The sequence below is a fragment of the Curtobacterium subtropicum genome (genome assembly GCF_030362975.1).
Taxonomy (GTDB): domain Bacteria; phylum Actinomycetota; class Actinomycetes; order Actinomycetales; family Microbacteriaceae; genus Curtobacterium; species Curtobacterium subtropicum.
On the sequence record NZ_JAUCMM010000003.1, the window covers coordinates 1 to 56,142 of the forward strand.

Here is a 56,142-nt window from a genome sequence, read left to right on the forward strand (position 1 = left end):
GTGGCGGCACTCGGACGTGGTGGCGTCCGAGTGCCGCCGGGGGTGGGCGCGGTCCGACCGGACGGGGGGATGACGGTCGGGCTGCGCCGGGGGTGACGTCACCCGACCGGACGGGGGGCTGCCGGTCGGGGGCGTCGGTCTGGGAGGTCGGCCGGGGGGCCGGCCGCGGGGTGCGGGAGCGGTGCCGGCGGGGCGGGATCAGGGCGTCACGCCGGCTCGCTCCTCGGGGGTCAGGCGGTGAAGGTCCAGGTCATCGGGACCGAGGCGGCGAGACCCTGGTACGTGTTGCCGGCCGACGGGTCGAGGGTCACGGCGAAGTTGAAGGGGACGGTCGCGCCGGCTGCGGGGGCCTGCGGCATCGTGAAGGACGAGGCCGGCGCGCCCTTGAAGCTGGCGAGGGTACCGCTGAAGACGGTGGTCGAACCCGAGGTGATGACGAGGTTCATCTTGGCGCAGAGGTCGGTCGCGGTGCCGTTCTGGGTGCCGTTGGCCGACTGCGTGCAGGTCGCACCCGGGGTGAGCGTGAAGGTCGCGGCGTTCGCGGTACCGGTGTTCTTGATCGAGATCGCGGTGTTCACGGTGTTGCCCGGCGTCATCGTCGTGCTGCCGCCGAACTTGTTGATGGTCGAGCAGGTCGCCGCGTTCGTGGAGACGGAGCCGCCGTCGGTGCTGAGACAGGTGACGGTCGCGCCGGCGTTCTGCTCCTGCATGACCAGGGTGCCGGTGGCGGCGGTGTTGCTCGAGTTCGTGATGCTCGCGGCGAACCCGGACAGGGTGCCGGTCAGCGAGAGCGACAGCAGGACGGCCGCGAAGATGCCGGCCAGGAGCGCCACGGGGGCGAAACGGATCCGCTTCAGTGCGGAGGTGCGGAGCTTGGTGGACACGGTGGACCTCTTCGTTCGGTGTGGTGCGGGAAGTCTGGGAGCAAGGGGTTCGGGCCGACTTGCTTCAACCATCAAGATAGTTAGTTGTTCGCCAACTTGACCACTCGTATGATTACCCCAGACCGGGGGACGCCTCGTGTCCTCCCTTCGACGGAAGCAGGTCCCGTGGCCCCCACCAGCGACGACGACGCCGACCTCATGGCAGCCTTCGCCGCGGTCGTCCGCGCGCACACGAGCCTGATCGGGCAACTGAGCGCACGGGCCGGCATCCACGAGAACGCCCTGCGCGCGCTCGTGCTCGTCAGCGACACCGGGTACTCGACCCCCACCGAGGTCGCGGGGTACCTCGGGCTGACCTCGGGTGCGGTGACGAACATGATCGACCGCATGACGGCCGCCGGGCTGCTCGAGCGTGCGCCCAACCCCGCCGACCGACGCGGATCGCTGCTGCGCCTGCTGCCCGCGGGCGAGACCGTGGTCGACGACTACCGGGCCCGGTACGGCGCGATGCTGCGCGCCGTCGACGGCGCGCACGGCGGCGAGCTGCACGAGGTGCTCAACGCCCTGGCGACCAGCCTGTACGAGCAGGCGGCCGACGCGGTCGGCGACCGCGGGGACTGACCGAGGGACGCGACGGACGGGAGGCACGTGGCGGGCCCGCCGCGCGCCTCCCGTCCGCATGCCCCAGACTGGGACGATGCCCCAGCTCCCCGTCGTCTTCGAGGTCGGCTCCATCATCGCGCTCGTCGCGATCCTGCTCGTCGACCTGCTCATCGTCGCTCGGCGGCCGCACGTGCCGAGCCTGCGGGAGTCCGGGGCGTGGGTCGGCGTCTACGTCGGACTGGCGCTCGTCTTCGCGGTCCTCATGCTCGTCTTCGCCGGCGGGGACGCGGCGGGGCAGTTCGTCGCCGGCTGGCTGACCGAGTACAGCCTGAGCATCGACAACCTGTTCGTCTTCGTCATCATCATGGCGCGCTTCAGCGTGCCGAAGGCGATCCAGCAGGAGGTGCTGATGCTCGGCATCATCATCGCCCTGGTGCTCCGCGGGGTGTTCATCCTGGTCGGCGCGCAGCTCATCGAGGACTTCACCTGGATCTTCTACCTGTTCGGCGCCTGGCTGATCTGGACCGCGATCCAGCAGCTCCGCGAGGACGACGACGAGGAGCAGCAGGACAGCGCCCTCGTCCGACTGCTCCGTCGGCGCGTCCGGATCACGGACGAGTTCGACGGCATGAAGTTCCGCGTGTCCCAGGACGGGGCGAAGCACTTCACCCCGCTCCTCATCGTGCTCATCGCGATCGGCACCACCGACCTGCTGTTCGCGCTCGACTCGATCCCCGCGATCTTCGGCATCACCGAGAGTGCCTTCATCGTCTTCACCGCGAACGTCTTCGCCCTGATGGGCCTGCGGCAGCTGTACTTCCTGCTCGGTGGGCTGCTGGAGCGCCTGGTCTACCTGAAGTACGGGATCGCGCTCATCCTGGCGTTCATCGGCGTGAAGCTCGTGCTGCACGCCCTGCACGAGAACGAGCTGCCCTTCCTCAACGGCGGCGAGGGCTTCTCGTGGGCGCCGGAGATCCCGACGTGGGTGTCGCTCGTGGTGATCCTCGTCGCGATGGCGGGAGCGACCGGCGCGAGCCTGGTGCGGATGCGGCGGGACGCGGTGGTCAGCGGGCGCTGACCGTCCGGGCGGCCAGGTCCGACCCGAGCATCATCTCCATCGCGTCACCGACGAGACGGTCCCCGTCCGCGCGGGCGATCCGGTGCGCGGCGACGAGCGCGGCGATGCCCTGCATCGAGGCCGCGAACAGCATCTTGAACGTGTCGCGGGCGCCCTCGTCCGTGCGCCCGTCCCGCGGGCCCATCGCGCTGTCGAGCGCGTCGAACAGGTCCCGTGCGGCGCTCGAGACGGCCTCCGGGCGACCGCCTGCGCCGGTCTGGAACATCAGGTCCATGAGTGCGGAGTCGTCGATGGCGAAGTCGACGTAGGCGCGGGCGACGCGGAGGAACCGCTCCCGGACGTCGTGCTGCCCCGCCACCGCGCGACGGACATCGTTGGTCAGGCGGTGGAAGCCGGCCTCCGCCAGCGCGTCGAGCAGTGCCTGCCGGTCCACGAAGTGGCTCCGCGGTGCGCCGTGGCTCACGCCCACCCGTCGGGCGAGGTCACGGAGGGACAGCCCGTCGACGCCGGACTGGCGGATGACGACGATCGCCTCGTCGAGCAGCGCGGTGCGCAGGTTCCCGTGGTGGAAGGACCGGTCGCTCACGGGATCATCCTACCGCGGAACTAGTCATTGACTACTTTCTTGTCAGTGTCTAGATTTGCCGCATGACCTCGAACCAGACACTCCTCGTGCTCGGCGCGACCGGCCAGACCGGTCAGCACTTCACCCGACTCGCCCTCGACGCCGGCCACCGGGTCCGGGCGCTCGCCAGGAACCCCGCGAAGCTCTCGCTGCAGCACGACGGGCTCGAGGTCGTGCAGGGGTCGATCTCGGAACCGCTCGACCTCGACGCCCTGCTCGAGGGCGTGGACGCGGTGGTCCTCATGCTCGGTGACGTGGTGGCGCAGCGCGACCGCCTCGTGAACACCCCGTTCGTGCAGGCACTCGTCCCGGTCATGCGCCGGAAGGGGGTCCGTCGCCTGCTCTACCAGGCGGGTGGGCTGAGTGCGGCTCCGGGGAAGCGGCTGATGCCCGTGCTGCGGCTCGTCCGCGCGACCATCGCGCGCTCGTACGACGGGCAGCACCGCGACAACGAGGCCGTGATGCGCTGGCTCGACACCGAGGCCCGCGACCTGGCCTGGGTCGTGCACCGCGCGGGCATCGGTTCGGACGGTCCGTCGAAGGGCGAGCTGCGACGGTCCCGGACGTGGATCAGCATCGCGACCTTCGTGGACTGCGCGGCCTACTCGCTGCGCCTGCTCTTCGACGACGACGCCGCGCACACGTGCGACGGGAGCGCCTACCGCCGGGAACGGTGAACGGCGCTCCGCGGCGGCGGGCGGCACGACGGTGAGCGGTGCCGCGCGGACCCGGACCGGCCGGTTCGTCACCCGGCCGGTTCGGCGCTCTTCGGGATCGGCAGCGCGATCTCGACGTCGGGGTCGTCCTGCCGGGCGGCGCGGATCATCGAGTTCGCAGTCGCGGCGAGCGGCACGGCGAAGAACCCGCCAGCGATGCCGCCGATCGTCGTGCCCGCGATCACGGCGAGCAACACCGCGAGCGGGTGGACCGCGACGACCGAGCCCGTCAGGAACGGGTGCAGCACCTGCCCCTCGAGCTGCTGCACGAGCACGACGATCCCGAGCATGACGAGGGCCACCACCCACCCCTTGAACACCAGCGCGAGCAGCACCGCGACCGCCCCCGCGGCGAAGGCACCGACGACCGGGATGAACGCCCCGACGAAGACGACCACCCCGATGGGTCCGGCGAGCGGCGCCCCGAGCAGGAAGGCGCCGAGCGCGATGCCGATCGCGTCCGTCGCGGCGATGATCACCTGCACACGGATGAAGTGCGTCAGGGTCGTCCACCCGGCCTCGCCGGCGACGCCGATCCGGTGCTGCGCGGCCCGCGGGAAGAGCGAGACGACCCACTCCCACATGTGGCGACCGCCGGTGAGCGCGAAGATCGTCACGAAGGTCACGATGAAGAGCCCTTCGCCCAGGTGCACCAGGGTCGCCCCCGCGACGACGATCCCCTGCTGCAGTTCGGCGGCGTGCTGCTCGACGAAGGTCCTGGCGTCGGCGGACAGGGTGTCGAGGTCGACCGACGGCAGGCCGAACGGCGGGTGCCGCAGCAGGTCCTGCACGGTCCCGATGAGCGCGACCGTCCGGTCCTCGAGGCTGGGGAGCTGCTCGCTGACGCGCCAGACGACCAGGAACACGAGCAGCGCGATCCCGCCCACGAGCGACAGCAGCGCGATCACGATCGCGAGCCACTTCGGGACGCCGTGGCGCTGCAGCACAGCGCTGAACGGGACGAGGAGTGCCGCGACCACCAGACCGATGAGCAACGGCACCACGACGTTCGACAGGGTGAAGGCGATCCAGCCGACCAGACCGACCGCCGCGGCGATGACGAGGATCCGACCGGCGAAGACCGCGCCGGTGCGCAGGCCGGAGGCACGGGGCGTGGGGGTGTCGGTCACGGGACGTCCTTCGTTCGGGGTGCGGGGCGTGCGAGTTCGGGTGCGCGTCGGGACCACGTGCGCTGGACGTGGTCCATCCACGTGACGACCACGGTGTGCGGGGTGGTGAGTGCGGCGATGAGGGCGAGGTAGACCCCGAGGTCGACCCGCCGGACCACGACGGCGAGCACCACGAGCATCGCCACTGCGATCGCCGTGATCGGCCACGCCTGACGGGCGAACCGGAGGAACGGTGCGAGCAGTCGCCCGCGGTGCAGCTGCCGCGCGCTGGTCGGGTCCGTGAGCTCCAGCCGGAGGACGTGCCGGACCGCGTGCCACAGGGTGAAGTAGAGCCCGACCGCGAGCACCGGCGGGACGACGGTGAAGAAGGCGACGAGCACGAGGTCCTCGGAGACCTGCCGCCAGCGCGGCCCGCCCGATCGACCGACCGCCACGACGTGCAGCACGACGAGCACGAGGACGAGGGCGGCGCCCGCGATCCGGACCGCAGCGGGGACGACGAGGACGGCTCGGCCGATCCCGCCGTCGACCACGGCCGCGGACGCGACGACGACCTGCACGGCAGCACCCGGCTGCGCCACGAAGGGCACGAACATCGGCAGCGCACCGCGCACCAGCACGGTCAGGACGGAGCCGGCGCGTCCCGCTGCGCCGTCGCCGAGCAGTCGGTCCACGAAGAGGTCGCCCTGCCCCCAGTGGAACCACGTGATCGCGACGAACACGGCGAAGCCCAGCAGCGGCGCGGCGATCCAGAGCGCGGCGGTGGCCGACCCGACGACGAGGTACAGGGCGACGACCACCAGGACCGAGCGCGCCGTGCTCGTCCCCGGGCGCAGCCGGGCGGGGACGAGGTGGTCGAGCGCACCGTGCGGGAGCCCGAACACCAGGACGCTGACGGCGAAGGGGACGAGCTGGACGGCCATCGGCACCGGTGTGCCGCTGAGCCGGAAGACCGCGCAGACCAGGGCCGTGACGGCCAGGACCACGGTGACGGGCGCCAGCACGTGGTCGGCGACCCACGTGCGGAGCGCGGGGAGAGCGGTCTCCGGGAGCGCGAGCACGGGATCCGCGGCGGTCACGGCGGTCACCGAGTGCTCCCCGCCGCACGGCCGCGACGGGCGTCGACGTCGGCGTCGGCGTCGGCGTGCGCAACCGCTTCCGTCCGGCGTCGGGTGACCGCGTCGACCACGGTGCGGACGAGCGCCGCGAGGAACGGCGGCTTCTGCAGCGCCAGCACGATCCGTACGTCGTCCGCGGAGGTCGAGCGCTCCGTCAGGAACCGGACGACGAGCGGCCCGGGCAGCGCGAACAGGCGGCGGAACGCCTCCGGGGCCTGCTCCGGTCGGTCGCGTAGGAACCGGAGGAAGACCGCGTCGAGGAACCGCGTGCGCCAGCCGTCGACGAACGGCGGGACGGGCGTGCCGGCCGCCAGGTGCTGCGCGACGACGGCACTGTGCCGGTTGCTCCGGGCGAACCCGTAGCCGCTGCTCGGTCGGGTCGTCCCGACGACGGCCTCCGCATCCGACCACCGCGCACCGGTTCGGACCGGGGCGTCGGTCATCGGGATGCACCCCCGCTCCGAGTCGACGATCCGCCACTCGTCCGGCCGCAGGTCCCAGCGCCGCTCGACGTACTGCGTGACGTGGTCCTCGTGGTCGAACGGGTCCGCGGCGTCCGGCGTGAAGAGCGTGCTCTCGACGAGGGCCTCGGTGGGGGAGACCGGCAGGACGTACACGAACCGCACGGGTCCGGGGGCGGCCTGCCCGGTGAAGTCCATGAGCGTCGCGGTCGTCGTGTCGAAGACGGGCCGGTCCGCGGTGATCCAGTGTCCGACGAACCGTTGGTGGAGCAGGACCCGGCCGGCACCGACGTGCTCCGGGCAGCGCGGTCCCCGGGCATCGAGCACGCTCGCCGCCCGCACGGTGCCGAGGGCCGACTCGACCGAGACGCCCGGACCGTCCGTCACGGGCACCGCCGTCACCGCGGTCACGGGGGCACCGTCGACCACCCGGACGCCACCGAGCGCGGCCAGCCGCCGCTCGGCAGCTGCCCGTCGGTCCGCCGCGCGCACCAGGACGTAGGGGTGGTCGGGGTCCGTCCCGACGCTCGTGCCCCGGTCGGTCCGGACCTCCCACCGGGTCCACGAGGCCGAGCGGGCCTCGGGGAGGGGATCGCTGCCGTCGTCCCACGAGCACCACGAGCGCGGGTCCGGTGTGGAGCGGCCCTCGAGCACCAGGACGGACGGGTCTCCCGGCAGCGCGGCGAGGTGGACCGCCGTCGCGATGCCGGAGCAACCACCGCCCACCACGGCGACGTCGACGGAGGCGGGTAGCGGCCCCGCGACGGGGCCGGGGGCCGGAGCGACGTGCGCTCCGGCCCCCGTGGTGGTCGTGCCGGTGTCAGCGACGGACACGGTGCTCACCGCGACCTGCGACGGTGGCGGTGTCGGACTCGGTCGCGGTGTCGGGCAGGGTGCCGTCGGCGAGCTTCTCGGACGAGACCCACAGCGCCTCGGGCAGGGTGTCGACGCCGGCGCGGACGTCCTCGGCGGACCGGAACTTGGCGACCTTGTGGATCATCGCGCCGAAGCCGACCTTCGCGACGATGTCCGCGGCCGACAGGACGACCTGCATCCAGGTGATGACGGCGCCACCGTGGCCCCAGCCCTGCAGGCCGAAGATGATCGGGTAGGCCATCCAGGTGACGATGAGCAGGATCCCCGCGTTGCGGAGCGTGGTCGCCGCCTCCGAGCCCTTCAGGTCGCGGCCGCCCTTGACGACCACGTAGATCACGAGGAGGTACAGGACCACCATGAATACGCCGGAGATGATGCCCCAGGTCCAGAGGGCCGGCATGCTCGTGCCGGAGTCGATCGCGACGCCGCCGACGAAGCCGGTGCTGATCATCAGGAACGCGGCGGCCACGCCGACCGCGCGCAGGCGGCGGGCCGCGACGCCGGCCAGGGTGGCGACGGCCAGGAGCTCGATGACGAGCAGCGGGACGGTGACGGTCCAGTCGAAGTAGCGCGGTGCCCAGGACAGGATCGCGTTCGCGTTCGGGACCCACGAGTCACCCTTGCGGTCGTACCCGAGGGCGAAGGACGCGACGAGCACGACGTACGACAGGAAGGCGACGCCGGTGATCGCCGTCCCCGCGTAGACGCCGGTCCGGTAGCGACCGGTGACCTCGTTCGTGGACACGATCGACTTCACGAAGAACGCGAGGAGCGCGAGTCCGGCGACGGAGAGTGCGTAGACGATGATCGAGTGCTCCGCGAGCGTCAGCGTCGCGTTCCACGGAGCGAGTGCATCCGACATGAGGGGTCCTTCCGGGGGATCGAGGGGCGGCGCATCAGGGCCGACCAGGAAAACTTGCTCCCGGGCAACCATCGCGGTTCCCAGGCCCGGCTGCAGACGGGGTACAAGGCCGTCCGTAGCGTGGTGATCTCGACGGAACTCGCGTCGATCAGCACCCGTCTCACCCCCAGGGGTGGTCCTGAGAGGATCCAGATGCCCGGCCGCATCCGCGTCGCGCTCGTCAACGACTACGAGCTGGTCCTCCGCGGCCTCGCCGACCTGCTCGCGCCGTTCGCGGACCGGCTCGAGGTCGTGCAGCTCGACGCCCGACGGCGGGTCACCGTGGACGTCGACGTCGCGCTCTACGACACGTTCGCGCAGCCGGAGCCCGACGACCAGGACGTGACCCGGTTGACGTCGAACCCCCGCATCCGGACCGTCGCCGTGTTCACGTGGAAGATGGACCAGGACCTCATCGACGCGGCGGTCGCCCGAGGCGCCACGGGGTACTTCGCGAAGAGCTCGACCGGCGAGCAGCTCGCCGACGGGCTCCTGCGGGTCGCCGCCGGCGAACGGGTGCTCGACGCCCCTCGGCGCCGGGTCCCGAGCGGTCCCGGGGTCGACTGGCCGGGTCGGGAGCACGGGATCTCCGACCGGCAGTCCGAGATCCTCGCCCTGATCACCCAGGGGAAGCGGAACGACGAGATCGCCGAACTCACGCACCTGAGCCCGAACACGGTCAAGACCCACATCCGGACGCTCTACAGCAAGATCGGCGCGGTGAACCGGGTCGACGCGGTCCTCTGGGGCACCGACCACGGGTTCCGGCCCGACCACCACAGCGTCGACCGGGCGACCTCGCCGTAGGATTGCCGCGTGCGCGACGACGATGAGCAGCAGTCACGAACGGAGTCGTCCGTGGTGGACGCATCGGTCGTCGGACTCGGCATCGTGCTCCGGTCACTCGCCCCCGCGCTCGAGCAGGTGACGTTGCAGCAGTACCGGATCCTCGTCCTCCTCGTCACCCGCGGCGCACTGCGCGCCGGAGACCTGGCGGTCGAGCTCGGACTGCTGCCGTCGGGCATCACCCGGATGGTCGACCGCCTGGTCCGCGACGGCTGGGTGACCCGACGGACCTCCGGACGCGAGGTCCTGGTCACCGCCGGTGACGAGGCCGTCGCACTCGTCGAGCACGTGCTCGCCCGCCGGGCGGTCGAGATCCGGGCGGCACTGCGCCGGATGACCCCCGAGGAGCGGACCGCGGTCCGCGCCGCAGCAGACGCGCTGGTCCGGACCACGGGGGCGGAGCCGATGCTCGACGCTCAGATCCTCCTCGCCACCGCGCCGCCCGGGCGCTGATCCCGCCGGCCCGTAGCGTGGTCGCATGGCGATCGCGCTGACCAGGACCGAACCGCAGGGTGCCGACCGGGAGGCCCTGGTCACCTTCCACACGTCGGCCGACTTCCCCTTCCACGTCCGCGCACACCCCACTCGCGCCGACCTGGAGCGCGCGGTCGACCGCGGCGCGTTCCGCGACGACGAGCACGACTCCTGGTGGCTCGACGACGACCGGCTCGGCCGCGTCGGCCTGGTCGTGCTCGAGGACCTGCAGGACCCGGCCCCGCTGCTCGACCTGCGGCTCGCGCCGGCGTTCCGTGGGCGGGGACTCGGGCTCCCGGCCCTGCGCGCGGTCACCGACCACGTGTTCCGCACGATGTCGGAGGTCACGCGCTTCGAGGGGCAGACGCGCGAGGACAACACCGCCATGCGCCGGGTGTTCCTGCGCGCCGGGTGGGTGCAGGAGGCGTACTACCGGGAGTCGTGGCCGGTCGAGGGCGGGTCACCGAAGGCGTCGGTGGCGTACGGGGTGCTCCGCCGCGACTGGGAGACGGGCGCGGTGACACCGGTGCCCTGGAGCGACGTCACGCTCGACGACTGACCGGCTCGTCCGGGCCTCGTCCGGGCCTCGTCCGGCTCTCGACCGGCCGGTGCCGCTCAGGCGGGCTCGTCGACCAGCGCCGTGAACCGACTGCCGACCCCGTACACGAGGTGCCGCGTGGTCCCGGGCGCCGGCGGCGGCACCTCGTCGTGGTCGTGGCACACCAGCAGGGTCCACTCGGGCCACCACTTCTTCGGCCGCTCCTGCTCCGAGAACCCGCAGACGGCGCACTCCAGGTGCGCCCAGACCTTCTTCGCGCCCGTGCGGTTGCCCCGCGACTGCGCGAGCCACGCGGGCGGGTCCTGCTCGATCCGCTCGAGCTCGGACTCGCTGATGTGGGACGGGATGCCGTGGCGAGCGGCCATCTCGAGCGGGATGTCGAGCCGGATGGCGGCGTCGCGGCGGGAGAGCATCCGTCCAGGGTAGGTCGTCCCGGCCGGGAGGCGCCTCCCGCGGCCCCGCCACGTCCCACGCGGACGCAGCGGGGCCGTCGCGGTCGGCGGCCGGGTGGATCAGACGGCGATGCGTCCGCCGTCGACCGGCAGCACCGCGCCGTGCACGAAGGACGCCGTGTCGGCGGCGAGGAACGCGATCGCCTCGGCGACCTCCTGCGCGGACCCCGGGCGTCCCGCCGGACCGGCAGCTGCGAGCTGATCGAGCGCCTCACCCATGGCCGCGGTGCCCTCGGTGCGGGTCGGGCCGGGGCTCACGGCGTTCACGCGGACGCCGGACGGCCCGAACTCGGCCGCCCAGGACTTCGTGAGCAGGACCAGCGCCGCCTTGGTCGAGCCGTACAGGCCCATGCCCGCGGCACCGAACTCGGCGACCATCGTGGTCACGTTGACGATCGCGCCGGCACCGCGCTCCGCCATGCCCGGGGCCAGCGCCGCGACGAGGAAGTACGGCGCCTTGACGTTCAGGCCGTACACCTCGTCGAAGCCCTCGGGCGTCGTGTCCGCGGTCGGCCCGAACGGGAAGATGCCCGCACTGTTCACGAGTACGTCGATCCGGCCGTCACCGATGCGGAGTGCCTCGGCGGCGAGGGCCCGGGCGCTCTCCGCGTCGCCGAGCTCGGCGCGGACGAAGTCGGCGGTGCCGCCGGCAGCGCGGATGCCGCGGACGACCTCCTCGCCGCGCTCGGCGCTGCGGCCGGAGACGACGACGTGCATGCCACGCGAGGCGAGGAGTTCGGCGGTGGCGCGACCGATGCCGCTGGTGGACCCGGTGACGAGGGCGATGGGAGTCATGATGCCTTCCTGACTGAACAGATCTGTTCGGTTTGTGGTGCTGGTAACTGTACAGATCAGTGCAGTAAAGTCAAACCATGCCCGAGCCCACCAGGACACGTCGTCGCCCCGCGTACGAACGCGCCGTCGCCACCGCCGACCGGCTGTTCTACGAGCAGGGCATCCACGCCGTCGGCGTCGACCAGGTCGCGGCCGAGGCGGACATCTCGAAGGCCAGCCTCTACACGCACTTCCGCACGAAGGACGAGCTCGTGCTCGGCTACCTGCGCGGCCGCAGCACCGCGTGGCAGGACCACGTCGCCGCCGAGCTGCCGTATCGCGGGGCGACCCCGGAGGAGCGGATCGTCGCCGTGTTCGCGCTCCTCGGCGAGTGGTTCGAGGAGCCCGGGTACCGCGGGTGTCCCTTCATCAACGTCGAGGCGGAGTACGGCGCGGGACACCCGACGCACGAGGTGACGCTCGAACACCGCGACTGGGTGCGCGGGCTGTTCAGCGGCCTCCTCGCTGACGCGGGCGTCGAGGACGTCGACGGCACGGCGCTCCAGCTGTGCCTGCTCTACGACGGCGCGATGGCGAGTGCGCAGGCCGATCCGTCGCGGCCGTGGGCACAGGCCGCCGCGACGGCCGCGCGGGCACTGCTCGGACCGACGCGGTAGTCCGCGCGGCGGGGGTGGGTCGGCCCGGCGCCGGGGTCAGTCCTCGCCGTCGGACCCCGGCCGGCTGAACAGGTTGACGACGTTGCCGTCAGGATCGCGGAGCAGTGCGGACCGGTTGCCCCAGGGCATCGTGGTCGGTCCGAGGACGACGTGCTCGGGCTCGGGACGGAGCTGCGCGAAGCGGCCGTCGACGTCGTCGACCTCGAACTCGATGAACACGGACCGGTTCGTGGCGGGCGTCAGGGCGCCGCCGAGCATCGCGACGGTGGCGGTGCTGGCGATCGCGAGGGTCGCACCGGGGCCGGTGAACTGCGCGAAGACGGGCGCGGGGCGCTCGGCGCGCTGGCCGGTGAGCTGCTCGTAGAAGGCGACGAGGCCGTCGAGGTCGTCGGTGACGATGCGGATGGACGTGAACGACAAGGGGTTCCTCCGGTGGTGCTGGTGCTGACGCGGTCGTCGACCAGCTTCACGGGTGGTCGCGACACCGTCCTGTCGGTGTTCGCCGGATCCCGTCGTCGGAGATCGTCCTCGCGCGTCGCCGGACCGCCGTCGGTCCGCGGCTCGGTCGACGGTTCAGTCGCCGCCGACGGGACGGAGTCGTCCGTACTCGATGCCCAGGTCCTCGGTGCGCAGCACGCGCCGCGGTGGCCGCTCGTCGGTCACCTCGATCGACGCCATCCGGTCGCCGCGGAACGCCCGGACACCGTCGCGCAGCCGGCACCACGCGACCAGGTACCAGTGCCCGTCCTTCTCGATCGACCCGAGCGGTTCGACGTCCCGAGACGACTCACTGCCGTCCGCAGCCCGGTACCGCAGCCGCACCACGCGGTCCGAACGCAGGGCCTCGGCGAAGGTGACCGGCGTGACGGGGTCCCCGTCGGCCTCCAGGAAGTGGACTCGTGACGCAACGGCACCGGCTCGTGCCGCGTCGCGGTCCGGCATGACGGCGAGCACCTTGCGTGCCGCGGTGCGGGCAGCCTGCCGGAACGGGCTCGTGCCGAGCGCACCGAGGCCGATCAGCACGGCGAGCGCCTCGTCCGGCGTGAAGCCGGCGGGGCCGAGGGTCGCCGACGCGTCGATGACGTACCCACCCGTGCGGCCGGGCTCCGCCCAGATCGGCAGCCCTGACTGCTGCAGTGCCGCGAGGTCCCGCTCGACGGTCCGCACCGAGACCTCGAACCGCTCCGCGAGACGACGAGCGCTCCGCGGTCGCGGCGCGGCGGCCCGCAGTTCCTCGACGATGCCGTAGAGGCGGTCGGTGCGGTTCACCGACCCATCATCCGGCACACCGGATCGTCAGCGGAAGTCGCCCACCTGACGGTCACCGCTGCTCAGGTGGAGCGGTCAGTCGCGGTCACCGAAGAGTCCGGCGCCGTGCTCGGTGAGGACGTCGTAGGCGTCCCCGAACGTCGTGGGTACCGGGGCGTCGGGCTCGTACTTGGCCAGCAGCAGCCCGAGCAGCCCGATCCCCGGCGCGGTCAGGGGCCGGCGTCGGTCCCGTTCCGACGGCGGACCGCTCCTGCCCTCCGGGTTGGTCGGCACGTACTGCGGGGCGACGTCCGGCCAGAGTTGCGGTTGCCGGGGGACCTTCCGGTTCAGCACGTTGTGGATCCCCGTGGCCTCGGCGTCCCGGTGGGTGAGGGGTTCCAGGCCGTGTTGCTCCGTCAGCGTCCGGATGACTGCAGCGTGGTGCATCGGCTCGTTGATGATCGTCCCGGGTTCCGTGTAGGCGGACACCACGAAGGCCGGCACCCGCCCGCCGAGTCGGTCGAAGGTGAACCCCATCTCCCCCGGGGTCGGTGACCCCGACGGCGTCGCGACGTCTGCGGGTGGTGGGACGTGGTCGTAGATCCCGCCGTGCTCGTCGAAGGTCACCACGAGCGCGGTGTTGATCGCGTTCGATCCGCGCTCGCTCCGTCCGCCGCGGACGGCGTCGTAGACGCTCGCGAGGAGTGCTTCCGCTGCACGGACGTCCGACGTCGCCGACTCGTAGGCGCCGGCGTCCGGCGCACTGTGGTCACCGGGGCTGCCGACCGGCGGGTGCATGTCGTTGTGGTCGAACATCATCCGCGGCTCGACGAACGCGTAGTCGGGGAGGTTCCCGCTCGCCGCGTCGGCGTGGAACTGTTCCATGCTCCGGAAGTTGGTCTTCCAGTACCGCTCGATCGACGGGGCGTGCAGGAAGCCGGTCAGGGACACCACCTGCCGGGCGTCGAAGTACACGCGCCAGGTCTTCCCGGCGTCCTCGAGCCGGTTGAAGATCGTCGGGACGGCGTCCGCGTCGAGCCACTTCTGCGGGCCGCCCTCCCGGCCGTTCGTGACGAAGCCGTGCGAGGTGCTGGCGTGGAAGAACGAGCGGTTGCAGAACGTCTGCGACGGCACCGCGCAGTGCCAGTGGTCGTAGACGGCGAACGACCTGGCGAGCGTGGAGAACACGGGCAGCATCGCCGGCGAGAAGCCGCCCATCACCCGCGAGTACTCCTCGACGCTCGGCTCCCGGCCGCGCTCCAACCGGAAGTTCACCACGTAGTCGTGGACGAACCCGGACATCGTCGGCGTGCTCGTGTCCTCCGGGGCGTTGAACGGCGCCGCGTACCCGTTCCGTGCCGGGTCGGCGTTCTCCGCGGGCTCGACGAGACCGAACCACTGCGTGTTGACGTGCGGGTAGAACTCGCCCGGGTCCGGGTCGGGCTGGCTCATCACGTGGTCGGTCGTCCCCTCGTACACGTGCGCGGGGACGACGGTGCCGTCGGGGGCGGTGTTCTCGTGACGTCCGTCCTGCAGCCCGGCGAAGGACTGCCCGGTGCGGAGGTCGGCGCCGGTGTACAGCCGGCCGAGGACGTGGTCGAAGCTCCGGTTCTCGAACATGACGACGACGACGTGGTCGAAGCCCGGCTCGGGCCGTGCCGGGAGCGGCGTGAAGCCGTACCGGGCATCGTGCACCGACCGGTCGTACGCTGCCCCGGCCCCCACGAGCCCGGCGCCGACGGCAGCGCTGGCCGCGCCGACACCGGCTCGGCGCAGGAAGGTCCGCCGGCTCGGTGCCGGCGTCCCACGGTCCTCGCTCTGGTGGTCCATGCGGTCCATCATCACCCCGTCCTGCCCGCAACCGTCTACAACTGGTGCATCGACAGGAGCGCGCGCAGTCGCAGCGTCCGTCGGAGCGGAGGCCGCTCGAGCCCGTCGACCACGACGGCGGCACCGAGCCACGTCGCGCCGGCCATGTCGGTCAACATCCGCGCAGCTTCCGCCTGCGCTCCCGTCGCGATCCAGTCGTCGACGAAGAGCACTCGGTCGCCGGACCGCAGCAGGCTCCGGCGGACTCCGAGGTGCAGGGAGCGGTCCCGGTAGTCCGGGCCGGTGGACACCTCCCACCACGGATCGTCGTCCGCAGCACGGCTCGGGTCCTTCCGAGCCTCCGCGAGGCCGACCCCGAGGTGCGCTGCGACGAGTGCTCCGAGGAGTGTTCCGCGCGACTGGATCCCGAGCACCACCGTTGGCTGGGCATCGTCGAACAGGGCGGCGAGACCGGGACCGAGCGCGCGCAGGACGTGCGGATCGCGCCACCAGCCGGTCACGTCGGCGTAGGAGTACGGATCCGTCCGATCACTCCGCCACCGGAATGCGTCCTGCAGCCGTCGTCTGAGATCGGTGTCCACGGTCACGACGTGATCCTCCCAGTTCGCGCGGGTGGACGGCGTCGGGTCGTCAGGTCGAACAGGCGAGCGAGGGATCGGTCGAGGCGTCCGTCAGCCGGAGCTCCTGCGGTGCTACGAGCCGGCCTCGGGCGTCGAGCACCAGGCACCCGTACTCCGTCGAGCCGTCGTGCGCATCGACGAGGAGCGTCGTCCGGTCGCCGGGCACCAGTCCGTCGCGGTTGTCCCACAGGCACGCCAGGTCGACGGAGTGGCCGAGGTCGTTGACGACCGTGATCGGCACCTGGGCCCGGAAGGCGCCTGCTGCCCAGGCGACGACAGCGACGGCGGCCAGGAGTGCGACGCAGCCGACCGCTGTGCCGATGGTGGCGGTGTTCCCGAGCCGACCTGTCACGCGCTGTGACTGTTCACGAAAGATGTCGCAGCACCCCCAACGAGGACGCCGCTGTTCAGTGAAACCGTCGCGCATGCTGCTCGCGAAACGTGTCGCTCCCGCAAGACACGCCTCCTGCTGCCCGTAGCGCCACCAACGTCACCGGGGAGGTCAGATCCCCGGAACGTTGACCGCTGGAAGTCTGTCTCGTCCAGCTTGGCGAGGACCTGCTCAGACGCAACTCCGAGCTTGGCTGGTCAGCGAATGCCCGGGGCTAAACACGAACCATGGCATGACTTGGGTTGGACACCGTCGACTACTGACCGGTCGTAACATCACTTTCGAGGGCCCGCCCTACTCGTTGTTGTATTCCAAATCCCAACCCAAGTCATCGACGTCCCCCTCGGTATCGAAGCTCAGGTCGACGCCTGCCTCAACCAGCAGATCGTCTTCGTGAATCTCAAGATGACAACGAGGGCACACAAGAGCATTGGTGGCAATGGAGATGACGACAACCGGCTCCTGCCAGGATTCATCAGGAGACATAGCCTGGGATTCAACCCGAACGTCTGTCTTCTCATCTCCGCCTATCAGGGCATCACCTGCACATGCCGGACACTCGATGGGCGTGCTATGCAGGTAGCTGGGAAGCGCGAAGGTTGCCCATTCAGCACTCTCCTTTGCCGAGAGAGTCCCCGAATCGTGTTGAGCTAAGCGAGTTCGGGCGCTTTCAAGACGAGCTTCGAGTTGGCGCTTCAAATTGTCCCGCTTGGTCTGCAGGTGCCTTTGCGCCGTGTCGGCGGCCGCCCTCCCTATATAGTCCTCCACAGACCGACCAAGGTGCTGCAGCAGGATCACCGCCTGCGCCCAGAAGCTTGGCCACCATGCAGATTCTGGGATGGCGTCGAAACCGATTGCCGCGGAATGAATGTAAGCATTCCGGCCGTTTGAAAGCTTCTTCGCTTCGCCGGCCTTGAACGGCTTGAAGGCCCGCTCGCAGCGCATCCACACAGCCTTGGCCTGCACGGACTGCGCCTCGGCAGATTCCCGAACTCCGCTCGCTACTAGGAGGCTGTTGCCGTCATCCATCGGGTTCGCCACCAAAAGCGGGCTCACTCGCGCCAGAGCTGCTTTGCCGAGTAGCTCCAACGCACAGCAGGCCCAAAAAGCGCGCTCCTCGAAATCGCGTCCGGCGCCGTCGAGAGCACGGTTCATGAAAAGCCGGGACTTCATCCAAAGTCCGTCAGAATCAAACTGATTCATTGAAGCCGCTCGACCTTCAGCGCGAGGCGCTCAATGCGTCGCCCTTCATCACCGGACGCTATCGCATCGCGCGCGTGCAAAGCAGATCGATTGTCGATGAATAGCAGCATGTCACTCTCGCTCCAATCGTGACTGTAAACCGTCTCCGGAGCTCGCATGCGCTCAAAGTAGACAATTGCTTCTCGAGCATGATGGTCACCAGGGGTCATCACGACAGGGTCAAACCTGAATCTTCTTGCGGTGCGAGCGGGCGTAAGGAAGGTGTTGTGGTTTCCGTGCACCGTGAAAATCCCGGTCGTCAGGCACTCAGGCAAGCCCCACCCCGGCTTGTGGACGACGGTGGGGGTAGTGCTAGGCGCTTTCGAATGAAGAACAATGACGTCTGGCGGATCGACGATGTGAGCACCGTCTGTGTGCAATGGTTGCCGACCCATCCCGTACACGGCACTCAAGGAGTGGGGAGGCGCGTCCGCGGTTGCAAAAGGTCGGAGAGTTGTGCTTTGACGACTGGCACCGGGCCTGTTCTGGAGCGGACTCCAGCCGTTGCTCAACGCGAGTGCAGTACGGAGCTGCTGCAAATTCCCACGCTGGCAACTCCAGCCGTCCCGCGCCAGGTCGTCACGCACTTTGGCGAGGTCCCTCGACTGCATGGGTCGATCCTTGCACGTGTTCTAGCCGTACGTCCGCTCGGCTGAGCTCACAACGTTGACCGGCGTCCTCGTGCGGAAGGCGAACGGCGACGACAGACTCGTGGATTACGAGTGGAGGCCTGCCGTCGACGCAGCACCTTGAGGTGAGGAGGTCCTTCAGCGAGCCGAAGGAACTGGGCCGCGGACGAATCTCCCGCCCGCGATGGGTTCCGCGAGCTCAAGGCGAGTCGGACTTTAGTCAGCACTCCGGACGGTCGCCCTTAAGAAACCACGGGCGGCGGCCAGGCGTCGATCGCGAGCTTGACGTGCGCGACGGTCCGCCCGAGCTCAGTCGAAAGTTCGGTCAGCGTGCGATCACCGTCGGCCAGCAGCGCGTGAAGCCGACCCGTGTCGATATCGCCGAGTTCGCACCCCACCGCGAGACTCCTAGCGTGGGCCGAGCGCTCCGGCGTCCAGACGAGCGGCTCGGTGGTGAGTCTCGTCGGCGAGTACGGGTAGGTCCACAGCAACTCACACTCTTCGTTCACGAAGAAGGCCCGCGCGTACGCGTCCATCGCCTTCTGCAGGCCTTCGGTGAGTCGCAGTAGGAACGCGGTCTCCTGCGCTGCGTCGTCGCGTCGTGACCGCTTGAATGACGTGGACATTGCCATCGAGTACGGCATGCCTGACTCTGCACACCACCCGAGCGAGAACTGGGTCGAGGAGTGGTCGGCCTTTCCTGACGACAAGATCAGGGGCGAATACGCGGATGTCTTCTACCGCGGCTCTCTTGCGGATCGCGTGCACCTCGCGTCAGTCGACGGCGGGCGCGCGGTCTTACCGCTACCAGGCCAGCGCGGAAGCCAGTGGGTCGTGCTTGACTGGCCCTACCAAGTTGCGCGTATTGTGCACGAGCTCAGCTGCCCGAGCGAAAGCTTCGAGGACTACTTCCGCAGGAGCGGGATCACGAAGTGGCCTGCGTAGATTTGCCAGCGCGGCTCGAACAGGGCTAACAGCCATGCGGTGCCTGTGCAGATGATTGATGGCCCCCAACGAGACGCCCGCGCCGCCAAGAGCAACGTGCTCGGGGCGCGACCGCCCGAGCATGTTCGTGGCTACGGCTAATCAAGACTTCGATGACTTTGAAGCACGCACCGTGGCATCGAATAGTTGATAGGCGTAGCGGAATCCAGCAGACCGGACTCGATCCGCCGACGGGAAGATGAACCACCACAAGCCGACGACGACAATCGCGATGTTGCCGCCGACAAGCGCGACCGCAGAGATCGGCAGCACCTCCTGTCCGAACAATGCTGTCACCCAAAGCGCCACCAGACTCACGACGGCGATTCCTCGCCCGAAACGTCTCGCGCCCCAGATGTTTCGCTGCGCACCGTACTCGGCGTTCGCATCGGCCAGCGCCGAGTTTTCGCCTGCTCGAGACAGGTACCGCAGTTGGTCGGTCGCGGTCTCGATGACTTCGTCTGCGTCCGACGGGTTCAACGATTCTCGACGGGACGAGAACAGGTCGATGCCAGTGACCTTGGAGACCGCGGCACGCCAACCTTCCCGTTGCGCCGCGTTCGGAGCCTGATCACGTAGACGCAGGAGCTGTGTTGTCGGTCTCCCACCCCAGGATGCCCAAAGCGCCGGTTCGCAACTGCGCCCCGCGTCGCCGACGGCTATTGCCAGCAAGAAACCGCCGACGGCGAGCAGCACGGCGCTCGATGCCAACGAGGTGACAACGTGCGTCTCGACGCCTATCGAGACGACAACCGTCACCGCGGGCAGGACGGCGGCGATACCGGGCACCAATCTCGCCCGCCAGTCGTAGCGGTCGAAGCCGACACCTATCACTTCGGCAGCTCGAACCACGGCAGCGGTGTCAGCTCGTGCCACCCATCACGTTGCGTGGCACCATTGAACCACCGGATGGTCTGCCCGCGGGTTGCGGAGACACGGCAGCCGCGACGCTTCAACGCGTTCGCAACTTCCGGTCGAGGAAAGTCGTCCGCCTTCTTGCCGACGCTGACAAATGCACTCCGAACGTTCTCATCGCCACCCCTTGGGCCGATGAGTCGGTCAAGCAGAGCGCCGGTGAGGTTGTGTCGGGAGCCGTGGTGCGGCACATCGAAGAAGTCCGGGAGTTGTGTTGCTCGACCAACGCGATCGAGGTGGTCAGCTACTGCGGTCAACGCCGGCACACCTGCATCGCCGGTCATCAACGCTCGTCGGCCATCGACCTGGATGTCTAGGACAATGCTGCTGTTGTTTCGTGCGGTCGTGCCACCATTGTCGGTAAGAACTGGGCCGCCCGGATCCGCCGGAACCTCACGGAGCGACCCGCTGTTGAAGCTTCCATGGCCACCTCCGGCCTCGGCTTCCTGCTCCGACAGGAGCGAGACATACAGCTCTCGGGACGGGCCAGCAACGTGGATCACGTCCCCGAAGATGGTGGTGCCAGCGAAAGCATCGGTGATGACCTTGACGCCATGGCTGCGTGCGGTGCGGATGAGGTCATCAACTTTGTCAGCGGCGACCGCGTCCGAGCTGAACCCAAAGTCGCGAGGCCGATGAATGAGCAGGTTGCGAACCGTCATCTTGTCAAGCACGCCGAACAGGCCGTTGATGTGATCGTTGTCCGGATGCGTGCAAACCATCAGATCAATGACGGACGTTGGATAGTAAGCGTCGATATGAGCGATGATGGGGCCGCTCGAGTCGGCGAATCCCCCATCAATAAGCACAACCCGGTCGGTGGTCGTACCTGGCTCGGTGAAGTGACAGAGGATCGCGTCGCCCGTATTCGTTTCTTCCCCGATGGGGATGAACTCGATCTCAATCATGGTCGTAGCGCTCCTCTTAGTCTATTTAGGTCAGTTGAGACCAGGGTATGGCTCACCACCGACAAGCTTCGCGGCCTCGCCGCTCAGAACTGCGGCAGGCTAATCTGGGCGTCCTCGTTCTGCACCAGGGCGGTCAGGTCCTGTCGGGCGAGCATGGAGAGGTGCGTCTCCAAAGCGGATTCAAGCAGCGCCCGAAGTGCGGGGATAGCTCCCTCGTCGACGGGCGGCTTGAAACTCGTGGTCAGGAGCGCTTACAGGGTCCCTAAGCCCTGGCTATCCGCCGCGGTAGCGGAGCCCGCGGTTGCGTTCTGTGTGGCAGCCCTGCGCTCTTGGAAGTACGTCCAGAGGGCGTACCAGAAGCTCTTCCTCTTCAGGAGTGCGGATCCTACGAAGCAACCGACAGCCGCGAAGATGAACAACCAGGGTGCGGCACCGCCGGTGAGTTGAAGCAAGGCATTCGAAACGGCGGCGACCACGAGGGCGGTGCCGGCTCCGGTGAAGCCGGCGCCCAGGAGCCTGTAGAGCCACTTGTTCTCGTTCCACCCCTGCGGACCCTTCGTGGAGAAGAACAAGAATCCCGCCATAACGACGGCGAGAGCAACACAGATGAGCCAACCGACGAGGCTTACGGGCACCCAGGCATAGGTAGCCTCGGCCGCCTCCCGACTCATTTTTTCGATGAGCGCGCCTCCATCCCGGTCGCCGAGCTCAGCCCGAATCGTCTCCTCGGCGACTTGATCGGAAGACTGCTGCAGTAGGAGTGCTGCGCCGAATGCAAGGAAACCACCGGCGACGGCTGACAACTGGTTGCCGATCACCCACCGAATCACGTCAATCGTGAGTCTGGCTTCTGGCGCGGCGGACGGAGTGAGCTGAGACATGTTCCCCCTAGGTCAGTCTGCATCTTGACACATCGTCGCTATCTGTTGGTGTCATCGCGCTGTGCCTCTCTCGCCAGCGCGTCGACCGATCATCATCATCGTCCCCACGGTGCCACGGGGGAGTGGAACGACTCGGTCAGATTCAGCTCGCGGTGGGTCCGCGCTCCGTCGAACGGCGGACAGCAGGAAGCGTGCGGGGTCAGTACGTGGGGCCGGACAACCAGGCAGCGATCGCCTCGCTGGTGGACCTGCAGCAGACGGTTCCGGGAACCAGATTCGAATCATTCGTCGCGGTCACGGCGGGCTCGGGTCGAGGGCCGCGTAATGAATTGGCACACTGGTATCCGATCGGAGCGATTGCGCCACAGATGTGGAGGGACAGCGAATGACGGACGTGTCGAAGGAAGCAGAGTCGGACGACAGCGAGAACCAGGCAGCAGCCGAGACCGGGTCCGTGGCGGGAGCTGAAGCCCTCGATGCTGTGCAGGAGAGCACCGCTGCGCTGACGGCAGCGGTAACTGCAGCGACGGTGCCGAACCTGCAGCAGGTGTCGATCACACAGACGATGCGGTCTATCCAGTCAGCCATCACTGCCGTGCAGCCCTACGCAGCGCAGGCAGCGGCGTGACGTGAGCAGATGGTTGAGCAGCTCGCACCGACGTTGCAGATCATCCGAGACCTCGCCCCCGCAGCGCAGGCCATCGCGCAAATGAATCGTTCGGCTGCGCAGGCGATCGCTCCGGCGCTGCAGAGCGTGCGACAGTTCGACCTGATCTACGGACAGGAGCTGCAGCGCATGATCCAGCTCATGCAGCCGGCCATCTCCGCGTACGCGGTGCGGCAGCAGACTCTTCGGCAGGTCCGGTTTGACAGCATCGTGAAGCCCTCGCTAGATGTCGCTGTTGCCGGATACCGGGGCAGGAGCGCAACACGCCTCGATGGTCTTGGCACCATGTACGCACCGGTCGCGAAATCACCCAGCCTGCTGCAGGCGACCGAGAACCTCGCGGACGCGTTGGCGACAACAGGCCCTCTGGGCGTGGACTACGCCCGTGTCCGGGCAGCCGCTGATGACTTCAAGTTGGCATACGACGCCGCACCCGAGCCGGTCCGCAGTGAACTCGAGGCTAGCCTCCCGACCGCGCAGGATCAGCTCGGCGTTTCAGATGAGCTGGTCGATCGGACCCTCAGTTTCGCTGGCTTGCGCAGCTACCTCGAGCTATGGGCTGGCGCTGCGCGGACACCGTTGGCGGTAGGAGCCGGAGTCGCAGCCGACGCCGGCTGGGTACTGACCACCCTCGGTTCACCGGGCGAGGGCATTCTCGTCGGCGTCGATACGTTCCGCTCCGTCCGGACATACCTCAGCCGCTTCGACCGCGACGACGAACCCGAGTAGGCGGGCGCACCAACGTCCCGCCCGAAGTGGCGCTGCGAGCTGCCGCAGCAAAGGCGCAAGCCGCCTCACCCTACCGACCTCCTCGATTCTGACCATTCGGTTGGGCGGAGCATCGCGGCTCTGCGACAGTGCTGCGCCGACGCTTCAAGACCTCAGTGTTGGCCAGAAGAGTCGAGAACACCGCCAGCCGCGAGCCGTGCGCTGTCCCGCGGGTTCATCAACAGCACGGTACCGGGCTTTGGCACGAACTTCGCCGACCCGGGTTGAAAGCCATCGAAAGTAGACGGATCCGCCTGGTCCCACTGCTCACTGACGGGCACGCGGATATCCAGCGCGATTCGGCGCTTCGCCCACTCTGTTTCGATGACTGCATTCACGCCGCTTACCACGAGGCCTGTTGACCGGACGCACTCTCGCATCGTCACCATCGCATCTTCCTCAAGCAGCATCGCTGCAGGCGAATCCGCTAATCGCACGGACTGCAGGTTGCTCATCTGCGGGTGGCGCTGCAAGTTCCTATAGACGGTCAAGCCTGTCTTCTTGTCACCCTCGAAGAAGACGTAATTTGCCGACTGTTCGCGATGTACGGCGGTGTTCCGAGCATCGAGCATCCAGCGCAGCCAGCCGGGAGGCCCGGCGGACATGTATGAGCCGCGGATCCCGCGCAGAATCTGATGCTGGAGCTCGGCCACACGCTCCGGCGCCGCCCGCATCGCCCTTTTCAGGCTCTGACTCCGACCTTCGGTCGGGAAGTCCGCATCGTCAGACGTAGGCAAGAGCGCCGGCATCTGAGCCCGCCGAACGTTCATCCTCAACCCACTGACGGCGACGCAAACGGCAGCGGTGCAGTCAAGTGCAGCACCCAGCGCGGTGAAGAGCGCTTGCTGATGAGCGTTGAGCCGCGCACCGAGCTCGTCGATGTGAGGTCCTCGCGGGACCGAGCCCGTGCGTGCGAGCGAGAGGATGAGAGCGTTGTCGAGCTTGTATCGTGCCTCGCGGTACGAAGCGAGCTGCACGAGCGCGCTATGCAGGTTCGACCGCACACTCCGAGCAGCGCCGAGAACGTAGTCGCGGAGGTCCGCACCATCTGAATCGTGTGGGGCGTGACGCCAGATGATTGCGTGCAAGTCGCCGGCGAGCATGGATTCCATCTGTTCGGAGGCGTCGATGCCCGGTTGGATGAGCGCTGTCTCGAGCACCAGGTAACCTCTCTTCGTCTTGAAGCTCCGCCGGGTCTCCGCCGCGACACTCACCTAGGGTCGCCTGCGACGGGCTGTCCTGACTGACGTGCGACGCGAGCCGGCCGGTGCTTGTCGAACCCAGAGGGTTCGTTGTATGTCCGGGGAGCCTCCGGGCATTGTACGGCCGAGGTTCCGGGCCGCAAGAGGACATTGCCGCTGGCATGTGAGCACTTACGACCGGTCCCGTGAGCAAAATCGCCCGCCTCGGCATAACGGCTTCGGTCGAACTCCTTGTGATGCAGCGTCATACCGTTCGAAGCTAGAGGCCCGACCGTTCGTACTGAGGTCGACAATGTGAATGGTTCGTTTCAGATCCGTGACGGAGGTCGGGTGAAGAAGGGGTCTGGATTGATACGTCGAGAACTGATCTAGATGTAGTTCCCCGTGAGGTTGTGAACGCGAGCTGATGGTGTCGCGCCGCCGAGGCCGGTGTGTGGTCGGTGGTGATTGTAGTGATGCAGCCAGGTCGCGTAGGTCGCGGTTCTGGCTGCATCACTGTCGTACGAGCGTGCGTAAGCCCACTCGGCGGCCAAGGTCCGGTTGAACCGCTCGACCTTCCCGTTGGTTTGTGGCCGGTATGGCCGGGTGAAGCGGTGCCTGATGTCACCGAGCGCAGCAGCAAAGGCCCGGGAGCGGTAGCAGGAGCCGTTGTCGGTCATCACCGCCTCGACGTGGATCCCGGCGGCGATGAAGAACGCGTTGGTGCGGACCCAGAACCCAGCCGCGGTGTCTTTACGCTCGTCATCGTGGATCTCTGAATACGCCAACCGGGAGTGGTCATCGACGGCGTGGTGCAGGCAGCGGAACCCGCGAGATGCCCGGGCGCCGCGGCGGGCAGCGCGATCCCGGACCACGCCAGCGGCACGGTCTTGTGCAGAGCCGCGGCCGTGGGCTCGCCAGCCGCCACCGTCCGGGATGCGGCCCTGCTTCTTGATGTCGACGTGGACCAGCTCGCCTGGCCGGGACTTCTCGTACCGGACCGGCGCCGGCCGGCGCACCGGGAGCCCGGTGGCCTGATCGATGTTGCGCAGCAGCGGCATCCGGAACCGGGCAAGGACCCGCCCCACCGTTGATCGGGCGAGGTGGAGGTGAAACGCAATCCGGTGCGGGCCCCACCGTTTCGTGACCCGCAACGCGATGATGCGCCGCTCGAGCCGGCTCGGGAGCCGATTCGGACTCCGGAGCGGACGAGAGGAACGGTCCTGCAACGACAGGCCAGCCCGATACCTTGCGGCCCACTTCGCTGCCGTCGCGGGCGAGCACTGGAACCGCTCCACGGCCCGGCGGACGGGCCAGCCGTCCACGACGATCAAGCGAGCAAGGCGCTCCCTGCCGGTTGGCGTGAACGGGGCATTAGCGTGGGTCACGAAGACCTCCGGTTCGACGTGTTGGTGTGGTAACCCACATCGTCCCGGAGGTCTTCTTCTCACGTCACCCGTTCACAACGTCCCGGGGAACTACACCTAGACCAGGAAGACCTCGACGATGATCAGTACGCGCAACACGCGGGCTGGTCGACAGGAGCTTGCACCGAGAGAGCTCGGACTTCTGCTCGCCCCTTGTCTTCGGCCGATCGATCGCCGGCGAGGACACGTCAGACCGTCGCGACGGATACACCTGCCAGTTCCGCCACATCCTGCAGGGTGGACATGTCGATCCGCGTCCCTTCGACGATTTGTGCAGCTATGAGCGTATGGGGCGGGGGAGGAGGCCGTTTACCGGAAGCGAGAACGATCGTGTGGACGGCGTACCGGCGTGTCGGTGGCTCGTAGTTCTTGTCCCGGATACGAGCACGATCATGCGGGTCTTGAGCAGTTCTGTCCGCTCGCTCCGCCACTCCACATGCCCAGACCTCCTGACCCCTCCCCGACGCCTCGGCATTGTTGGACTGCTGACCCCAGGATGACGTTGAGTGAGCACGACACCTCACTCCACGTCAGAACCCAGACTGCGAAGCGTCGGCAACCGCTTCCTGGAGTTGGGTCCGCCGCGCTTCGCTGATGACTCCGAGGAGGCGGCGCTCAAGGAGAGCGCTCGAGACGCTTCGGACCGCGTCGATCTGGTTGCTGGAAACTGATCTGGTCTTGCCATGAACGAGCCGACTGCGGAGCCCCTTAAGCCTGCCCACAGCAGCGGCGCACTGCTCGCGCGGGCCGCCGACGAGTGCATGCACTGCGTTCTTCAGCGACGCGATGTTCGTGCCGTCCATCTCGAGCGTTTCAATGGTGAGCCAGTGCGCGATGAAGGCTTGAACGGGGTCGGTCTCCGCGTCGGCGCGCCAGTACCACTGAGACGCGATCTGCAGTCGCGCGCGCTCCTCCTCGGAACGGCCAGCATTGGCGTCGAACACCGCGCCGATCTGTGCCACCGCGGCGTCCGCGTCGATGTACTTGAGTTCGGCTTGCGCTTCGAGTGCCACTGTCGGTCCGTCTAGTCGTTGATTCCAGTGCCAGTCGTCAAACACCTCGCCGATCTCTTCAGTGATTTGGAGCCCAAGTAGTCGAGGTCCGAAGACCAGGTCGAGAGATGCCAGCAGAGTCGAGATTGCTGCACGCGCGCCCGCGAGGCGGTCGCTGTGGCCTCCCTCCGCGTCAGTCTCGTTAAGCAGGTAGAGCACCTCGACGTAGTTCATCGGAGGGGTGGTCTCCTGATGCGCCTCCATAGGGATGGCGTCGTCGGCCTCGCGGACGTATCTGACCGGGTTGTAGAAGACGCGCCCCCAGTCCGGGACGAGGAACCGGTCCGGCCGTCTCCACGGGAGCGCCCGTCCATATCGCGGCTCACCCCAAGTGACACGATCGTTCGCGAACATCACCCTGCAGTTCGCAGCGACGACCACTGCAGGTTGTGTGGGAACTGTGCGCAGGGTCTTGTAGACGACTCGGTAGGCCGGTCGACCAGATTCCGGTGCGTGGTCCTCGTCACTGCCCTGCCACCCCTGGAACCGCATCTCAGGAGGCATGTCGAAGGTTCGCTGAAGCGAGTTGATGAACTCGTCAACTCCCGTCAGTTGATCTCGGCGCACCGATCGACGGCGGCCCGTTGTGCGATCCTCGATGTGCACCCGCGGGTCGAATTCGTCAGACACTTCGGCTCCTCGTCACACTGCTGGGGTTCCTCGAGACTGTTGCACAGTCAGGAGTATCACGCGCACGGGTGGCGCTTGATACCGCGCATGACTGCCATCGTCTGAGACCAAGAAGCCCGCTCCGTCCGGTTCCTCTCCTGGTGTCTGACCGCTTGCGAGGCTTTGGGCCACGGGGCCTAGACAGAGAGACTCGAGTCCGATGCGCCTCAGACTGCGTGACACACACACAGATCAGCTGCGCCAGCCCGAGTTGACGAGCAGGGGAGCGCAACGGCTGATTGAATGCCCTCAGATCCACTCGTCGGACCGTCTGGAGCTTCGGTTCGGCTGTGCCCGCCCGCCGCCTCGCCGCGACGTCCTTCCGCTGTCCGCCGCGACAGCATCGCAACTCGGGGCCTCCAGCCTCATCGCAACGGAAGCAGGGACGCGATGTCCCTTCGATTCACCTCCGTCCCAATGCAGAATGGGCAGTACGTCTGGCGCCTGCACTCGCCCCAGAATGAACTGGTTGCTCGCGCCGCGACCGCGTTCGACACGCTCGACGGTGCTCAGCGAGCAGCGGCTACCTTCAAAGCCGTCTCCTCGAATGTTCGGTTCGTGGTCTACGTGAATGCAGTCGGGGAGTGGCGTTGGCGGGCATGCCGTCATCACCTCAACCTGGCGCGTTCCGGCGGCACGTTCCCGACGAGGGCGAGTGCCGAGCAAGCCGTTGCATTCGTGCAGTCGCGCGCCGGCTCGGCTTCCGGCGTCTGAGAGTAAGGCCTCCGCCGCATCGATGCGCGTCAACGCCCCAGCGCAGGCGTGCTGCCCTGCGCCTAACTGGTGATGGCGTGTGGCCGACGAAGCGGAATATGCGCGACTTCCTTCAGCCGTCATGCCCCCGCCACTCCTCGCCGAACAGCGTCGCTCAGTGAAGCTGTCGCCAACCGGCTCCCGCGACAGTTTCCGAGAGCAGGCGACGCTTTACGTGAGCAGTCACACGCGCGTGGCCCTACTGCGGCATGTCGACGAACCGCGAGAACATCCCGTGGAACGCCACTGTAATGGTGTCCGTCGGCCCGTTGCGGTGCTTCGCCACGATGAGGTCCGCCTCACCCTGGCGCGGGTTGTCCTTCTCGTACGCCGACTCACGGTGCAGCAGGATCACCATGTCGGCGTCCTGCTCGATGGAGCCCGACTCGCGCAGGTCCGAGATCATCGGCTTCTTGTCGGCACGCTGCTCCGGACCACGGTTCAGCTGCGACAGCGCGATGACCGGCACGCCGAGCTCCTTCGCCATGAGCTTCAGCGCACGCGAGAACTCCGAGACCTCCTGCTGACGGCTCTCGACCTTCTTGCCCGAGGTCATGAGCTGCAGGTAGTCGATGACCACGAGCTTGAGGTTGTGCTGCTGCTTGAGGCGGCGGCACTTCGCGCGGATCTCGACGAGCGTCATGTTGGGGGAGTCGTCGATGAAGAACGGGGCGTCGTTGATGCGGCCGCGGGTCTGCGCGATGGTGGTCCAGTCGCGGGAGTCGACGGTGCCCTTGCGCATGTTCTGCAGCGGCACGCTCGACTCGGCGGACAGCAGGCGCATCGCGATCTCGGCACGACCCATCTCCAGCGAGAAGAAGGCGGCCGTCTGGTCGTGCTTGAGCGCTGCGGCACGGCACAGGTCGAGCGCCAGGGTCGACTTGCCGAGCGCGGGGCGCGCGGCGACGATGATGAGCTGCCCGGGGTGGAAGCCGTTCGTCAGGGCGTCGAGCCCGCTGAACCCGGTCGGCACGCCGGTCATCTGCCCGTCGCGGCCCTTCGCAGCCTCGATCTCGTCGATCGCGGCACCGATGGCGTCGGTCAGGGGCACGTAGTCCTCGGTCTGCACGCCACCGGCGACGTTGTAGACCTCGGCCTGTGCGCTGTTGACGAGGTCGGTGACCTCACCCTCGGACGCGTAGCCCATCTGCACGATGCGGGTGCCGGCGTCGACCAGGCGCCGGAGCACGGCCTTCTCGGCGACGATGGCTGCGTAGTACCCGGCGTTCGCCGCGGTCGGCACCATGCTCGTGACGCTGTGCAGGTACTCGGCACCGCCGGCGCGTGAGAGCAGACCGGTCTTGGTCAGCTCGTCAGTGACGGCGATGACGTCCGTGGGTTCGCCGTGCGAGTAGAGCGACAGGATCGCGTCGAAGATGACCTCGTGCTTGGGGATGTAGAAGTCCACGCCACGGGCGGTCTCGATGACGTCGGCGACGGCGTCCTTCGACAGCAGCATGCCGCCGATCGTCGACTGCTCGGCGAGCAGGTCGTGCGGCGGCGTCCGTTCCGAACCCCGCTCGGACAGGTCCTGCGGGGACGGATCGAGATGCGCGATCGACACACGGACTCCCTCTTGTCGTGACGGTGCGGACCTCGGCCCACAACTGCTTCCTACCCCGAGCGACCGACATCCCCTGCCTCCGCCGAGTCGCTGGGCCAAGCTACGGGGACAGAGTTATCCCCAGCAAACAGCCCTGTGGATAACTCTGTGGAGAGCATGCGGAACACGCCGGGTCCCCATGTGCACAACTGTGGACGAGTATGTGGACAACTGCACGGTAGAACACGTGTTCGACGGATTGATCTGGGGTTTTCCGTTCCACACCGTGTGTGGAGAACCGGGCTTCAACTACACCTTGAAGGTTGGCCCGGGCGGCGTTTCCACTGTGTAAAACGACTTGACAAACGGGTGCCCTGTGGGGAGCGTTCTCGGGTCGCTCTCAGCATCGGCAGACTGCCGCGAGCAGTAACCGGCCAGCACCAGCCTCAGCGGACCGGGCTCCCGGCCGACCGGCCGACCGGGCGACCGGCCGACCGACCAACAGGCCGCCAGCACCAGCCTCAGCTGACCAGCGCCCCGGCCCCGGTCCCGGTCAGCGTCCCGCGCGGGACCATCGGCACCTGCAGCGTCGACGCCAGCCCGGTCCCCAGGTGCACGAGCGCCGACCCGGGCTCGATCCGCGTCGAGATCGACGACCGCGCGATGCGCACCCCGATCAGGTCCCCGGCCAGGGTGTCCTGCGGCGACAGCAGCGCCCCGCGCCGGTTCTTCTTGGCGTCGACCTGCCACCCGCCGAACCCGGCCGCGAGCCCCGTGGTGTTCCCGCCGAGCAGCATCCCCTGCCCGTTGTCCACCGCCGCTCGCCCCCAGTCGCGCAGCCAACGCGCCGCCGAGCAGTCGATGAGCAGCTCACCGTCGTCCACGACGAGCACGAGGGGAGCACCGTCCGGCGCGAGCACCGGTTCGAGCTGCTCCTGCGTGACGTCGTCCCCGCTGAACACCGCACGCACGCCGGGCAGCCCCTCGAGGTCCCGCACGGGCCCCGGCCGCGGCGCGAGCACGACGAGCGACGTGCCGCCGGCCAGCAGCGACCGCGCCATGGCCGCGAGCATGGTGGACCGACCGGACCGCGACGGTCCGGCGACCACGAAGGTGCCGCCCCCCGTGCGCAGGTCGACGGTCTGCAGCTCCATGTCGTCCCCGCCGACACCCGTGACCGCCACCATCGGGAGCGGTTCGGGAGCGGACTCGAGCGCGAGTGCGGTGTCGAGGTCGAGGTCCTTCGGCATCGCGTCCACCCGGAACGGGCGCGGCGACGGCGGGACCGGCGAGGCCGCTCGGAGCTCCGCGGCGAGGTCACGCACCGCGGTGGTCTGCCCCTGCCCGGACACGTCGGTGCCGAGCGTCGCGAAGTGCACCTCGGTGCCCGAGTCGGCGCGGAACCCCCGCCCCGGCGGGATGGACGCGGGCAGCTTCCGGTGGTTGATGCCGCCGAGCGAGTAGTCGAGCCGGTCGGTCAGCCGCAGCACGACCTTGTCGTCGGTGAGCGTCGACATGCGCGACGACAGCAACGACCGGTCACCGGACACCACGACGTGGATCCCGGCTGCCGCGCCGTCGCGCAGCAGCGACTGCACGGCGTCGGTCAGCGCCCCGCCGTCGACCTCGCCGAGCGACGTGGTGAAGTTCTCCCAGCGGTCGATGAGCACGAGCACGTGCGGCAGTCGCTGGCCCGGCGCGGCGAGCAGGCGCTGCTCGGTGACGTCCGCCGCCGACGCCGCAGCGATCACGTCGTGCCGACGCGCGGTCTCCCGCGTCAACCGGTCGATCAGGCGCGTCGCGCGTTCCACCTGCGTCCGCTGCACCACGGCGCCGCAGTGCGGCAGCTGCTGGAGGGACGCGAGGGCGCCGTTGCCGCAGTCGATCGCGTACACGTGCAGGTCGGCGGACGACAGGGAGCGCGCCGCCGAGGCGGCCAGGGTACGGAGCGCCGTCGACCGCCCGGACCCGGGTGCACCGACGACGAACTGGTGCGTGAACCGGGCGAGGTCGACCTCGGCAGCGCGCTGCTCCTGGGCGTCGGGCAGGTCCTCGAGCCCGACGGCGAAGCGCAGCGACTCGACCGGCGACGACCCGGAAGGTGCAGAGGGAGCGGACGACCCGACCGCGGCCGATGCGACCTGCGCGAGCGGCAGCAGCTCCGGCAGCGGCGGCAGCCACGGGCTGTGCACCCGTCCGATGCCGAGCCGGTCGCGCGCGTCCCCCATCGCCTGCACCAGGACCGACAGGTCCGTGGCGGCGGTCGCCTGGTCGCTGCGCGACGGTCGCGTGGGCGGTGCGGTGGCGAAGTCGCGCCAGTCGAGCACCCGGACGAACGGGAGGCCCGTGGCCGGGTCCTCCTCGCCGGCCCACCGACCGCCGACCCGCGCCGACTGGAACGGCACGACCGACGAGTGACCGAGGCGCGCGAACGCGCGCCCCGGCACGCTCTTCGGGATCCGTGCGGCATCGGCCACGTCGATGACGTCGGTGCTCTCCCCGGAGTCGGTCATCCGCAGCGCGACACGCAGGTTCGTGTTCGCCCGGATGTCCGGCCCGACGACGCCGCCGGGACGCTGGGTGGCCAGGATGAGGTGCACCCCGAGCGAGCGACCGCGCTGCGCGATGCCGATCAGGCCGGTGACGAAGTCGGGCAGCTCGGTGACCATCGCCGCGAACTCGTCGATGACGAGCACGAGCCGTGGCATCGCCTCCCCGGCACCGCCGCGGGCGAGGTGCGCCTCGTGGTCCTCGATGTCCTTCGCACCCGAGGCAGCGAGGATGTGCTCACGCCGGGTGAGCTCCGCGCGCAGCGACCGGAGCGCCCGCTCGACCAGGTGCTGGTCGAGGTCGGTGACGAGCCCGACGGTGTGCGGCAGGTCCGACGCCACGCTGAAGGCCGCGCCGCCCTTGTAGTCGACGAGCACGAACGTCATCCGGTCCGGGCGGTTCCGCAGCGCGAGCGACGCGACGAGGGTCTGCAGGAACTCGGACTTGCCGGACCCGGTGGTGCCGGCGACCAGGCCGTGCGGGCCGTCCTTGACCAGGTCGAGCTCGAAGGCGCCGTCGATCCCGACGCCCACGACCGCGGACGTGCTCGTGCCCGACGTCGCCCAGCGTTCGGCGACGGTCCGGCCGTCGGGCTGTGGCAGGTCGACGACGTCGAGCAGTCGGGCGGCGTCCGGCACCAGGCCGTCCCCGTCGGACCCGCTCGTGTCGCGGAGCGGCGAGGTCCCGCGGGCGACGTCGTCGTACCAGTCGTCCGCGACCCGGTCCGCGAGCACGAGCTCGACGGGCGCGGACAGCTGCCGACGCAGTACGAGCTCGGTGGGGCTGCGGTGCGTGACGGTGGCGACGCACTCCTCGGGGAGCTGCCACTCCTCCTCGTCGATGCAGACGAGGCGGATCCCGCAGGCGGGCCCGTCCCGGAGGAGTCCCACGACGCCGGGCATCGCGCGGAGTCGTCTGGCACCGTCGAGCACCACGACGATCTCGGGGGAGAACCGGCTCCGGTGCGTCCCGTTCTTCTGCCGCTCCGCGCGGCGCTCCGCGAGCACCTGGGTGAGCTCGGCCAGGCGTCGGCCGATCGTCTCGCCGTCGGCCCCGATGAGCGCCAGGGCCTCCTGCCCGCCCGTCGGTCGCACGTGCGGCAACCACAAAGTCCACGCCCACGCCGGGACGTGCTGCTGGGCCGTGAGCACGACGAACTGCACCTCGCGCGGGCTCTGCGTGACGGCGAGCTGCCCGAGCACCCAGCGTCCGAGGTCGCGCGGGGCGGCACCGGCGCCGGCGATGCCGAGCACCCCGACCTCGGCGAGCGGGACCGTCACGGGCACGCCGCGGGTGACCCGGGGCGTGTGGGCGAGGCCGTCGAGGTCGCGGTCGTCCACCACGGTGACGGTCGACGGCAGGTCGCCCGTGCCGATCCGCACGTGCAGGTGGTCGCCGTCGGAGGGCCGGCGCTCCCAGAGCCGCCGCCCGGGGGTGGTCGCGACCACCCGCAGCGAGGCGGCGTCGAGCGCGGACGTCCGCCGCTGGTCGCGCTGGTCGAGAACCGCCTGGTCGATCGCCGTCTCGAGCGCGGCGACCCGTTCGCGGTGCTCCGCGAGTTGCTTCCGGTGGCTCTTCCTGCCGGTGCGCCGGGCACTGATCGTCTGCCCGATCACCATCATCGGCGTCATCGCCGCGAAGAGCAGGTAGAACGGCGAGCGGAACACGGTCGCCATCACGATGCCGAACATCGCCGGGACGAACACCATGATCCACGGGATCGCGGACCGCTGCGGTGGCACCGGCGGCTTCGGGATCCGGAAGTCCGTCTGCAGGAACGGCGGGAGCAGCCGCGGCGGCCGGTTGAAGTCGAGCTGCCCGGAGTCCGGCGGACGGAGCAGCATGCGGTCGACGACCTCGACCGGCGCGACGCTCAGCACCGTGTCGCCGAGGTGCACGAGGGCGTGTGCCGGCCAGTCCGACCACTCAGCCGCGATCGGCTCGCCCTCGAGGGTGGGCGCGGGACGATCCGTGGGACGCTCGCCGTCGTCCTCGGGCGGGGTGAGCCGGACCGTCACCGACCCGTCGAACGCGGTGCGGGCCTCCAGACCGGGACCGTCGGCGGCCGCACCGACCGCGGCCGCACCGTCCTCGGTGAGGGCGATGCGGACCGTACCCGGCGACAGCCGTCGGACGCGACCCGCGTCGACCCCGCCCACGACGAGCAGGTGCACGGTGCCGTGCTCGGGCTGCGGCCGCTCGGCACCGCCGACGTGCAGGACGGCGCCGTCGACGAGCCCGCTGCGCGCGAACGGCACGTCGCCGTCGGGGGCGCCGTCCGGGACGGGCCGGCCGCCGGTCCGCTCGACCAGGGCGTCGACGACCGTCCGCATCGGCGTCTGTCCGGCGGCGTCGACGAGGACGTCGGAGTGCTCACCGGTCGCGTCGTCGACGACCGTGACGACGACGCGCATCAGGCCTGTTCCCGCGCGTCGGCCGGGACCTGACCGTCCACCGGCGCAGCCGGGTCCACCGGGACCGAGCGACCGAGGGCCGCCCACTGCAGCGTGCCGAGCTCGTCGGACACGTGGGTGCCGTCCCGCCGCACCGCGATCGTCCAGCGTGCGAGCGGGTCCGGAGCGGCCGCGATGCACGCCCAGCGGCCACCCGGCCGCTCGAGCAGACGGGCCAGCTCGCGTCCGTCTGCACCGGCCGGTACCCGGGACACGACCAGGAGGCCCGGAGTCGCGTCCGCCGTGACCGCCGCGATCGCCTCGTGCACCGTCACGGCCGTGCCCACCCCGACCGGCGACCCGACCTCGAGCACGGTGGTGCCGGCCGCCCACGGGGCAGTCGTGAACTGTTCGACGACGCGGACGAGCAGCGCCGCACGGGCGGCACCCTCCCCGCGCAGGGCGACGATCCCGCGCACCCGACGCAGGTCGACCACGACCGTCTCGTCCTCTCGGGTGCCGACCGGTACGGCCGTCGCGAACTCGACCGGAGCCCCGCCGACGAGCGGGACCGCCTGCAGCGCCCACATCGGCGCCGACCACGTCCGACCGTCCGGCGTGGCCGTCCACGGCGCCGGCGGCGCGATCGTCGGCGACGCGACGTCGATCCGCACGGTGTGGCCGATCGAGATCCGCACCGCTCCGGGGAACAGCACACCAGCCCCGGCGCACGAGGCCTCGATCCCCCGGAGCACCCGGTCGACCGCCCAGGCCGCGGCGGGGTCCCGACGCACCTGGTCGGCCCAGACCAGTGCATCGGTCGAGGTGCGGCGGCGGAGCGCGACGATCGTGGGCACGACGACGGCGAGTGCTCCCAGGAGCACGACGACCGACATGGTCAGCAGCAGGTGCGACTCCGGCGTCAGGAACGACCAGGTCACGAGCGGGCCTCGGCGATCTCGGCGATCCGACGCTCGAGCGGGGTCGGCTCGGTGCCGGGCACGTCGGTCCAGCGGAAGGTGGTCATCACGGCGTCGAAGAGCATCACGAGCGCGTCCGTCAGCTGCTCGGCGGCCTCCGGGTCCTCCGGGTCGCTGGGGCTGATCGCCGAGAACGACATGATCACCCACCGACCCGGCCGGTGCGGGACGGGGATCGAGTACGTCACCTGGCGGTCGTCCACCACGGGCAGGTCTGCACCGACCTCCGGGAGCTCGGCGGCGACGTCCGCACGCCGGACCGTCTGCTCGGTGCGCGCTGCGATGCCGCCGTCGACCTCGCGCAGCCCCGTGTCCTCGGGGTCGCGCCGGGTCGGCAGCGCCTCGGCGAGCAGCTGCGCGACCACCTGCTCCGGTGCCTCCTCGGACTCGTCGTCCACCTCGGACTCGATGATCGACACCGGCGGGGTGTACCCGTCGACGGGCTGGACCGGCATGAGGACGGCGGTGGCGCCGTTGTCCCCGGCCTCGACCACCGCACGCAGCAGGCGCTTCCGCATCTCCTGCCGCAGCGGCTCGGCACGGTCACGTGGCAGGTCGTCCGGCAGCGCGCGGGCGATCACGGCACGGACGGTCTCCCCGAGCTCCTCGCGCTGGTCCTCGCCGGCGGGCAGGCGAGCCCAGCCGGGCGGGACGACGACCAGGAAGGACGCAGTCGGAGCGGTCATGCGTGCACCTCGTTCTCGACGGTGGCCAGCAGGTCGACGACGAGCGGCGCGAACACCGGGACGAGCCCCAGGTCCGTCGTCCGCCACAGCACGTGCGTGTCCACGCCGTCGGACCGACGGACGGCGCAGACGGTCGCCCAGATCGCCCCGTCGTCGTCGAGGTCGTAGCGGGTGACGACGGGCCCCTCGCCGCCGACGTGCTCGGGGAGCTCGTCCACCGACGGCGGTTCGACCGGCAGGCCGCCGGTCGCCCCGGCCAGGTCGAGCAGTTCCGCGGTACCGCCCTCGGCCAGCCCGACGGTGACCACCACGGGCAGCGGCCAGTTCCCCGGCACCGCGAGCGACGCGACCAGGCGCTGCCCTGGTCCGAGACCTGCGCGGAACGCCAGCAGCGTGTCGAGGGCCGCGACGGTGTCGAGCCGCTCGGCCGTCCGGTGCTCAGGACGCTCGTCGTCGAGCCGGACGACCGCGTCGAACAGCTCGAGCGTCTCGGCCCGCCACGCTGTGTCCTCCTCGTCCGGGTGCGGCACGAGGAGCCAGGTGGCGCCGTCGGTGGTGATGCTCGACGAGACGGTGGCGGTGGTCACGGTGGTCCTCTCGGGGGTGCAAGGGGGGGGTTCAGCGCTGGGCTGCGGGCACGGTCGGCAGGTCGGTCACGGGGTGCTTGTGCTCCGAGACCCACTCGGTCCACGGTCGCTCCTGGTCGGCACCGATGCCGATCGGACCGATGACCAGGCCCGCGATCGCGTTGCCCTTGCCCCACGCGCTCATGAACCCGTTCGCACCGGCGTGGTACCACGGCGCCGCGGTCACGCCCGACCGCAGGCGGTTCAGCTTCTCGAAGTCACTCAAGCGGTCCCGGGTGAACTGGAAGTCGACGCCACCCAAACGCTCACCCCAGTCCTTGAGCCCGCCGCGGGTGCCGGCCTCGGTCCAGAACTGCTTCTTCACGAGCTTCGCGTCGTTCGCGATGACCTTGTGGATCTTCGCGACGTTCCACCAGTTCGGGTTGTCGGCGAACTTCGCCGCGAACGACGCCTCGGTTCCGATCCACTCCACGTCGACGGCGTCGCGACGACCTCGAGCCCGTTCCAGTGCCCTCGTCGCCTTGCTGATCTGTGCCTGCAGCCCGTCGAGCTGCTTCGTGATCGTCTGCGCCTGCGCCGACGACATGGGCCGGTCGAGGCGCTTGTCGAGCTTCGAGAAGTCCCGCTTCAGCGCCTGCAGCTCGTCCTTCCGCACGCCGACCGCCTTGTGCGCGGCCTTGCTCGCGGACGAGAACTTCGTGGTCATCGCGCCCTTGGTCGCCTTGATGCCGTTGCTCACGGCGGTCGAGGTGACCTTCGTGATCGCGGTTCCGAGTCCGAGCGTCAGCACGCCGACGACGGCCATGACGAGGTCGAAGACGTTGCCCTCGCCCATCGCGAAGGTCGCCGCCTGCGCGATCAAGGTCATCCCCGCCGAGATCGCGCCGAGGATGGCACCGATGCCGAGGCCCGGGATCAGGAAGGCGAACACGGCCAGGACGATCCCGATGATGGTCAGGATCTTGATGAGCATGTGGATGAACTTGTACCAGCCGGAGTCGTGCAGGCCGTCGTGCCAGCCGTCCCGCATGGTGCTCGCGGCCGTCCGCCCCGCGGCGTTCAGCTGTTCGCGGGCGTCCTGCAGCTTCCGCTTGGCAGCCGCGACCGCCGCCTCGGCGCCGGAGATCCGGTCGTCGCGCTTCTGGCTGTCGGCGGTGTCCTCCGGCGTCGGTTCCTTCCCGCCGGCCTTCGCATCGGCGACGGGGTCGGCGAGTCCCTGGGCCGACCCGAGGTCGCCCTTCGCGGCGATCGCGTCCTGCAGCGCCTGCCACGAGGTCCCCATCACGGTGCCGGCCGCACGGTCGCTCTCGTCGCCGACCGCGGCGGCGAAGCCGGTCAGGGCCTCGCCCGCCGATCGGTAGCGCCCGGTCATCTGCTTCAGGGACCCGGCGACGTCCTTCGCCCGCTTGCGGACGGCGTCGACGGCCTCGCCCTTGCCGACGGACTCGTCGCCGCTGCCGACCTTCTCGAGGGTCGCGGCGGTGGTCTCCATCGACTCCGCCATGTCGCGGTAGTACGCCGCGAGCTCGAGCACCTTCGCCGGCTGCGTCGTGATCGGGTCACCCGGCTCGTCGAGGGCGGCCCAGTCACCTGCGCGCCCGGCCATCAGGCGGACTCCTCGTGCGACTGCAGGCCGTCGGTCAGCTGCTGCTGCAGATCACGCCACGTGTCGACCGAGTTCTGCAGGTTCTTGTCGAGCTTGTCGACGTTCTTGCGGATCTTCTCGCGGTGGAGCTTCCAGTCCTTGCTGAAGTGCGAGAAGGCGTCCTGCAGGTGCGACTCGCCGAAGACACCGTGGTACTGGTCGTCGTCGGACTTCTGGTGTTCGAGCTCGTCGTTGATGGCGTGCACCTTCGCGGCGCTGTCGCTGAGCTCCTGGCTGATCACGAGATCGGACACGGGTACCTCCGAGGGGACGGGACGGGAACGGGACGCGCCCCGACCGACGTCGCTGACGGCAGCGTCGACCGGGGCGCGGGGAGCGCGCTACTTGATGGCGTTCGCGAGTTCCTGGTCGGTCTGCTGCAGCGCCTCGGCCGCCTTGTTCAGGTACATCGACATGCCCTCGAGACCCTCGATGGTCTTCGTGGCACCGTCGTTGAACTCCTGGTACGAGCTCCCGAACGCGACCGAGGACTGGTCCGTCACGTAGCCGCCGCTGATCAGCGAGTCCACGAGCGCCTTCAGCTCCCGCAGCTTCGAGGTGATGTCCTGCTCACCGTTCACGAGTCGGGTCGCGGCGTCCTGCATCTCGCCGTAGGTCACGTTCAAGTTGGGCATGGCCTGCTCCTGTCGTTCGTCGCGCCCCCCGGTCGAGGGACACCGGGAACGTTATTCCAGGGCGGAACGATCTCGGGGGGTACATTTCTCGACGCGGTCCACCCGGAGGCCTGCACAGTGATGTGCACATTCCAGTACATCGGCGCCCCGTCGGGCTCGGTACCGAGCGGTATTCACATGCCAGCGGGTGCGAGGTCGTGCCGGGTACCGGCGTGTCGCGGTGCGCCGATCGGACCGGTGTCCCCCGGAGTGCGGACCGATCGGCGCGGCTCACGGCGTGGTGAGGGCGCCCGAGACCTCCTTGTAGCCGGGCACGCGTTCCTGGTCGGCGCCCCAGCCCGTCGGCTTGATCCCCTGGCCGTACACGAACGTGTTGACCCAGCTCGTGACCACACGCCCGCCGGCCGCCCAGGTGTGCCACGTCGGCGACGCCGCGATCTGCACGCCGTACTTCGACCACATCTCCTTCTGCATCTTCGTCATCTCGAACTGCCGGTCGACGCTGAACAGGCGCTCCCACTGCCAGCCCTTGCCGTCCTTGCCGAAGACGTCGAGGACCTTCGCCTTGTCCTCGTTCCAGAGCGCCCGGTTCGGCCGCCACCAGTTCGGCTTCTCCTTGAAGCCGTCGAGGACGTTCTTGGTCCTCGCGGCCGCGAAGGTCTCCTTCACCGTCGCGATCTGCTTGCTGAGGTCCTGCACCTCGGTCCGCGCCGCGGAGTACTCGCTCGCGCTCCGGGCGCCGAGTGCCTTCGTGATCTGCGCGGAACGCAGGTCCTGCAGGTTCCTGATCTTGTCCAGCGACGTCTTCTGGAACCCGGCGAACCCCTTCGCCAGCCCCGCCGTCTTGAGCGTCGAGACCGCCTTCGTCAGCGCCCCGCCGACACCGACGAGCACCAGGCCGACCGCCGACGTGATCACGTCGAGCCACGAGCCCTCGCCCATGCTCGCGAGCGTGATGTTCGCGACGAGGGTCACCGACGCCGCCACGGCAGCCATGAAGGTCAGGATGCCCACACCGGGGATCAGGATCGCGAGCGCGGCCAGGGCGATGCCGATGTAGGTGAAGATCTTCACCAGGATCTTGAGCAGCTTCGAGAAGAACGCCTTGATCTTGTCGCCGAGGGTGTCGTGCAGGCCGTCGTCCCAGGCGGCGCGGATCGTCGACGCAGCCTGACGGCCGGCACCGTTCAGGGTGTCGACGGCCCGTCGGAGCTTCGCGGTCGCCGCGTCCGCTCCCGCCCGCGCGTCCTCTGTCGCCCGGTGCTTCGCGTCGACGGCCCCCTGCTCGTCCGCGGTCAGGGGCGGGGCGTCCTGCGCCCGACCCTGCGACGGGTCCACCATGCTCGCGGCCCGCGACCCCGCTGCCGACGCGTCCTCGGCCTCACGCAACGCTGCGGCGGACTCGTCGAGTGCGGTCTCGAGCGACGGCAGGTACCCGGTCAGCGCGTCCCGGATCGCGTCGTAGCGGCCGGACATCTTCTGCAGCGAGGCGGCGACCTCGCCGCTCTTCTTCCGCACGGCATCGGCGGACTCGCCCTTGAACTGCGACTCGTCGCCCTCGCCGATGCGCTTCAGCACGTCCGCCTCGGTGCGGATCTCGTCGGCGATCGACCGGTAGTAGTCGACCAGCTCGTGGACCACCTGCGTGTCGGCGACGATCGGGTCCGAGGCCTCGCCGACGAGCGACCAGTTCCCTCCGCGGGCGGGCATCAGGCGGCCGTCCCGTCGGTGTGACCCGTGTCCGTGCGCTCGGTCGTGAGCTTCTCCGCCAGGTCGTGCTCGAGCGCCGACCAGTTCTCGACGGACTTCTGCATCTTGTCGTGCAGGTCCTTCACGGCACCCTTCATCTTGTTGCGGTGGATCTTCCAGTCGCCGGAGAAGTCGTGCATCGCCCGCTGCACGTCGTGCTGGCCGTAGACCTCGGTCAGGGCACGGTCGTCGGACTTCTGGTGCTCCAGCTCGTCCGAGATGTGCTGGAGCTTCGTGGCCGAGTCCTCGAGGACGGCCTTGGTGATGATGAGGTCTGCCATGGGTGCTCCCGATCGCTGCCCGTGCCGATGCGCCGATGCGCTGGTGTGCCGGTGGAAGGTGGGACGGGCGGCCCGCAGTGGGCCGCCCGTCGTCCGGAGCGGTCGTGGACCGGCCGTCCGGTGTCGCGCGCTACTTGATGGCGTTCGCGAGTTCCTGGTCGGTTTGCTGCAGCGCCTCGGCCGCCTTGTTCAGGTACATCGACATGCCCTCGAGACCCTCGATGGTCTTCGTGGCACCGTCGTTGAACTCCTGGTACGAGCTCCCGAACGCGACCGAGGACTGGTCCGTCACGTAGCCGCCGCTGATCAGCGAGTCCACGAGCGCCTTCAGCTCCCGCAGCTTCGAGGTGATGTCCTGCTCACCGTTCACGAGTCGGGTCGCGGCGTCCTGCATCTCGCCGTAGGTGACGTTCAAGTTGGGCATGTCGTGCTCCTGGTGTCGAGGTGGTACGCCTCCGGTACCGGAAGCCGGGACGACCGTACCGACCCGTTGCCCCCCGGACGGGGGTGTTCGGGCGTTGTTCACCGGGAGTTCGCGCCGTCGCGACGGACGTGAACGTCCGTCGCACACCCGCACCGACGTGTGTCGCGGCCCCCTGCGGGACGCGATCGGCGCGCACGACGAAGGGCGGGCCTCCCGGAGGAGACCCGCCCTTCGACGGTGGTGACGCTGCTTACTTGGCGGCGACGACCTGGAGCGAGATCACCGCGGTGATGTCCTCGCGCAGACGCACGGTGGCCTCGTGGTCACCGACGGTCTTGATGGTCGCGGGGACCTCGACCTTGCGCTTGTCCAGCGAACCGACGCCCTGCGCCTGGACCGCGTCGGCGACGTCCGCCGGGCGGACCGAGCCGAACAGGCGGCCGTCCTTGCCGGCCTTGACGGTCAGCTTGATGGTCGCGTTCTCGAGCTTCATCTTGAGGTCCTGGGCCTCTTCGATGGTGGCGAGCTCGCGAGCGGCACGGGCCGCACGGATCGACTCGACCTGCTTCTCGCCGCCCTTGGACCACGCGACGGCGAAGCCCTGGGGGATGAGGTAGTTGCGGGCGTAGCCGTTCTTGACGTCGACGACGTCACCGGCGGAACCGAGGCCGGAGACCTCGTGGGTGAGGATGAGCTTCGACATGGGAAGTCCTCCGATCAGCGGCCGGAGCCGGCGTAGGGGAGGAGCGCCATCTCACGGGCGTTCTTCACGGCACGGGCGATGAGGCGCTGCTCCTGGACGGAGACGCCGGTGATGCGACGGGCGCGGATCTTGCCACGCTCCGAGATGAACTTGCGAAGGGTCGCGACGTCCTTGTAGTCGATGACGCCGACCTTGATCGACTTCGCGGGAGCGGCGTTCTTGCCGCCCTTACCGCGAGGCTTCCGGCGGTCGCCGGTGCTCTTTCCAGCCATTGTGATTCCTTAGAGAAGAAGAAGTTGTGTGTCCGTCAGACCGCTGAGGATCAGAACGGGGTCTCGTCGTCGTACGAACCGCCGGGCTGGCTCCACACGTCGTTCGACTGTGCGTTGCCGCCCTGCTGGCCGCCCTGGGGCGACCACGGTGCGTCCGACTGACCGCCGTTGTTGTTCCAGCCGCCGCCGTTGCCGCCCTGGCCACCACCGGAAGCGTTGCCGCCCCCGACCTGGCCACGACCGCCGCCGGAGCCACCCGCAGCACGGGTGACCTGCGCGGTCGCGTAGCGGAGCGACGGGCCGATCTCGTCGACCTCGAGCTCGATGCTCGTGCGCTGCTGGCCCTCACGGTCCTGGTAGGAGCGCTGACGCAGACGACCCTGCGCGATGACGCGCGAGCCCTTCGTCAGCGAGCCCGCCACGTGCTCGGCGAACTCGCGCCACACGCTCGCGCGGAGGAACAGCGCGTCGCCGTCCTTCCACTCGTTCGCCTGACGGTCGAACGTGCGAGGGGTGGATGCGATGGTGAAGTTCGCCACCGCGAGCCCGTTCTGCGTGTAGCGCAGCTCGGGGTCCGCGGTGAGGTTGCCCACCACCGTGATGACGGTTTCGCCGGCCATGACCTACTCGGCGCTCGCGGTCGCGTTGGCGGCCTTGCGGGCCGCACGGGCCTCGTCGCGCTGCTTCTGCGCGGCGACCTGGGCGATCGCCTCTTCGGCGCGGAGGACCTTCGTGCGGAGCACGGCCTCGGAGAGACCGAGCTGACGGTCGAGCTCCTTGGCGGCCTCGGGGGTCGAGGTGAAGTCGACGACGGCGTAGATGCCCTCGGACTTCTTCGCGATCTCGTAGGCCAGGCGACGACGGCCCCAGACGTCCACGTTGTCGACGGTGCCACCGTCGTTGCGGATGACCGCGAGGAACTTGTCCAGGCTGGGAGCGACGGTGCGCTCGTCGATCTCGGGGTCGAGGATCGCCATCAGTTCGTACTGGTGCATGCGGAACCCACCTCCTTTGGTCTCGGCGGCTCCGGGCGGTTCCCGGAGCAGGAGGGTTGATGCATGTGTCCGGCCGCGCAGATGCGCGAGGACAACCCGAACAGCTTAGCCCACGGCCTGGAGGCGCGCCACCGGCTGTGGAGAGCGGCTCCGGCACGGCAGGCGGTCGCGTCGGCCCCAGTCCGCGGAACCAGGTTCCGGACAGAGCATCGTGGTTCCTCCCGGTTCCGTGTCCGGAACCAGGTTCCGGCACGCTCAGGCGGTCTCGTCGCGCTCGGCCCACCAGGAGCGCAGGCGCTGCTCGGCCTCGTCGGCACCGAGGGGACCCTCGTCCATGCGGACCTCGAGCAGGTGCCGGTAGGCCTCGCCCACGGCACGCCCCGGCGGGATGTCGAGGATGCGCATGATGTCGTCGCCCGTCAGGTCCGGACGGATCGCCTCCAGCTCCTCCTGCTCAGCGAGGGCCGTGATGCGGTCCTCGAGGTCGTCGTAGGCGAAGCCGAGGCGGTCGGCCTTGCGACGGTTCCGCGTCGTGACGTCCGAGCGGGTGAGCTCGTGCAGGCGCTCGAGCAGCGGTCCGGCGTCGCGGACGTAGCGGCGGACGGCCGAGTCGGTCCAGGCGCCCTCGGTGTAGCCGAAGAACCGCAGGTGCAGCTCGATGAGGCGGGCGACCGCGGCGATGGTGTCGTTGTCGAACCGGAGCGCCCGCAGCCGCTTCTTCGCCAGCTTCGCGCCGACCAGGTCGTGGTGGTGGAAGCTCACGGCACCGCCGGGCTCGAGCTTCCGGGTCGCCGGCTTGCCGATGTCGTGCAGGAGCGCCGCGAGCCGGAGCACCGTGTCCGGGACCTCGCCCGGGTGCCGCTCGGCCTCGTACCCGATCGCCTGGGACAGCACCGTCAGCGAGTGCTCGTACACGTCCTTGTGGTGGTGGTGCTCGTCGATCTCCAGGCGCATCGCGGGGAGCTCGGGCAGGAAGCGCTCGGCGAGCCCGGTGTCGACGAGCAGGCGGACACCGGGGACCGGCTCGGAGGTGTCCAGGAGCTTGACGAGCTCGTCGCGCACCCGCTCGGCGGACACGATGTCGATCGAGTCCGCGAGCTCCGTCATCGCGGCCCGGACCTCGTCGGACACCGTGAAGCCGAGCTGGGCGGTGAAGCGTGCGGCACGCATCATGCGGAGTGGGTCGTCGCGGAACGACACGGGTGCCGCCTGCGGGGTGTGCAGTCGGCCGGCGAGCAGGTCCTCGACGCCGCCGTGCACGTCGACGAGCTCGCGCTGGGGGAGCCGGAGCGCCATGGCGTTCACGGTGAAGTCCCGGCGGAGCAGGTCGTCCTCGATCGTGTCGCCGAACGCCACCTCGGGCTTGCGGGTCTCGCCGTCGTACACGTCGCTGCGGTAGGTCGTGATCTCGACCTGCTCCCCGGCGACCCGGGCGGCGATGGTGCCGAACTGCCGACCGACGTCCCACGTCGCGCTCGCGATCGGCTCGACGATGCGCAGGACGTCGTCCGGGCGGGCGTCGGTCGTGAAGTCGAGGTCGGTGACGGGTCGGCCGAGGAACGCGTCACGGACGGGGCCGCCGACCAGGGCCAGCTCGTGTCCGGCATCGGCGAACGCCCGAGCGAGGACGGCGACGGGCTCGGTGGCTGCGAGTGCGTCGAGTCGTTCGACGGCCTGGGCAACGGACTGCATGACGGACCTCATCCTCCCAGATCGGGGCACCGAGTTCTCCACACGTCCCGCGCGCACGGGATCGTCCCCGTCCGCCCCTCGTACACTCGTGCTCGGCCGGAACCGACCCTCGGGCCCTCCTGTATGCACATCCTCCGCTCCACGCTCGCCGCCGCTGCCACGGCCCTCGTCGCCATCGGCCTCGTCGTCACGCCCGCAGGTCCGGACCCGGCGCACGCCGCGACGATCGACCGCACCACGACCCGCACCGCTGCTCCGGCCGCTGCCGACCAGGGGAGGACCACGGTCTCGATCGCGCCGGCCGGCCGCGGGATCGTCCGGCGCGACGAGGACCTGCAGGTCACGGTCACGGTGACGAACGACACGGACACCGAGGTCCCCGCCGGCTCGGTCGAGCTCGACATCTTCCGCTCCGAGAGTACGCGGGACGTCCTCTCCGACTGGCTGGCCGACACCAGCACGACCGGTTACCTCGGTGCCCCGATGGACACAGCGGACGTCCCGGCGGTCCCGGCGCACCGTTCGGTCACGCAGACGGTGACCATCGTCCCGGGCAACGTCGGTCTCGGCGGGTACTCGTCGTTCGGTGCCCGACGCATCGCCGCCGAGTACACCGCCGGCGACACCTCCGCCGTCGCCCGGTCCGCGATCACCTGGTACCCGGACTTCCAGCAGACCCCGGTCGGTGTCTCGGTCGCGATGCCGATCACCCTCCCCGCCACCGCCGACGGCGTCATCGGCGCCTCCGACCTCGCGGCGGCCACCTCGGTGGACGGCACCCTCACACAGCAGCTCGACGCCGCTGTGGACCACAACGTCGCCGTCGGGGTGGACCCACGGATCATCGCCTCGATCCGGCTGCTCGGCGAGAACGCCCCCTCGAGCGCGCGCACCTGGCTCGACCGGCTCGAGGGGCTCCGCAACGAGACCTTCGCGCTGTCGTACGCCGACGCCGACGTGACCGGGCTCCGTCAGGCGGGTGCGGACGGCATCCCCGGCGTGATCTCGCTCGACCAGGCGGTCGAGGAGCAGAACTTCCCCGGTGCCGGCACCCCGACCGCGACCCCGACGGCCACCGGCACCGCCACCGCGACGCCGACGGCCTCCGCCGGCGCCACCCCCGACGAGACACCGGGTACGACCCCGACCCCCACGGACGACACGACCGTCGGCGCACCGGACGACGGAGCACAGGACGGCACCGGCCAGGACGGCACGGGCCAGGACCAGGCGACGGGCACGACCCCGACACTGCCGACGACGGCCAGCCTGCTCGACTTCCCCTACGCGCTCGACGGGGTCGCCTGGCCCGTCGAGGACACCCTGACCACGGACGACCTGCCCGCCCTCGCGAAGGCCGGCGTCGACACGACCATCGTCGCGAGCGGCAACACCTCGGCCGGCGCGGACACCACCGTCGCGGCCTCGGAGCGCATCGGCGACCAGAAGGTGCTCGTCGCCGACCAGGGCACGTCGGCGCTGCTCCGCGAGGCGGCGACCGCCACCGACCAGCGCGACCACGACACGGCGATGGCCGAGCTGACCGCGACCCTCGCGGCCGCAGCCCGCTCCGGCAGTGCGCAGAGCCCCGTGCTCCTGACCCTCGGTCGTGAGTGGCCCACCGACTCGACGATGCTGAGCAGCGCCCTCGACGCGCTCGAGGACACCCCGTGGGTCGCTCCTTCGGACCTGTCGACCGCGGCGAAGGCCACCGCCGGGTCCCTCACGCTGGCCTCCGCGGACGACGGGTCGGAGCGCCTCGACCGGCTGCGCCGACTGGTCGAGAGCGAGCGGGGACTCACCGCCTTCGCATCCGCCGTCGACGACCCCGCAACCGTCACCGCGCCGGCACGACTGCGCCTGCTCGCCCTGGCATCGAACGCCTGGCGCGACGACCCCGAGGCGCTGACCACCGCCGTCGACAAGCAGGTCCGGACCTGGACGCAGACCACCGACCAGGTCAGCATCCCCGACTCGAGCTCGCTCACGCTCCTCGGGGACCGTACGTCGTTGCCCGTCTCGGTGCGCAACCGCACGGACTACCCGATCACCGTCCTGCTCAACGTCCGGCCGTCGAGCTCGGCGCTGCAGGTCGTGCGGAACGACGTCGAGGTGAAGCTCCAGCCACAGTCCTCGGCCCGCACGACGATCCCGGTCCGGTCGGTCGCGAACGGCAAGGTCAGCCTGACGATGTCCCTGACCACGCCGACCGGGGTCACCGTGTCGCAGCCCACCACCGTCGAGCTCAACGTGCAGGCGCAGTGGGAGACGGTGATCACCGCGGTGGCCGCGATCGGACTCGTCGCGCTCTTCGGCTTCGGCATCGTCCGCAGCATCCGGAAGCGCAACCGACGCCGCAACGGCGACCTCGACGACGACGAGGACGACGACCCGAACCGTCCGCTCGCGGTCCAGCCCGCTGCGCCCGGTGCTCCCGCCGCCTGGCCTGGAGGCTCGTCCGGCGTCGCGCAGGCGGCCCCCGCCGCCGCGATGGTCGGCGCAGCGGCGGCCGACACCGCCGCCGTGTCCGGTCCCGCGCACGTCGCACCGGACGAGTCCGGGGCACCACAGCAGGACGGCGCGCGCCCTGCGGGCGCGACCGTCCGTGACGGGGGCGAGCTGCGCCTCCCGGCCGGCCGTCCAGACCAGGACGAGACCGTGCCCGATGCAGAGGAGCCGACCATCAGCACGCAGCAGCAGCCCGCCGTCGACGCGGAGCCCGCGGCCGAGCGGAACCTCGGACGAGCGAGCGCGATGCTCGCGGCGGGCACGATGCTCTCGCGGGTCCTCGGCTTCGGCAAGACCTTCGTGCTGGCGTACGCGATCGGCCAGGCGCACTCGCCGGGCGCCGACGCCTTCGCCCTGGCGAACCAGCTGCCGAACAACATCTACGCGCTCATCGCAGGTGGCCTGCTCTCCGCGGTGCTCATCCCGCAGATCGTGCGGTCGATGCAGCAGAGCCGCGACGGCGGGACGGCGTACGTCAACAAGATCGTGACGCTCGGCGCCACCGTGTTCGTCGTCATCACGATCGTCGCCACGGTCCTGGCACCGTTCCTCGTCTGGCTGTACAGCCAGCAGGCCACGGGCGACGGCAAGGGCTTCTCGCCGGCGCAGACCGACCTCGCGGTCGCGTTCGCGTTCTGGTGCCTCCCCCAGATCCTCTTCTACGCGCTGTACTCGCTGCTCGGCGAGGTCTTGAACGCCAAGCAGGTCTTCGGTCCGTTCACCTGGGCACCGCTCATCAACAACGTCATCGCGATCGCCGGCCTCGTCGTGTTCATCGCGATGTTCGGCGACCAGGCGGTCAACTCCTCGGTCGACTCCTGGACCCCCCTGAAGATCGCCGTCCTCGCCGGCAGTGCCTCCCTCGGTGTGCTGGCCCAGGCCGCGTTCCTGCCGTTCTTCTGGCAGCGTGCGGGACTGACGTTCCGTCCGGACTTCCGGTGGCGCGGCGTGGGGCTGAAGGCGACCGGCACGGCCGCCGGCTGGCTCTTCGCGATGATCCTCGTGACGCAGCTCGCGGGCATCGTGCAGTCGCGCGTCGCATCGCTCGGCACGGGCGCCGCGGGCAACGCGGTCCTGCAGAACGCGTGGCTGCTCTTCATGCTGCCGCACTCGATCTTCGCGGTGTCGATCGCGACGGCGTACTTCACGCGGATGAGCCACGACGCCGAGCGGGGCGACCTGGACGCCGTCCGGCGCAACCTGTCGCTGTCCCTGCGGATCGTCGGACTGTTCACGGTGTTCGCGTCGGTGGCGCTGATCGTGGTGTCCGTGCCGTTCGGGCGCATGTTCGCCGGCACCTTCGAGCAGGCGCTCTCCATCGGCGCGGTGCTGCTCGCCTACATGCCCGGTCTGGTGCTGTTCAGCATGCTCTTCATCATCCAGCGGGTGTTCTGGGCGATGCACGACCACCGGACCCCGTTCCTCATGCAGTGCGTGCAGTCGGTGCTGTTCGTCATCGGGGCCCTCGCCGTCGCGACGTTCCCGCAGAGCATCGTCGGTGTCTCGATCGCAGCGTGCACGACGCTGGCGGGGACCGCGCAGACGATCGTGGCGCTCGTCCTCGTCCGTCGTCGCCTGAACGGCATCGAGGGAGCCAACGTCACTCGCTCCCACGTGCAGTTCGTCATCGCCGCGCTCATCGCCGGGGTCGCCGGGGCGGTGGTGGTGTCCGCGCTCGGCGCCTTCGGCCAGGACGGCTTCGCCATGTCCGACCGGACGGGCGCGTTCATCACCATCGTGCTGAGCGGTGCGGTGATGGCGCTCGTGTACTTCGGCGCCCTGGTCGTCGCGAAGAACGGCGAGATCGCGAACGCCGTGAAGCTCCTGCGCGCGCGACTGGGACGCTGACCACCGACGGTCCGCTCACGGCTCGGCCGCTCGCGGTCGGTCCGCTCACGGAGCGTCAGCGCACCGGCTGTCCGCTCCCCGGTGGCGCGGAATGTCCCGCCGGTACCATGTGTTGACCCGGTCAGCACTCAACGGAAGGGCAGCGAGGCACATGCGCCAGCTCATCATCATCGGTTCCGGTCCCGCCGGGTTCACCGCCGGCATCTACGCCGCGCGCGCGGAGCTCAAGCCCCTGATCGTCGCGTCGAGCGTCGAGACCGGCGGCGAGCTCACCAAGACCACCGAGGTCGAGAACTTCCCGGGCTTCCCCGAGGGGATCCAGGGTCCGGACCTCATGATCAAGATGCAGGAGCAGGCCGAGAAGTTCGGTGCCGAGGTCCTGTACGACGACGCCGTCTCGGTCGACCTGACCGGCGAGGTCAAGAAGGTCACCGTCGGCTCCGGTGAGACGTACGAGGCCCTCGCGGTCATCTACGCGACCGGGTCGGCGTACCGGCACCTCGGCCTCGCCGACGAGGAGCGCCTCTCCGGCCACGGTGTCAGCTGGTGCGCGACCTGCGACGGCTTCTTCTTCCGCCAGAAGAACATCGCCGTCGTCGGCGGTGGCGACTCCGCGATGGAGGAGGCCACGTTCCTCACCCGCTTCGCCGACAAGGTGACGGTCATCCACCGCAAGGACACCCTGCGGGCGTCGAAGATCATGCAGGACCGTGCGATGAACGACCCGAAGATCGAGTTCGCATGGAACAAGGAGGTCACCGGGATCACGGGGGACTCCGCGGTCGAGGGCGTCACCCTGCGCGACACCATCACCGGTGAGGAATCCTCGCTCCAGCTCGACGGGCTCTTCATCGCGATCGGCAACGACCCGCGCACGCACCTGATCCACGGTCAGATCGACCTCTCGCCCGAGGGCACCATCGCGGTCCAGGGTCGCTCGTCGCGCACCAACCTGCCGGGTGTCTTCGCCGCGGGTGACGTCATCGACCCGACCTACCGCCAGGCGATCACGGCGGCCGGTTCCGGCACCGTCGCCGCCCTGGACGCGGAGAAGTACCTCGCCGACCTCGACGACGCGCTCGTCGACCAGGCCGAGGGCGTCACGCCCGAGGGTCCGGCGATCATCGACGTCGAGGCCGCACGGGCCTGACCCGGACCGGAATACCGCAGCGGCCCAGCCGTTGCACCAACTGAACTTCTCGAAGGAGTACACATGTCCAACGCAAAGGCCGTCACCGACGCCACCTTCTCGGACGAGGTCCTCAAGTCCGACAAGACCATCCTCGTCGACTTCTGGGCCGAGTGGTGCGGCCCGTGCCGTGCCGTCTCCCCGATCCTCGACCAGATCGCCGCGGAGCACGCCGACAAGATCGAGATCGTCAAGCTCAACGTCGACGACAACCCGCAGTCGGCCATGAACTACCAGATCACGTCGATCCCGGCGATGAAGGTGTTCAAGGGCGGCGAGGTCGTCAAGACCGTCATCGGCGCGAAGCCGAAGCCGGCCCTGGAGGCCGACCTCGCCGAGTTCCTGGCGTAGGCATCCCGTACGACCCAGGCGGCCCCGCTCTCCCCGGAGAGCGGGGCCGTCGTCGTGCAGGGGGAGTGCCAGCTGGACGCCGGCGGGCCACAGCTTCAGGATCGGCCCCGTCTCCCACCGGAGATCCGGCAGGCGATGTCGTAGTGTGGCGGGAATGTCCCACTGAACGGAGCACACGATGACGAACGGCAACAGCCTCGACCCCTGGTACGACTCCTACGCCCAGCGCACCGCCGGGCTGAGCGCCTCCGAGGTCCGAGCCCTGTTCGCCGTGGCCTCGCGGCCCGAGGTGGTCTCGCTCGCCGGTGGCATGCCCTACGTCTCGGCGCTGCCGCGCGAGCTCGTCACCGGGTCGATCGACCGGGTGATGACCGAGGACGCCGCCATGGCGCTGCAGTACGGTGGCGGCCAGGGTCTCCGGTCCCTGCGCGAGCACATCGTCGACGTGATGAGCCTCGAGGGCATCCGTGCCAGTGCCGAGGACGTCGTCGTCACCACCGGGTCGCAGCACGCGCTGGACCTCGTCACGCGACTGTTCATCGACCCGGGCGACGTCGTGCTCGCCGAGTCGCCCTCGTACGTCGGCGCCATCGGCGTCTTCCGCTCGTACCAGGCGGAGACCGTCCACGTGACCACCGACGAGCACGGCCTGGTCCCCGAGGCACTCCGCGAGGCGATCGCGAACCTGCGGACACAGGGCAAGCGGATCAAGTTCCTCTACACGATCCCGAACTTCCACAACCCGGCCGGCGTCACGATGAGCCGTGAGCGCCGCATCGAGGTCCTCGACATCTGCCGGTCGAACGGCATCCTCGTGCTCGAGGACAACCCCTACGGTCTGCTCTGGTTCGACGAACCGGCTCCGCAGGCGATCCGTTCGATCGACGACGAGGGCGTCGTCTACCTCGGGTCCTTCTCGAAGACCCTCGCCCCGGGTTTCCGGGTCGGATGGGCGCTCGCTCCGCACGCCATCCGCGAGAAGCTCGTCCTGGCGAACGAGTCGGCCGTCCTCGCGCCCAACTCGTTCGGCCAGTACGTCGTGAACGCCTACCTGGACGCCGCAGACTGGAAGGGCCAGGTCGACACCTTCCGAGGCCTCTACGCGGAGCGCAGGGACGCCATGATGGCCGCGTTGGGGGAGTTCCTGCCCGACCTGACGTGGACGAAGCCGAACGGCGGCTTCTTCGTCTGGCTCACGCTGCCGGACTCGCTCGACTCGAAGGGCATGCTGCCGCGTGCCGTGAAGGAGCTGGTCGCCTACACGCCGGGAACCGCGTTCTACGCGGACGGCCGAGGCGGGGGCAACATCCGCCTGTCGTTCTGCTACCCGACACCGGACCAGATCCGGGTCGGGGTCAAGCGCCTCGCGACGGTCATCAACGACGAACTCGAGCTGCTCGAGACCTTCGGGCACTCGACGCGGCCGAGCGCGGTGACCGAGCCGCGGTCCACCGTGGTGGCACCGCCGCCGAACATCTCCTGACCAGCACTTTCACCGCCCGTTCCACCCGGAGGACCCTCGCATGGCCGAGCTCACCCGTCGTCATGTCGTCGTCGTCGCGGGAGGGATCTCCCACGAGCGCGACGTCTCGCTCCGATCGGGTCGACGTGTCGCCGACTCCCTGACGGGCTACGGCTGGCAGGTCGACCTCCGGGACGCCGACGCCTCCCTCCTGCCCGCACTCCGCGAATCCCGGCCCGACGTCGTCTGGCCGGCACTGCACGGTGCGTCGGGTGAGGACGGCGCACTCCGGGGCGTTCTGGAGGCTCTCGACATCCCGTTCGTCGGCTCACGTTCCACGTCGGCTCGGCTCGCCTGGGACAAGCCCACCTCGTCCGCGCTGGTCGCGCGCGCCGGTGTGCGGACCCCGCGATCGGTCACGCTGTCGCACGACGTCTTCCGCGAGCTCGGTGCTGTCGGGGTACTCGACGCGATCGCCACTGAGCACCCGGTCCCGCTCGCCGTGAAGCCTGCGCGAGGCGGGAGCGCCCAGGGCGTGACGCTCGTCGAGGACCCACACGAGCTGCCCCGCGCGATGGTGTCGGCGTACACCTACTGCGATGACGTCATCGTCGAGCAGCTCATCCGCGGGACCGAGGTGGCCGTCGGCATCATCGACACCGGTGACGGCCCCGTCGCACTCGCCGCGGTCGAGATCGTCCCGAAGAGCGGGACGTACGGCTTCGAGGCGCGCTACAACGCGGGGGAGACGACCTTCTTCACCCCCGCTCGGCTCTCCGACGAGTTCGGTCGTGCAGCAGCGAACGCCGCAGTCGCAGCCCACACCGCACTCGGTCTCCGCCATCTCTCGCGCGTCGACCTGATCGTGGACGGCGCTGGCACGCCCTGGTTCCTCGAGGCGAACGTCCTGCCCGGGCTGACCGAGACCTCACTCGTGCCGCAGGCCCTCAGCGCATCCGGATTCGACCTCGGATGGACCTACGCCGAGCTGGCGGAGCAGGCGATCCGCGACCACCGCGCCTGATCATGACCGCGAAGGGCAGTGTTCCACGTGGAACACTGCCCTTCGTTGTTGCTCTGGTGGGTTTGGCCGCGCTCGCCACACTCACCTTCGGTGAGGCGGTGCATGCACGGGCATCAGCGCAGGCACGAGCAGAGCTCGGTGGGAAACCGCAGCACTGGGGGGACGCAGATGCTCCGCATCGGAGCCCGACCGCAAGCGTCATCGTCCTCGGCTTCGCCAATCGGGGGGATCGCCCCAACGCCGTGAACCGCTGGAGGGCTCGGATCGGGGCCCGGACAGCGCTGCGCCTGGCGTCGACCGGAACGACTGTCACCGTCGTCTGCTGCGGAGGGGCTGTCCGGGGCGTGCGTCCCGAATCCGACTTGCTCGCTGCAGCACTGCGTGCGAACGGGTGGCTCGGTGAGATCCGCTACGACCGCGAGAGCGTCTCGACGTGGGAGAACATCGTGAATGCACGGAAGCTCCTCGGTGACCAGGCAATGATCGCCCTCTGCTCCAACGGTCTCCACGCCGCGAAGGCCCGTGCCTACCTCCGGCGCCAGGATCCGCAACTCGCGCGCCGGCTCGTGCCCGCCGACGACTACCGGCTCGGAGAGATGATCTTGCTCAAGCCCGTGTTCGCCTCGGTCGGGCTTTGGAAGCTCGCCGCCGCACGACGCGTTTCACGTGGAACACGTCCCTCCGGCGCCTGATGCTTCCATGCGCGAGCGTGATGCGCCCGGGATCGCCCGTGTTCGGGCCCCGAGCAGTCGCGATGGCCGGACCATCGCGTTGCGCCCGCTCGGCCCGTAGCCTCGGGCGGGAGCCCAGCGACAGCACCGCTCGGATGGTGGACCGGAAGAATACAACGACCGTTGTCGCCCGATCAGCGCGCAATACACCCCAGCCGAGGACTCGCGACTGGCCGGGCGCAGCGACCGCCTCGCCCAGACACCCGTCACGGTTAGTTCTGCGATCGGTGTCACTCGTCGCCGAGCCTCGTCACGAAGCGGGAGTCGTACCCGGTCGATTGCATGCGCGCTCGTCCGGGAAAGCCGTCCGCTCGCAGCTCCGAGCTCCCCGCTCAGCACGCTGGCGCCGCAGACGACGGGAGCGCCGACCATCAGGGCCTGATGAGCCGTGGCGACAAGGCCGAGCGCGCCGCTGAGGCCGGTCAGGGGCCGCCGTCATCGTGGCGACCAGACCAGAGAGTCGGATGTTCCACGTGGAACGACGCCGCGAGTGCCACACACCCAGTTCCCAAGTGGCCCTCTGAGACCACAACGGGCATCAGAGCCCACCAGAGCCCTCGTGTCGCCTCAGGAGACACCCTGCCGGAGATCGGGCTCAGCAGACGCGGACAGGCCGTCAGAACGCCACACAGGGCTCGGAGCGCCTCTCTGCGGTTCTACCCGAGCCGTCGGGTCAGCTCAGCGCTTGCGCTGGTGGCAGCGCGAGGCTCAGTCGGTGACGTCGCTGATGCCGAGCTCGCCGAGGATCCGGTTCAGGTCGTCGCCGTTCGCGAAGTCGATCGTCACAGAACTCTTGCGGGTACCGACGGCGATCTTCACGCGCGTGTTGAGTCGGTCACCGATGCGCTCGGCGAGGTCGTTGAAGTGCGCCTGTCGCTTCGACGGCTCCGCCTTCGGCTTCACCGGAGTCTTCGCCGCGAGCTGCTGCGCGATGGCCTCGGCAGCGCGCACCGATAGGTCCTCGTTGACGATCTTCTCGGCCAGGTACTCCATCGCCTCAGCATCGGGCGCCGCGAGGATCGCCCGCGCATGTCCAGCCGACAGCACACCGGCGGCAACACGGCGCTGCACGGGGGAGGGCAGGCGGAGCAGCCGGATCGTGTTCGTGATCTGCGGGCGCGAGCGACCAATGCGCTGCGCGAGCTGCTCCTGCGTGATCCCGAAGTCGGCGAGGAGCTGCTGGTACGCCGATGCCTCTTCCAGCGGGTTCAACTGGGCGCGGTGCAGGTTCTCGAGCAGTGCGTCCCGCAGCATCGCGTCATCGGGGGTGTCCTTGACGATCGCCGGGATCGTCGCGAGACCGAGTTCCTTCGTGGCACGGAGTCGTCGCTCACCCATGATGAGCTCGTACTGCGGTGCAGAACCGGAGGCACCCACGATCGGGCGCACGACGATCGGCTGCAGGACGCCGATCTCGCGGATCGAGTGGACGAGTTCCTGCAGCTCCTCCTCGCGGAACTCTTTCCGCGGCTGCTGCGCGTTCGGCACCACGTCGAGCGGGTTGAGGTTCGCGAGTCGAGCACCCGGCACCGCGACCAGCTCCTCGGCGGTCGCC

56 protein-coding genes (1 of these 56 only partly in view) are annotated in these 56,142 nt (G+C 69.4%); 17 read left to right on the plus strand and 39 right to left on the minus strand.

Annotated elements, in window-relative coordinates; all coding sequences use genetic code 11:
• Positions 1-230 precede the first annotated feature (230 nt).
• Positions 231-884: a COG1361 family protein gene (locus QUG98_RS05270; protein ID WP_289469582.1), complete on the minus strand. Its 654-nt coding sequence runs from the start codon at positions 882-884 to the stop codon at positions 231-233.
• A gap of 165 nt (positions 885-1,049) precedes the next feature.
• Here QUG98_RS05270 and QUG98_RS05275 point away from each other — a divergent pair, with 165 nt between their 5' ends.
• Entirely contained in the window at positions 1,050-1,505 is a 456-nt protein-coding gene (locus QUG98_RS05275) for a MarR family winged helix-turn-helix transcriptional regulator (protein WP_289469583.1), read from the plus strand.
• A 76-nt stretch (positions 1,506-1,581) separates the two neighbouring features.
• On the plus strand, positions 1,582-2,565 hold the full coding sequence (locus QUG98_RS05280; RefSeq protein WP_058749078.1) for a TerC family protein: 984 nt from the start codon (positions 1,582-1,584) through the stop codon (positions 2,563-2,565).
• Here the strand turns inward: QUG98_RS05280 and QUG98_RS05285 are convergent.
• A complete protein-coding gene (locus QUG98_RS05285; protein WP_289469584.1) occupies positions 2,552-3,151 on the minus strand; it encodes a TetR/AcrR family transcriptional regulator in 600 nt (199 codons plus the stop codon). The two genes, QUG98_RS05280 and QUG98_RS05285, sit on opposite strands and share 14 nt — an antisense overlap.
• Before the next feature lie 62 nt (positions 3,152-3,213).
• On the opposite strand from QUG98_RS05285, the gene QUG98_RS05290 reads away from it, so the two are divergent.
• Positions 3,214-3,867 (plus strand): NAD(P)-dependent oxidoreductase, encoded by a 654-nt coding sequence (locus tag QUG98_RS05290; RefSeq protein ID WP_289469585.1) that lies wholly within the window; start codon positions 3,214-3,216, stop codon positions 3,865-3,867.
• A 68-nt stretch (positions 3,868-3,935) separates the two neighbouring features.
• Here the strand turns inward: QUG98_RS05290 and QUG98_RS05295 are convergent, their stop codons facing one another.
• The 4 genes from QUG98_RS05295 to QUG98_RS05310 are packed head-to-tail and all read right to left on the minus strand — an operon-like array spanning position 3,936 to position 8,353.
• Complete coding sequence (locus QUG98_RS05295) at positions 3,936-5,036, minus strand: AI-2E family transporter (RefSeq protein WP_289469586.1); 1,101 nt, start codon at positions 5,034-5,036, stop codon at positions 3,936-3,938.
• Complete coding sequence (locus QUG98_RS05300) at positions 5,033-6,124, minus strand: Brp/Blh family beta-carotene 15,15'-dioxygenase (protein ID WP_289469587.1); 1,092 nt, start codon at positions 6,122-6,124, stop codon at positions 5,033-5,035. Before QUG98_RS05300 ends, QUG98_RS05295 begins: the two co-directional genes overlap by 4 nt.
• Complete coding sequence (locus QUG98_RS05305; RefSeq protein WP_289469588.1) at positions 6,121-7,458, minus strand: lycopene cyclase family protein; 1,338 nt, start codon at positions 7,456-7,458, stop codon at positions 6,121-6,123. Before QUG98_RS05305 ends, QUG98_RS05300 begins: the two co-directional genes overlap by 4 nt.
• A complete protein-coding gene (locus tag QUG98_RS05310) occupies positions 7,436-8,353 on the minus strand; it encodes a bacteriorhodopsin (RefSeq protein WP_289469589.1) in 918 nt (305 codons plus the stop codon). The genes QUG98_RS05305 and QUG98_RS05310 overlap by 23 nt, the downstream gene beginning before the upstream one ends.
• A gap of 192 nt (positions 8,354-8,545) precedes the next feature.
• On the opposite strand from QUG98_RS05310, the gene QUG98_RS05315 reads away from it, so the two are divergent.
• Genes QUG98_RS05315 through QUG98_RS05325 form a run of 3 tightly spaced genes read left to right on the plus strand, consistent with a single transcriptional unit; the run spans position 8,546 to position 10,271 of the window.
• Positions 8,546-9,199, plus strand: a complete 654-nt coding sequence (locus QUG98_RS05315; protein WP_289469590.1) for a response regulator transcription factor — start codon at positions 8,546-8,548, stop codon at positions 9,197-9,199.
• Positions 9,200-9,208: 9 nt separating this feature from the next.
• The gene (locus tag QUG98_RS05320; protein WP_289469591.1) at positions 9,209-9,691 is read left to right on the plus strand and encodes a MarR family transcriptional regulator; all 483 of its coding nucleotides are present in this window, start codon (positions 9,209-9,211) and stop codon (positions 9,689-9,691) included.
• 25 nt (positions 9,692-9,716) lie between these two features.
• Positions 9,717-10,271 carry a GNAT family N-acetyltransferase gene (locus QUG98_RS05325; protein WP_289469592.1) on the plus strand — a complete coding sequence of 185 codons (555 nt, stop codon included), beginning with the start codon at positions 9,717-9,719 and terminating at the stop codon, positions 10,269-10,271.
• Positions 10,272-10,327: 56 nt separating this feature from the next.
• Here QUG98_RS05325 and QUG98_RS05330 read toward each other — a convergent pair whose 3' ends face one another.
• Both QUG98_RS05330 and QUG98_RS05335 read right to left on the minus strand, forming a co-directional pair.
• A complete protein-coding gene (locus tag QUG98_RS05330; protein ID WP_289469593.1) occupies positions 10,328-10,684 on the minus strand; it encodes a hypothetical protein in 357 nt (118 codons plus the stop codon).
• A gap of 99 nt (positions 10,685-10,783) precedes the next feature.
• Positions 10,784-11,518 (minus strand): SDR family NAD(P)-dependent oxidoreductase, encoded by a 735-nt coding sequence (locus QUG98_RS05335; protein ID WP_289469594.1) that lies wholly within the window; start codon positions 11,516-11,518, stop codon positions 10,784-10,786.
• A gap of 77 nt (positions 11,519-11,595) precedes the next feature.
• Between QUG98_RS05335 and QUG98_RS05340 the strand changes: the two genes are divergently transcribed.
• Positions 11,596-12,174, plus strand: a complete 579-nt coding sequence (locus QUG98_RS05340; protein WP_289469595.1) for a TetR/AcrR family transcriptional regulator — start codon at positions 11,596-11,598, stop codon at positions 12,172-12,174.
• 36 nt (positions 12,175-12,210) lie between these two features.
• Here the strand turns inward: QUG98_RS05340 and QUG98_RS05345 are convergent, their stop codons facing one another.
• The 8 genes from QUG98_RS05345 to QUG98_RS05375 form a co-directional block, all read right to left on the minus strand.
• Positions 12,211-12,594, minus strand: coding sequence for a VOC family protein (locus tag QUG98_RS05345; RefSeq protein WP_289469596.1), 384 nt, complete (start codon positions 12,592-12,594; stop codon positions 12,211-12,213).
• Positions 12,595-12,747: 153 nt separating this feature from the next.
• Positions 12,748-13,443 (minus strand): helix-turn-helix transcriptional regulator, encoded by a 696-nt coding sequence (locus QUG98_RS05350; protein WP_289469597.1) that lies wholly within the window; start codon positions 13,441-13,443, stop codon positions 12,748-12,750.
• A 75-nt stretch (positions 13,444-13,518) separates the two neighbouring features.
• Entirely contained in the window at positions 13,519-15,252 is a 1,734-nt protein-coding gene (locus QUG98_RS05355; protein ID WP_289469598.1) for an alkaline phosphatase family protein, read from the minus strand.
• A 35-nt stretch (positions 15,253-15,287) separates the two neighbouring features.
• Positions 15,288-15,839 (minus strand): phosphoribosyltransferase family protein, encoded by a 552-nt coding sequence (locus QUG98_RS05360; protein ID WP_289469599.1) that lies wholly within the window; start codon positions 15,837-15,839, stop codon positions 15,288-15,290.
• A 43-nt stretch (positions 15,840-15,882) separates the two neighbouring features.
• On the minus strand, positions 15,883-16,224 hold the full coding sequence (locus tag QUG98_RS05365) for a hypothetical protein (RefSeq protein WP_289469600.1): 342 nt from the start codon (positions 16,222-16,224) through the stop codon (positions 15,883-15,885).
• A 333-nt stretch (positions 16,225-16,557) separates the two neighbouring features.
• The gene (locus QUG98_RS05370; protein ID WP_289469601.1) at positions 16,558-17,466 is read right to left on the minus strand and encodes a hypothetical protein; all 909 of its coding nucleotides are present in this window, start codon (positions 17,464-17,466) and stop codon (positions 16,558-16,560) included.
• Complete coding sequence (locus QUG98_RS16575) at positions 17,463-18,116, minus strand: TauD/TfdA family dioxygenase (RefSeq protein WP_353067824.1); 654 nt, start codon at positions 18,114-18,116, stop codon at positions 17,463-17,465. Before QUG98_RS16575 ends, QUG98_RS05370 begins: the two co-directional genes overlap by 4 nt.
• 260 nt (positions 18,117-18,376) lie before the next feature.
• On the minus strand, positions 18,377-18,760 hold the full coding sequence (locus QUG98_RS05375) for a hypothetical protein (RefSeq protein ID WP_289469602.1): 384 nt from the start codon (positions 18,758-18,760) through the stop codon (positions 18,377-18,379).
• Here QUG98_RS05375 and QUG98_RS05380 point away from each other — a divergent pair.
• Entirely contained in the window at positions 18,753-19,079 is a 327-nt protein-coding gene (locus tag QUG98_RS05380; protein ID WP_289469603.1) for a hypothetical protein, read from the plus strand. The two genes, QUG98_RS05375 and QUG98_RS05380, sit on opposite strands and share 8 nt — an antisense overlap.
• 141 nt (positions 19,080-19,220) lie before the next feature.
• Here QUG98_RS05380 and QUG98_RS05385 read toward each other — a convergent pair whose 3' ends face one another.
• The 3 genes from QUG98_RS05385 to QUG98_RS05395 all read right to left on the minus strand — a co-directional run bounded on the left by QUG98_RS05385 (position 19,221) and on the right by QUG98_RS05395 (position 21,822).
• Positions 19,221-19,970 carry a hypothetical protein gene (locus tag QUG98_RS05385; RefSeq protein ID WP_289469604.1) on the minus strand — a complete coding sequence of 250 codons (750 nt, stop codon included), beginning with the start codon at positions 19,968-19,970 and terminating at the stop codon, positions 19,221-19,223.
• Positions 19,949-20,941, minus strand: coding sequence for a ComEC/Rec2 family competence protein (locus QUG98_RS05390; protein WP_289469605.1), 993 nt, complete (start codon positions 20,939-20,941; stop codon positions 19,949-19,951). The genes QUG98_RS05385 and QUG98_RS05390 overlap by 22 nt, the downstream gene beginning before the upstream one ends.
• 251 nt (positions 20,942-21,192) lie before the next feature.
• A complete protein-coding gene (locus tag QUG98_RS05395) occupies positions 21,193-21,822 on the minus strand; it encodes a hypothetical protein (protein ID WP_289469606.1) in 630 nt (209 codons plus the stop codon).
• 385 nt (positions 21,823-22,207) lie between these two features.
• Here QUG98_RS05395 and QUG98_RS05400 point away from each other — a divergent pair, with 385 nt between their 5' ends.
• Together QUG98_RS05400 and QUG98_RS05405 are read left to right on the plus strand one after the other, a co-directional pair.
• Positions 22,208-22,450, plus strand: a complete 243-nt coding sequence (locus QUG98_RS05400; protein ID WP_289469607.1) for a hypothetical protein — start codon at positions 22,208-22,210, stop codon at positions 22,448-22,450.
• A 9-nt stretch (positions 22,451-22,459) separates the two neighbouring features.
• Positions 22,460-23,218: a hypothetical protein gene (locus tag QUG98_RS05405; RefSeq protein WP_289469609.1), complete on the plus strand. Its 759-nt coding sequence runs from the start codon at positions 22,460-22,462 to the stop codon at positions 23,216-23,218.
• A 152-nt stretch (positions 23,219-23,370) separates the two neighbouring features.
• Here QUG98_RS05405 and QUG98_RS05410 read toward each other — a convergent pair whose 3' ends face one another.
• The 3 genes from QUG98_RS05410 to QUG98_RS05420 all read right to left on the minus strand — a co-directional run bounded on the left by QUG98_RS05410 (position 23,371) and on the right by QUG98_RS05420 (position 27,547).
• On the minus strand, positions 23,371-24,417 hold the full coding sequence (locus tag QUG98_RS05410; protein ID WP_289469610.1) for a hypothetical protein: 1,047 nt from the start codon (positions 24,415-24,417) through the stop codon (positions 23,371-23,373).
• Positions 24,418-24,827: 410 nt separating this feature from the next.
• Entirely contained in the window at positions 24,828-25,826 is a 999-nt protein-coding gene (locus tag QUG98_RS05415) for an IS481 family transposase (protein ID WP_289469611.1), read from the minus strand.
• A 569-nt stretch (positions 25,827-26,395) separates the two neighbouring features.
• Entirely contained in the window at positions 26,396-27,547 is a 1,152-nt protein-coding gene (locus QUG98_RS05420) for a hypothetical protein (protein ID WP_289469612.1), read from the minus strand.
• Between the two features lie 429 nt (positions 27,548-27,976).
• On the opposite strand from QUG98_RS05420, the gene QUG98_RS05425 reads away from it, so the two are divergent.
• Positions 27,977-28,300: a YegP family protein gene (locus QUG98_RS05425; protein ID WP_289469613.1), complete on the plus strand. Its 324-nt coding sequence runs from the start codon at positions 27,977-27,979 to the stop codon at positions 28,298-28,300.
• A 238-nt stretch (positions 28,301-28,538) separates the two neighbouring features.
• On the opposite strand, the gene dnaB is transcribed toward QUG98_RS05425, so the two are convergent.
• From dnaB to QUG98_RS05505, 16 genes are all read right to left on the minus strand, one after another.
• On the minus strand, positions 28,539-29,903 hold the full coding sequence (gene dnaB / locus QUG98_RS05430) for a replicative DNA helicase (RefSeq protein WP_066657525.1): 1,365 nt from the start codon (positions 29,901-29,903) through the stop codon (positions 28,539-28,541).
• Positions 29,904-30,403: 500 nt separating this feature from the next.
• Positions 30,404-34,846, minus strand: a complete 4,443-nt coding sequence (locus QUG98_RS05435) for an FtsK/SpoIIIE domain-containing protein (protein WP_289469614.1) — start codon at positions 34,844-34,846, stop codon at positions 30,404-30,406.
• Positions 34,846-35,766, minus strand: a complete 921-nt coding sequence (locus QUG98_RS05440; RefSeq protein WP_289469615.1) for a hypothetical protein — start codon at positions 35,764-35,766, stop codon at positions 34,846-34,848. The genes QUG98_RS05435 and QUG98_RS05440 overlap by 1 nt, the downstream gene beginning before the upstream one ends.
• The gene (locus QUG98_RS05445; RefSeq protein ID WP_289469616.1) at positions 35,763-36,491 is read right to left on the minus strand and encodes a hypothetical protein; all 729 of its coding nucleotides are present in this window, start codon (positions 36,489-36,491) and stop codon (positions 35,763-35,765) included. The genes QUG98_RS05440 and QUG98_RS05445 overlap by 4 nt, the downstream gene beginning before the upstream one ends.
• Positions 36,488-37,078: a hypothetical protein gene (locus tag QUG98_RS05450; RefSeq protein WP_289469617.1), complete on the minus strand. Its 591-nt coding sequence runs from the start codon at positions 37,076-37,078 to the stop codon at positions 36,488-36,490. Before QUG98_RS05450 ends, QUG98_RS05445 begins: the two co-directional genes overlap by 4 nt.
• 31 nt (positions 37,079-37,109) lie before the next feature.
• Positions 37,110-38,684: a hypothetical protein gene (locus tag QUG98_RS05455; protein ID WP_289469618.1), complete on the minus strand. Its 1,575-nt coding sequence runs from the start codon at positions 38,682-38,684 to the stop codon at positions 37,110-37,112.
• Entirely contained in the window at positions 38,684-38,977 is a 294-nt protein-coding gene (locus QUG98_RS05460; RefSeq protein ID WP_137768570.1) for a hypothetical protein, read from the minus strand. Before QUG98_RS05460 ends, QUG98_RS05455 begins: the two co-directional genes overlap by 1 nt.
• 87 nt (positions 38,978-39,064) lie before the next feature.
• A complete protein-coding gene (locus tag QUG98_RS05465; protein ID WP_058748771.1) occupies positions 39,065-39,358 on the minus strand; it encodes a WXG100 family type VII secretion target in 294 nt (97 codons plus the stop codon).
• A 270-nt stretch (positions 39,359-39,628) separates the two neighbouring features.
• Positions 39,629-41,068: a hypothetical protein gene (locus tag QUG98_RS05470; RefSeq protein WP_289469619.1), complete on the minus strand. Its 1,440-nt coding sequence runs from the start codon at positions 41,066-41,068 to the stop codon at positions 39,629-39,631.
• The gene (locus QUG98_RS05475; RefSeq protein WP_289469620.1) at positions 41,068-41,388 is read right to left on the minus strand and encodes a hypothetical protein; all 321 of its coding nucleotides are present in this window, start codon (positions 41,386-41,388) and stop codon (positions 41,068-41,070) included. The genes QUG98_RS05470 and QUG98_RS05475 overlap by 1 nt, the downstream gene beginning before the upstream one ends.
• A gap of 130 nt (positions 41,389-41,518) precedes the next feature.
• On the minus strand, positions 41,519-41,812 hold the full coding sequence (locus tag QUG98_RS05480) for a WXG100 family type VII secretion target (RefSeq protein WP_058748771.1): 294 nt from the start codon (positions 41,810-41,812) through the stop codon (positions 41,519-41,521).
• A 250-nt stretch (positions 41,813-42,062) separates the two neighbouring features.
• Positions 42,063-42,515: a 50S ribosomal protein L9 gene (gene rplI / locus QUG98_RS05485; RefSeq protein ID WP_058728351.1), complete on the minus strand. Its 453-nt coding sequence runs from the start codon at positions 42,513-42,515 to the stop codon at positions 42,063-42,065.
• A 14-nt stretch (positions 42,516-42,529) separates the two neighbouring features.
• On the minus strand, positions 42,530-42,787 hold the full coding sequence (gene rpsR / locus QUG98_RS05490; protein ID WP_017887834.1) for a 30S ribosomal protein S18: 258 nt from the start codon (positions 42,785-42,787) through the stop codon (positions 42,530-42,532).
• A 50-nt stretch (positions 42,788-42,837) separates the two neighbouring features.
• Complete coding sequence (locus QUG98_RS05495; protein WP_137768573.1) at positions 42,838-43,407, minus strand: single-stranded DNA-binding protein; 570 nt, start codon at positions 43,405-43,407, stop codon at positions 42,838-42,840.
• A gap of 3 nt (positions 43,408-43,410) precedes the next feature.
• Positions 43,411-43,782 (minus strand): 30S ribosomal protein S6, encoded by a 372-nt coding sequence (rpsF, locus tag QUG98_RS05500; RefSeq protein WP_058728349.1) that lies wholly within the window; start codon positions 43,780-43,782, stop codon positions 43,411-43,413.
• A gap of 255 nt (positions 43,783-44,037) precedes the next feature.
• On the minus strand, positions 44,038-45,474 hold the full coding sequence (locus QUG98_RS05505) for a CCA tRNA nucleotidyltransferase (RefSeq protein ID WP_289469621.1): 1,437 nt from the start codon (positions 45,472-45,474) through the stop codon (positions 44,038-44,040).
• Positions 45,475-45,597: 123 nt separating this feature from the next.
• Between QUG98_RS05505 and QUG98_RS05510 the strand changes: the two genes are divergently transcribed.
• From QUG98_RS05510 to QUG98_RS05535, 6 genes are all read left to right on the plus strand, one after another.
• A complete protein-coding gene (locus QUG98_RS05510; protein ID WP_289469623.1) occupies positions 45,598-49,830 on the plus strand; it encodes a DUF6049 family protein in 4,233 nt (1,410 codons plus the stop codon).
• 151 nt (positions 49,831-49,981) lie between these two features.
• Positions 49,982-50,980 (plus strand): thioredoxin-disulfide reductase, encoded by a 999-nt coding sequence (gene trxB, locus QUG98_RS05515; protein WP_289469624.1) that lies wholly within the window; start codon positions 49,982-49,984, stop codon positions 50,978-50,980.
• A 63-nt stretch (positions 50,981-51,043) separates the two neighbouring features.
• Positions 51,044-51,370, plus strand: a complete 327-nt coding sequence (gene trxA, locus QUG98_RS05520; RefSeq protein ID WP_022832611.1) for a thioredoxin — start codon at positions 51,044-51,046, stop codon at positions 51,368-51,370.
• Positions 51,371-51,548: 178 nt separating this feature from the next.
• Positions 51,549-52,853, plus strand: a complete 1,305-nt coding sequence (locus QUG98_RS05525) for an aminotransferase-like domain-containing protein (protein WP_289469625.1) — start codon at positions 51,549-51,551, stop codon at positions 52,851-52,853.
• 40 nt (positions 52,854-52,893) lie between these two features.
• Complete coding sequence (locus QUG98_RS05530) at positions 52,894-53,856, plus strand: D-alanine--D-alanine ligase family protein (protein ID WP_289469626.1); 963 nt, start codon at positions 52,894-52,896, stop codon at positions 53,854-53,856.
• Between the two features lie 2 nt (positions 53,857-53,858).
• Entirely contained in the window at positions 53,859-54,548 is a 690-nt protein-coding gene (locus QUG98_RS05535) for a YdcF family protein (RefSeq protein WP_289469628.1), read from the plus strand.
• 747 nt (positions 54,549-55,295) lie between these two features.
• Here the strand turns inward: QUG98_RS05535 and QUG98_RS05540 are convergent.
• Positions 55,296-56,142: the 3' portion of a ParB/RepB/Spo0J family partition protein gene (locus QUG98_RS05540; protein ID WP_289469629.1), read on the minus strand. The gene runs 134 nt beyond the window's last position; only the last 847 of its 981 coding nucleotides appear in the window; the start codon falls outside the window, past its right edge — the gene reads right to left on this strand; it ends in the stop codon at positions 55,296-55,298.

Excerpts from the sequence above, each read along its gene's own strand:
- QUG98_RS05455 (WP_289469618.1), bottom strand. The coding sequence starts at position 38,684 with ATGGCCGGGCGCGCAGGTGACTGGGCCGCCCTCGACGAGCCGGGTGAC.
- QUG98_RS05315 (WP_289469590.1), top strand. The coding sequence starts at position 8,546 with ATGCCCGGCCGCATCCGCGTCGCGCTCGTCAACGACTACGAGCTGGTC.
- QUG98_RS16575 (WP_353067824.1), bottom strand. The coding sequence starts at position 18,116 with ATGCAGTCGAGGGACCTCGCCAAAGTGCGTGACGACCTGGCGCGGGAC.
- QUG98_RS05340 (WP_289469595.1), top strand. The coding sequence starts at position 11,596 with ATGCCCGAGCCCACCAGGACACGTCGTCGCCCCGCGTACGAACGCGCC.
- QUG98_RS05290 (WP_289469585.1), top strand. The coding sequence starts at position 3,214 with ATGACCTCGAACCAGACACTCCTCGTGCTCGGCGCGACCGGCCAGACC.
- QUG98_RS05480 (WP_058748771.1), bottom strand. The coding sequence starts at position 41,812 with ATGCCCAACTTGAACGTCACCTACGGCGAGATGCAGGACGCCGCGACC.
- QUG98_RS05390 (WP_289469605.1), bottom strand. The coding sequence starts at position 20,941 with ATGATTGAGATCGAGTTCATCCCCATCGGGGAAGAAACGAATACGGGC.
- QUG98_RS05395 (WP_289469606.1), bottom strand. The coding sequence starts at position 21,822 with ATGTCTCAGCTCACTCCGTCCGCCGCGCCAGAAGCCAGACTCACGATT.
- QUG98_RS05335 (WP_289469594.1), bottom strand. The coding sequence starts at position 11,518 with ATGACTCCCATCGCCCTCGTCACCGGGTCCACCAGCGGCATCGGTCGC.
- QUG98_RS05535 (WP_289469628.1), top strand. The coding sequence starts at position 53,859 with ATGACCGCGAAGGGCAGTGTTCCACGTGGAACACTGCCCTTCGTTGTT.
- trxB (WP_289469624.1), top strand. The coding sequence starts at position 49,982 with ATGCGCCAGCTCATCATCATCGGTTCCGGTCCCGCCGGGTTCACCGCC.
- QUG98_RS05495 (WP_137768573.1), bottom strand. The coding sequence starts at position 43,407 with ATGGCCGGCGAAACCGTCATCACGGTGGTGGGCAACCTCACCGCGGAC.
- QUG98_RS05370 (WP_289469601.1), bottom strand. The coding sequence starts at position 17,466 with ATGAATCAGTTTGATTCTGACGGACTTTGGATGAAGTCCCGGCTTTTC.
- rpsR (WP_017887834.1), bottom strand. The coding sequence starts at position 42,787 with ATGGCTGGAAAGAGCACCGGCGACCGCCGGAAGCCTCGCGGTAAGGGC.
- QUG98_RS05330 (WP_289469593.1), bottom strand. The coding sequence starts at position 10,684 with ATGCTCTCCCGCCGCGACGCCGCCATCCGGCTCGACATCCCGCTCGAG.
- QUG98_RS05310 (WP_289469589.1), bottom strand. The coding sequence starts at position 8,353 with ATGTCGGATGCACTCGCTCCGTGGAACGCGACGCTGACGCTCGCGGAG.
- QUG98_RS05405 (WP_289469609.1), top strand. The coding sequence starts at position 22,460 with ATGGTTGAGCAGCTCGCACCGACGTTGCAGATCATCCGAGACCTCGCC.
- QUG98_RS05505 (WP_289469621.1), bottom strand. The coding sequence starts at position 45,474 with ATGCAGTCCGTTGCCCAGGCCGTCGAACGACTCGACGCACTCGCAGCC.
- QUG98_RS05525 (WP_289469625.1), top strand. The coding sequence starts at position 51,549 with ATGACGAACGGCAACAGCCTCGACCCCTGGTACGACTCCTACGCCCAG.
- QUG98_RS05435 (WP_289469614.1), bottom strand. The coding sequence starts at position 34,846 with ATGCGCGTCGTCGTCACGGTCGTCGACGACGCGACCGGTGAGCACTCC.
- QUG98_RS05425 (WP_289469613.1), top strand. The coding sequence starts at position 27,977 with ATGTCCCTTCGATTCACCTCCGTCCCAATGCAGAATGGGCAGTACGTC.
- rpsF (WP_058728349.1), bottom strand. The coding sequence starts at position 43,782 with ATGCACCAGTACGAACTGATGGCGATCCTCGACCCCGAGATCGACGAG.
- QUG98_RS05325 (WP_289469592.1), top strand. The coding sequence starts at position 9,717 with ATGGCGATCGCGCTGACCAGGACCGAACCGCAGGGTGCCGACCGGGAG.
- QUG98_RS05280 (WP_058749078.1), top strand. The coding sequence starts at position 1,582 with ATGCCCCAGCTCCCCGTCGTCTTCGAGGTCGGCTCCATCATCGCGCTC.
- QUG98_RS05465 (WP_058748771.1), bottom strand. The coding sequence starts at position 39,358 with ATGCCCAACTTGAACGTGACCTACGGCGAGATGCAGGACGCCGCGACC.
- rplI (WP_058728351.1), bottom strand. The coding sequence starts at position 42,515 with ATGTCGAAGCTCATCCTCACCCACGAGGTCTCCGGCCTCGGTTCCGCC.
- QUG98_RS05475 (WP_289469620.1), bottom strand. The coding sequence starts at position 41,388 with ATGGCAGACCTCATCATCACCAAGGCCGTCCTCGAGGACTCGGCCACG.
- QUG98_RS05375 (WP_289469602.1), bottom strand. The coding sequence starts at position 18,760 with ATGTCCACGTCATTCAAGCGGTCACGACGCGACGACGCAGCGCAGGAG.
- QUG98_RS05530 (WP_289469626.1), top strand. The coding sequence starts at position 52,894 with ATGGCCGAGCTCACCCGTCGTCATGTCGTCGTCGTCGCGGGAGGGATC.
- QUG98_RS05470 (WP_289469619.1), bottom strand. The coding sequence starts at position 41,068 with ATGCCCGCCCGCGGAGGGAACTGGTCGCTCGTCGGCGAGGCCTCGGAC.
- QUG98_RS05510 (WP_289469623.1), top strand. The coding sequence starts at position 45,598 with ATGCACATCCTCCGCTCCACGCTCGCCGCCGCTGCCACGGCCCTCGTC.
- trxA (WP_022832611.1), top strand. The coding sequence starts at position 51,044 with ATGTCCAACGCAAAGGCCGTCACCGACGCCACCTTCTCGGACGAGGTC.
- QUG98_RS05445 (WP_289469616.1), bottom strand. The coding sequence starts at position 36,491 with ATGACCGCTCCGACTGCGTCCTTCCTGGTCGTCGTCCCGCCCGGCTGG.
- QUG98_RS05355 (WP_289469598.1), bottom strand. The coding sequence starts at position 15,252 with ATGGACCACCAGAGCGAGGACCGTGGGACGCCGGCACCGAGCCGGCGG.
- QUG98_RS05400 (WP_289469607.1), top strand. The coding sequence starts at position 22,208 with ATGACGGACGTGTCGAAGGAAGCAGAGTCGGACGACAGCGAGAACCAG.